This is a genomic window from Mycobacterium spongiae (genome assembly GCF_018278905.1).
GTDB lineage: Bacteria > Actinomycetota > Actinomycetes > Mycobacteriales > Mycobacteriaceae > Mycobacterium > Mycobacterium spongiae.
Map to the genome: position 1 here is coordinate 2,073,560 of NZ_CP046600.1, position 57,671 is coordinate 2,131,230.

At 68.2% G+C, this 57,671-nt stretch carries 41 protein-coding genes and 3 pseudogenes (1 of these 44 cut by a window edge); 19 read left to right on the forward strand and 25 right to left on the reverse strand.

Features of this window, described 5'->3' with window-relative positions; genetic code table 11:
* The 4 genes from pdxS to F6B93_RS08615 all read left to right on the forward strand — a co-directional run.
* Positions 1-78: the end of a pyridoxal 5'-phosphate synthase lyase subunit PdxS gene (pdxS, locus tag F6B93_RS08600; RefSeq protein WP_211698718.1), read on the forward strand. Its footprint begins 822 nt before the window's first position; only the last 78 of its 900 coding nucleotides appear in the window; the start codon falls outside the window, past its left edge; the stop codon is at positions 76-78.
* A 9-nt stretch (positions 79-87) separates the two neighbouring features.
* On the forward strand, positions 88-933 hold the full coding sequence (tesB, locus tag F6B93_RS08605; protein WP_211698719.1) for an acyl-CoA thioesterase II: 846 nt from the start codon (positions 88-90) through the stop codon (positions 931-933).
* A gap of 22 nt (positions 934-955) precedes the next feature.
* Positions 956-1,567 (forward strand): pyridoxal 5'-phosphate synthase glutaminase subunit PdxT, encoded by a 612-nt coding sequence (pdxT, locus tag F6B93_RS08610; protein WP_211698720.1) that lies wholly within the window; start codon positions 956-958, stop codon positions 1,565-1,567.
* A 119-nt stretch (positions 1,568-1,686) separates the two neighbouring features.
* Positions 1,687-2,442 carry a YebC/PmpR family DNA-binding transcriptional regulator gene (locus F6B93_RS08615; protein ID WP_211698721.1) on the forward strand — a complete coding sequence of 252 codons (756 nt, stop codon included), beginning with the start codon at positions 1,687-1,689 and terminating at the stop codon, positions 2,440-2,442.
* Between the two features lie 8 nt (positions 2,443-2,450).
* Here the strand turns inward: F6B93_RS08615 and F6B93_RS08620 are convergent, their stop codons facing one another.
* The 10 genes from F6B93_RS08620 to F6B93_RS08665 all read right to left on the reverse strand — a co-directional run bounded on the left by F6B93_RS08620 (position 2,451) and on the right by F6B93_RS08665 (position 11,781).
* The gene (locus tag F6B93_RS08620) at positions 2,451-3,137 is read right to left on the reverse strand and encodes a GAP family protein (protein WP_211698722.1); all 687 of its coding nucleotides are present in this window, start codon (positions 3,135-3,137) and stop codon (positions 2,451-2,453) included.
* 86 nt (positions 3,138-3,223) lie between these two features.
* Positions 3,224-4,522, reverse strand: coding sequence for an Rv1453 family transcriptional regulator (locus tag F6B93_RS08625; protein ID WP_425518513.1), 1,299 nt, complete (start codon positions 4,520-4,522; stop codon positions 3,224-3,226).
* Between the two features lie 139 nt (positions 4,523-4,661).
* Positions 4,662-5,918, reverse strand: a complete 1,257-nt coding sequence (locus F6B93_RS08630; protein WP_211698723.1) for an Rv1453 family transcriptional regulator — start codon at positions 5,916-5,918, stop codon at positions 4,662-4,664.
* Positions 5,919-6,024: 106 nt separating this feature from the next.
* Positions 6,025-7,305, reverse strand: coding sequence for a PucR family transcriptional regulator (locus tag F6B93_RS08635; RefSeq protein ID WP_211698724.1), 1,281 nt, complete (start codon positions 7,303-7,305; stop codon positions 6,025-6,027).
* Positions 7,306-7,422: 117 nt separating this feature from the next.
* The gene (locus F6B93_RS08640) at positions 7,423-9,036 is read right to left on the reverse strand and encodes a polyamine aminopropyltransferase (protein WP_211698725.1); all 1,614 of its coding nucleotides are present in this window, start codon (positions 9,034-9,036) and stop codon (positions 7,423-7,425) included.
* On the reverse strand, positions 9,033-9,491 hold the full coding sequence (locus F6B93_RS08645; RefSeq protein ID WP_211698726.1) for a DUF350 domain-containing protein: 459 nt from the start codon (positions 9,489-9,491) through the stop codon (positions 9,033-9,035). Before F6B93_RS08645 ends, F6B93_RS08640 begins: the two co-directional genes overlap by 4 nt.
* A gap of 32 nt (positions 9,492-9,523) precedes the next feature.
* Positions 9,524-9,955: a DUF4247 domain-containing protein gene (locus F6B93_RS08650; protein WP_211698727.1), complete on the reverse strand. Its 432-nt coding sequence runs from the start codon at positions 9,953-9,955 to the stop codon at positions 9,524-9,526.
* Positions 9,952-10,446 carry a DUF2617 family protein gene (locus F6B93_RS08655; protein ID WP_211698728.1) on the reverse strand — a complete coding sequence of 165 codons (495 nt, stop codon included), beginning with the start codon at positions 10,444-10,446 and terminating at the stop codon, positions 9,952-9,954. Before F6B93_RS08655 ends, F6B93_RS08650 begins: the two co-directional genes overlap by 4 nt.
* A 10-nt stretch (positions 10,447-10,456) precedes the next feature.
* A complete protein-coding gene (locus tag F6B93_RS08660) occupies positions 10,457-11,074 on the reverse strand; it encodes a DUF4178 domain-containing protein (RefSeq protein ID WP_211698729.1) in 618 nt (205 codons plus the stop codon).
* Positions 11,075-11,172: 98 nt separating this feature from the next.
* Positions 11,173-11,781 (reverse strand): DUF4178 domain-containing protein, encoded by a 609-nt coding sequence (locus tag F6B93_RS08665; protein ID WP_211698730.1) that lies wholly within the window; start codon positions 11,779-11,781, stop codon positions 11,173-11,175.
* 147 nt (positions 11,782-11,928) lie between these two features.
* On the opposite strand from F6B93_RS08665, the gene ruvC reads away from it, so the two are divergent.
* Genes ruvC through ruvB form a run of 3 tightly spaced genes read left to right on the forward strand, consistent with a single transcriptional unit; the run spans position 11,929 to position 14,116 of the window.
* Positions 11,929-12,483 (forward strand): crossover junction endodeoxyribonuclease RuvC, encoded by a 555-nt coding sequence (gene ruvC / locus F6B93_RS08670; protein ID WP_211699361.1) that lies wholly within the window; start codon positions 11,929-11,931, stop codon positions 12,481-12,483.
* On the forward strand, positions 12,480-13,079 hold the full coding sequence (gene ruvA, locus F6B93_RS08675) for a Holliday junction branch migration protein RuvA (RefSeq protein WP_211698731.1): 600 nt from the start codon (positions 12,480-12,482) through the stop codon (positions 13,077-13,079). The genes ruvC and ruvA overlap by 4 nt, the downstream gene beginning before the upstream one ends.
* Entirely contained in the window at positions 13,076-14,116 is a 1,041-nt protein-coding gene (gene ruvB / locus F6B93_RS08680; protein ID WP_211698732.1) for a Holliday junction branch migration DNA helicase RuvB, read from the forward strand. Before ruvA ends, ruvB begins: the two co-directional genes overlap by 4 nt.
* A gap of 21 nt (positions 14,117-14,137) precedes the next feature.
* Here the strand turns inward: ruvB and F6B93_RS08685 are convergent, their stop codons facing one another.
* The 4 genes from F6B93_RS08685 to F6B93_RS08700 form a co-directional block, all read right to left on the reverse strand.
* On the reverse strand, positions 14,138-15,748 hold the full coding sequence (locus tag F6B93_RS08685) for a PE family protein (RefSeq protein ID WP_211698733.1): 1,611 nt from the start codon (positions 15,746-15,748) through the stop codon (positions 14,138-14,140).
* Positions 15,749-16,084: 336 nt separating this feature from the next.
* Positions 16,085-17,704, reverse strand: coding sequence for a PE family protein (locus F6B93_RS08690; RefSeq protein ID WP_211698734.1), 1,620 nt, complete (start codon positions 17,702-17,704; stop codon positions 16,085-16,087).
* A gap of 63 nt (positions 17,705-17,767) precedes the next feature.
* The gene (locus tag F6B93_RS08695; protein WP_211698735.1) at positions 17,768-17,944 is read right to left on the reverse strand and encodes a hypothetical protein; all 177 of its coding nucleotides are present in this window, start codon (positions 17,942-17,944) and stop codon (positions 17,768-17,770) included.
* 61 nt (positions 17,945-18,005) lie between these two features.
* Positions 18,006-23,471 (reverse strand): PE family protein, encoded by a 5,466-nt coding sequence (locus F6B93_RS08700; RefSeq protein ID WP_211698736.1) that lies wholly within the window; start codon positions 23,469-23,471, stop codon positions 18,006-18,008.
* Between the two features lie 180 nt (positions 23,472-23,651).
* Between F6B93_RS08700 and F6B93_RS08705 the strand changes: the two are divergent.
* Positions 23,652-23,852 (forward strand): annotated as a pseudogene (locus tag F6B93_RS08705) (transposase); the annotation flags it as partial.
* A 102-nt stretch (positions 23,853-23,954) separates the two neighbouring features.
* On the opposite strand, the gene F6B93_RS08710 reads toward F6B93_RS08705, so the two are convergent.
* Positions 23,955-25,589 (reverse strand): PE family protein, encoded by a 1,635-nt coding sequence (locus F6B93_RS08710; RefSeq protein ID WP_211698737.1) that lies wholly within the window; start codon positions 25,587-25,589, stop codon positions 23,955-23,957.
* Positions 25,590-25,810: 221 nt separating this feature from the next.
* A complete protein-coding gene (locus F6B93_RS08715) occupies positions 25,811-27,058 on the reverse strand; it encodes an Rv1453 family transcriptional regulator (protein WP_211698738.1) in 1,248 nt (415 codons plus the stop codon).
* Positions 27,059-27,283: 225 nt separating this feature from the next.
* On the opposite strand from F6B93_RS08715, the gene F6B93_RS08720 reads away from it, so the two are divergent.
* Positions 27,284-31,348 carry a PE family protein gene (locus F6B93_RS08720; RefSeq protein ID WP_211698739.1) on the forward strand — a complete coding sequence of 1,355 codons (4,065 nt, stop codon included), beginning with the start codon at positions 27,284-27,286 and terminating at the stop codon, positions 31,346-31,348.
* Positions 31,349-31,395: 47 nt separating this feature from the next.
* On the opposite strand, the pseudogene F6B93_RS08725 reads toward F6B93_RS08720, so the two are convergent.
* Positions 31,396-32,103: pseudogene (locus F6B93_RS08725) on the reverse strand (SDR family oxidoreductase); the annotation flags it as partial.
* Here F6B93_RS08725 and F6B93_RS22770 point away from each other — a divergent pair.
* Positions 32,103-32,207, forward strand: a pseudogene (locus F6B93_RS22770) (phosphotransferase family protein); the annotation flags it as partial. The pseudogenes F6B93_RS08725 and F6B93_RS22770 overlap by 1 nt on opposite strands.
* A gap of 331 nt (positions 32,208-32,538) precedes the next feature.
* On the opposite strand, the gene F6B93_RS08730 reads toward F6B93_RS22770, so the two are convergent.
* From F6B93_RS08730 to gabT, 6 genes are all read right to left on the reverse strand, one after another.
* Positions 32,539-35,133 (reverse strand): PE family protein, encoded by a 2,595-nt coding sequence (locus F6B93_RS08730; RefSeq protein ID WP_211698740.1) that lies wholly within the window; start codon positions 35,131-35,133, stop codon positions 32,539-32,541.
* A gap of 457 nt (positions 35,134-35,590) precedes the next feature.
* Positions 35,591-39,151: a carboxylic acid reductase gene (gene car, locus F6B93_RS08735; RefSeq protein ID WP_211698741.1), complete on the reverse strand. Its 3,561-nt coding sequence runs from the start codon at positions 39,149-39,151 to the stop codon at positions 35,591-35,593.
* A 257-nt stretch (positions 39,152-39,408) separates the two neighbouring features.
* Positions 39,409-40,290, reverse strand: coding sequence for an alpha/beta fold hydrolase (locus F6B93_RS08740; protein ID WP_211698742.1), 882 nt, complete (start codon positions 40,288-40,290; stop codon positions 39,409-39,411).
* A 62-nt stretch (positions 40,291-40,352) separates the two neighbouring features.
* On the reverse strand, positions 40,353-40,787 hold the full coding sequence (locus tag F6B93_RS08745; protein WP_211698743.1) for an SRPBCC family protein: 435 nt from the start codon (positions 40,785-40,787) through the stop codon (positions 40,353-40,355).
* Positions 40,788-40,857: 70 nt separating this feature from the next.
* The gene (locus tag F6B93_RS08750; RefSeq protein ID WP_211698744.1) at positions 40,858-41,697 is read right to left on the reverse strand and encodes a helix-turn-helix domain-containing protein; all 840 of its coding nucleotides are present in this window, start codon (positions 41,695-41,697) and stop codon (positions 40,858-40,860) included.
* A 29-nt stretch (positions 41,698-41,726) separates the two neighbouring features.
* A complete protein-coding gene (gene gabT, locus F6B93_RS08755; RefSeq protein ID WP_211698745.1) occupies positions 41,727-43,067 on the reverse strand; it encodes a 4-aminobutyrate--2-oxoglutarate transaminase in 1,341 nt (446 codons plus the stop codon).
* 218 nt (positions 43,068-43,285) lie between these two features.
* On the opposite strand from gabT, the gene yajC reads away from it, so the two are divergent.
* From yajC to F6B93_RS08785, 6 genes are all read left to right on the forward strand, one after another.
* Positions 43,286-43,657, forward strand: coding sequence for a preprotein translocase subunit YajC (gene yajC, locus F6B93_RS08760; RefSeq protein ID WP_246541041.1), 372 nt, complete (start codon positions 43,286-43,288; stop codon positions 43,655-43,657).
* A 111-nt stretch (positions 43,658-43,768) separates the two neighbouring features.
* Positions 43,769-45,601 carry a protein translocase subunit SecD gene (gene secD, locus F6B93_RS08765; RefSeq protein WP_211698746.1) on the forward strand — a complete coding sequence of 611 codons (1,833 nt, stop codon included), beginning with the start codon at positions 43,769-43,771 and terminating at the stop codon, positions 45,599-45,601.
* Positions 45,602-45,605: 4 nt separating this feature from the next.
* Entirely contained in the window at positions 45,606-47,000 is a 1,395-nt protein-coding gene (gene secF, locus F6B93_RS08770; protein WP_211698747.1) for a protein translocase subunit SecF, read from the forward strand.
* 5 nt (positions 47,001-47,005) lie between these two features.
* A complete protein-coding gene (locus tag F6B93_RS08775) occupies positions 47,006-48,709 on the forward strand; it encodes an ABC transporter substrate-binding protein (RefSeq protein ID WP_211698748.1) in 1,704 nt (567 codons plus the stop codon).
* Positions 48,709-49,251 (forward strand): adenine phosphoribosyltransferase, encoded by a 543-nt coding sequence (locus F6B93_RS08780; RefSeq protein ID WP_211698749.1) that lies wholly within the window; start codon positions 48,709-48,711, stop codon positions 49,249-49,251. The genes F6B93_RS08775 and F6B93_RS08780 overlap by 1 nt, the downstream gene beginning before the upstream one ends.
* A 278-nt stretch (positions 49,252-49,529) precedes the next feature.
* Positions 49,530-51,890, forward strand: a complete 2,361-nt coding sequence (locus F6B93_RS08785; protein WP_211698750.1) for a RelA/SpoT family protein — start codon at positions 49,530-49,532, stop codon at positions 51,888-51,890.
* A 9-nt stretch (positions 51,891-51,899) separates the two neighbouring features.
* Here F6B93_RS08785 and F6B93_RS08790 read toward each other — a convergent pair whose 3' ends face one another.
* Positions 51,900-52,787, reverse strand: coding sequence for a peptidylprolyl isomerase (locus tag F6B93_RS08790; protein WP_211698751.1), 888 nt, complete (start codon positions 52,785-52,787; stop codon positions 51,900-51,902).
* 157 nt (positions 52,788-52,944) lie between these two features.
* Here F6B93_RS08790 and F6B93_RS08795 point away from each other — a divergent pair, with 157 nt between their 5' ends.
* From F6B93_RS08795 to F6B93_RS08805, 3 genes are all read left to right on the forward strand, one after another.
* The gene (locus tag F6B93_RS08795) at positions 52,945-53,619 is read left to right on the forward strand and encodes an MBL fold metallo-hydrolase (RefSeq protein ID WP_211698752.1); all 675 of its coding nucleotides are present in this window, start codon (positions 52,945-52,947) and stop codon (positions 53,617-53,619) included.
* A complete protein-coding gene (gene hisS / locus F6B93_RS08800) occupies positions 53,616-54,887 on the forward strand; it encodes a histidine--tRNA ligase (RefSeq protein WP_211698753.1) in 1,272 nt (423 codons plus the stop codon). Before F6B93_RS08795 ends, hisS begins: the two co-directional genes overlap by 4 nt.
* Positions 54,888-55,013: 126 nt before the next feature.
* Positions 55,014-56,384 (forward strand): HNH endonuclease signature motif containing protein, encoded by a 1,371-nt coding sequence (locus F6B93_RS08805; protein WP_211698754.1) that lies wholly within the window; start codon positions 55,014-55,016, stop codon positions 56,382-56,384.
* 3 nt (positions 56,385-56,387) lie between these two features.
* On the opposite strand, the gene F6B93_RS08810 is transcribed toward F6B93_RS08805, so the two are convergent.
* Positions 56,388-57,278: a haloalkane dehalogenase gene (locus F6B93_RS08810; RefSeq protein ID WP_211698755.1), complete on the reverse strand. Its 891-nt coding sequence runs from the start codon at positions 57,276-57,278 to the stop codon at positions 56,388-56,390.
* Positions 57,279-57,671 lie beyond the last annotated feature (393 nt).

Consider the following 57,671-nt stretch of genomic DNA (forward strand, 5'->3'; position numbering starts at 1 on the left):
GGGCTGGGAGAGGCGATGGTGGGCATCAACGTGGAGGAGATTGCGCAGCCACACCGCCTGGCTCAGCGCGGCTGGTAAAAACGTTCCGTGGCGATCGAGCAGATCCTTGATCTCGAACAACTCGAGGTCGACATCTACCGCGGTAGCGTGTTTAGCCCCGACTCGGGGTTTCTCCAGCGCACCTTCGGCGGTCATGTCGCCGGCCAGTCGCTGGTTTCGGCCGTGCGCACGGTCGAACCGCGCTACCTGGTGCACTCGCTGCATGGCTACTTCATCCGTCCCGGAGACGCCACGGCGCCTACGGTCTTCATCGTGGAGCGGCTGCGCGACGGCGGCTCCTTCTGTACGAGGCGGGTCAACGCGATCCAGCACGGCCAAACGATCTTCAGCATGTCCGCGTCGTTCCAAACCCATCAGGACGGCATCACGCACCAGGACGCCATGCCAGCCGCGCCGCCGCCTGACGACCTGCCCGGTCTGTCGTCGATACGGGTGTTCGATGACGCCGGATTCCGGCAGTTCGAGGAGTGGGATGTCCGCATCGTGCCACGCGATGACCTCCACCGCCTGCCGGGAAAGGCCTCCCAGCAGCAGGTGTGGTTTCGCCACCACGATCGGCTGCCCGATGACCCGGTGCTGCACATTTGCGCGCTGGCCTACATGAGCGACCTGACACTGCTGGGGTCGGCGCAGGTCACCCACCTCGAGGTGCGGAAACATCTGCAAGTGGCCTCCCTGGACCATGCGATGTGGTTCATGCGGTCGTTTCGGGCCGACGAGTGGTTGTTGTATGACCAATCTTCGCCGTCGGCGTGCAGCGGGCGCGCGCTCACCCAGGGCAAGATCTTCAACCAGTCCGGTGCGATGGTCGCCGCGGTGATGCAAGAAGGGCTGACCCGCTTCGTCAGCGGATATCAGGCGACGTGCCCATGAGCGGGCGGGCCGTGAACAGGCGGTGAGTACTCCGAAAATAGGGGTCTTGGCGCTTCAGGGTGACGCCCGCGAGCACCTGGTGGCACTGCGTGAATCTGGGGCCGAGCCGATGACAGTGCGCCGTCGCGACGAGCTTGACGTGGTGGACGCGCTGGTCATTCCCGGTGGGGAATCTACGACCATGAGCCACCTGCTGCTCGACTTCGGCCTCCTGGAACCACTACGGGCACGGCTGGCCGACGGACTGCCGGCCTACGGCGCCTGCGCCGGCATGATTCTGCTGGCCACCGAGATCTTGGACGCCGGTGCCAACGGCCGCCGCGCGTTACCACTGCGTGCCATCGATATCACAGTGCGGCGCAATGCTTTTGGGCGTCAAGTCGACTCTTTCGAAGGCGATATCGCGTTCGTGGGGCTCGATGAGCCGGTGCACGGGGTTTTCATCCGCGCGCCATGGGTGGAGCGGGCCGGTCAAGGCGTGCAGGTGCTGGCCCGGGCCTCGGGTCATATCGTCGCGGTGCGTCAGGCCGGCGTCCTCGCGACGGCGTTTCACCCGGAGGTGACCGGGGACCGTCGCATCCACCGACTGTTCGTCGACATGGTGAGAGCCCGCCGGTTGTCGGGAGGCTCATAGCCGCCCGCAACCGACGTGGCGCTCCGCGATCGCCAGCGCGGTGACATGCCGGTCCAAGCGCATGGCCTCCACGTAGACTCGTCTGGCGAACAAGGAACAGAATGAGGTAAATCACTGCGATGAGCGGCCATTCCAAGTGGGCCACCACCAAGCACAAGAAGGCCGTCATCGACGCCCGCCGCGGCAAGATGTTCGCCCGGCTGATCAAGAACATCGAGGTTGCGGCGCGTGTTGGTGGCGGTGACCCCGGGGGCAACCCGACGCTCTACGACGCTATCCAGAAGGCGAAGAAGAGTTCGGTTCCCAACGAGAACATCGAACGAGCCCGCAAGCGCGGTGCCGGCGAGGAGGCGGGCGGCGCCGACTGGCAGACCATCACGTATGAGGGCTACGCGCCCAACGGTGTGGCGGTGCTGATCGAGTGTCTGACCGACAATCGCAATCGTGCTGCCAGCGAGGTGCGAGTGGCGATGAACCGCAATGGCGGCGCCATGGCGGATCCGGGGTCGGTGTCGTACCTGTTTTCCCGCAAGGGCGTGGTGACCTTGGAAAAGAACGGTCTCACCGAAGACGACGTGCTCACGGCGGTGTTGGAAGCCGGTGCCGAGGACGTCAACGATCTTGGAGACAGTTTCGAGGTCATCTCCGAGCCAAGTGAACTCGTCGCGGTGCGCAGTGCGCTGCAAGATGCCGGCATCGACTACGAATCGGCCGAAGCCGGATTCCAGGCGTCGGTGAGCGTGCCGGTCGACGTGGATGGCGCGCGCAAGGTGTTCAAGCTCGTCGACGCGCTCGAGGAAAGCGACGATGTGCAGAACGTGTGGACCAACGTCGAGGTGTCCGACGAGGTCCTCGGGGTTCTCGACGACGAGTGAGGGGTAACTCACCACCGAAGCGCGCTGTAGTGCATGACGGCGTCGACGATCAGTCCCGCTCCGACAACCAGGAAAATGATCCGCACCGTGATCGGACCGTAGCGGGTCAAAACGCGCACGATCCTGCGCTGGATTCGATTGGCTCGTGCGGTTCGTCGAGTCGCCAATGCAAGCAGGAGCAGCAGCAACCACACTGTGATAGCGCAGTAGGCGATGACGATCAGCGGCCATATCGCCGGTCGTGGATGCAGCGCCGAGAGCATGCCAAGCATGGTGAGGAATGGCACCCCCGTTGTCGCTTGACCGAGACCGACTGCTAGTCCAACGAATCCGAGCAACCACGGGCGTTGCCGCGGCGCCGCCATCGCCCAGCCGGGCGCCGACGATTGGGCGGTCAACGGAAAATAGGCGACACTGATGAGCACGACTCCTACTAGCAGCTCGCCCCAATAGCGAATTGTCGGTGTAATTCTGAAGTCAACGAAATCGGTCAAGAAATGCAGACCCAACACGGTCAGCAAGCCAATAGTGCTCATGACCGTGAACACACCGGCGATGAAGCTCAAGGCGCCAGGAAGCGGTGATCTTCGGTTCAACCGGCTGTCGTAAATGACCGCCGAAACCACGCCTACGTTGAGCAGATTGAGCGAGTCGAGGAACGCCAGCCCAGCAAGCAGCAGCAACAGAGGGCCCATGAGCAGCGGCTACCGGACGCAGCCCGTGTTGCCGACAGGTCCGGGCGGGCAGCCATGCCTCACGCGCTCATGTGCTGGCACCAGCCTCAGCGCGATCCCGTCGGCGCCACGCCAGGTTGCTGCTCGGTGCGTTTTTTCCCGTAGTCCTCGGCGTGATCGCCGCGCCATTGGAGAACTTCGAGCGCTATACCGACATGCAAGGTGGTTTCGTCGAGAGGACGGGGGAGGAGTTTTTGCGCTGCCTCGACCCGGTGCAGCAACGTGTTTCGATGGATGTAGAGGACTTTCGCCGCACGTGAGGCGTTGCACTGCTGGCGGATGAAGGCCAGCAGAGTGGCATGCAGCTCGCGGCTGGCCGACTCGAAGTCGCCAAGAGTGTTCGCGATAAATTTGTCGGTGCTTGCCAGGTCGTGAGTAAGCAACGCGACCATCTCGATAGCGCCGAACAACGCAACTCGTTGGGTTGACCTCATCCGAGCCAACGTTCGTTGCGTGGTGAGCGCATCAAAGTGGCTGGTGCGGAACCCGTCCATTCCCGGTGCGGTAGTTCCGATCGCGGCGCGCGCACCGGGAGCGTTGCTGAGCGCATGGCGGACGTTGGTGATATCGAAGCCGGCTGCGTCCTGAGACCACAGCCAGCGGGTCGCCGCGTCCGGGACCACCGTCAACGCCAGCGGTGACCCTGCTGTACTGACGACCGCTTCTGCGGCGCGGTCCAGTTCGTTGTGGTAGTCGTCGGGCTCGTCGCTCCAGATGATCATGGCGGTATGCGATCCGTCGAGCGGATAGCCCAATTTGGCTTCGGCCTGCTCACTGTTGAACGGAGCGCCATCGAGGATGTTTTCCACGATTCTGTGGCGCTGAGCATGGATATCGCGGGTCAGCTGATCGCGTTCTTGCTGCATCTGTGCCGCCAGGCCGGCAAGTGTGGCGTCCACGAATTCATTGGCCGACCGGACCGGCCCGTCAAGGAGCTCGCGCAGCTCGGCGGGATCGGAGGTAAGTCCGAACACGATTTCGGTCCACCGCCGCAGGGCCACGTTGTGTCCGATCCGGTAGACCTCGAGTGCTACCGAGTCCACACCGCGGCGAACGAGCTCTCGGGCCATGCGTACTTGTTCGGCGCCGAGGTTCGGTGGTACGGACGCCCCGGGTTCGCGCAGATTGGCAGCGGCGAAGTGAATGAGATTGGTGCGGTTGGAACGGCTGATGATCGCCGCCAGTGCGGGGTCTTCTCCGATGGACGGATAGGCGGCCAGCGTGGCCTGGTCGAACGCGTCGAGCCAGTCCTGGCTGGGGTGGAGGGCGATCCAGGCTGCTTCGCGGATGAGCTCGCGTACCCGCGGTGAGGGCTCTAGCCGTACCACAGGCTGATAGTAGGCCATGTGTGCACCTGTGCACCGGGCGATTGCGTCGGCCGCGCGACAACGACAGATGTATCCAGGCCTTAGCGCGCCGTACTCAGCGTGGATGCTCGACAGGGTCGCTGACTCGGTACCCGGTGTGCCGGGTGTCGTGGTGGCCCTAATCAGCGCGCGGTTCGTCCGAATTCCCGGAATGCGAGGTCTCCTGGGCGCGCCAGCGCAGGGCTTCCAGTGCGACGGCGACCCGAATGGTGGTCTCCGCTAGCGGTCGGGGCAGGAGTCGTTGCGCCGTCTCGAGTCGGTTTGTCAGGGTGTTTCGGTGGATGAATAGGCGGTTTGCGGCCTGCGAGGTATTGCACTGTTCATTGATGAAGGTCAGCACCGTGTTGTGGAGTTCTGGGCCGGCATCTTCGAAAGCTCCCAGAGTGCTTTCGATGAAGTTATCCGCACCGTCGGGGTTCTCGGTAAGTAGCGCGATCATCTCGATATCCGAATAGCTCGCCACGCGTTCGGACCGTAGCGACTGGCTGAGTATTCGCTGAGTTGCCAATGCTTCGAGGTGACTGCGCCGAAACCCTTCGAGACCGTCAGCGGTGGACCCGATCGCGACACGCACGTGCGGGGCGTTGGCGAGCGTGCCGTGAATTCGGTCGGTGTCCAACGCGCGGATTCCTTTGACCCACACCCAGCGAGTCGGGGCACTCGCGACCACGATGAGCGGATCGCGCCGTCCAACGGCGTCGCCGAATGCCGATGCTGCTTCATCAAGGCAGCTGGGGTCGTCGTCGGGCCGGTCGCTCCAGATGACCGCAGCGGTATGGGGTCGGTTGAGCCGGTAGCCCAGCCGGGCCTCGGCGCTGTCAAGGCTGACCGGACCGCCGTCCAGCAGATGTTCCACGAGTTTGCGTCGCTCGGCTTGGATGTTTCGGGTCAGCTCGTCGTATTCCGACCGCATCTTCGCGTCGATGCCAGCAAGCGTCGAGTCGATGAAGTCTTTGGCCAAGCGAAATGACACATCAAGAAGCTCGCGTAGTTCCTGGGGGTTGGAGCTGAGCCCGAACGCGATGTCGTTCCAGCGCTGCCAGGCCACATTGTGTCCGGTGCGGTAGATGTCGAGCGTCGACACGTCGTGGCCAAGACGCACGAGATCCCGGGCCATGCGCAGCGTCTCGGGGCTGAGATTCGGCGCCACCGGATCGCCGGGATTGCGCAGGTTGGCGGCGGCAAAGTGGCGCAAGTTGGCGCGATTGGCGCGGCTGACAATCGTTGCCAGAGCCGGGTCATCCGCGATGTCCGGGTTGGCGGCGACGGTCGCGCGGTCCAATTCGTCGAGCCATTCCTCATTGGACTCCAGGGCGGCGCGGGCCGCCGCACGGATCAGCTCCCGCACCCGCTGGGACGGCGCCTTGGGTGCCACAGATCGATGGTAGAGCACCTGTGCACTTTGCACAGCGCTATTGCGGCGGCTGGCGCTAGTGCATTGGGGCGGCCACCACCGGGGCACCCGTCCGGCATGCGAGCTTTCAGGGCTGCGCCGAGGGTGTCACCTCGCGGTCCTGCTGAGCAGACATTTTCACGGAATCACCGTTGCGGTGCTCGCGCCAGTGCAGGGCTTCGAGTGCGGCCGCAACGTGCACCGTGGTGCCCTCGAGGGGGCGGGGGAGAAGCCGCTGGGCCGCCTCGAGTCGGCGCATCAAGGTGTTGCGGTGCATGTACAGCAGGTTCGCGGTGCGAGCGGCGTTGCATTGCTGGTTGATGAAGGTCAACAGCGTGGTGTGCAAACTCGGGGCGGCCGACTCGAAGTCTCCCAGGGTGACTTCGATGAAGCGGTCTCGGGCCTGGGGGTATTCGGCTAGTACCGCGGCCAGCTTGAGGTCGGCGAAGGATGCGACCTGGAGGCAGGACCGCAGTCGGCTCATCGTGTATTGCGTGGTGCGTGCGTCGAGGTAGCTGCGTCGGAATCCGTCAATACCTGGCGCGGTGGTTCCAATGGCAATGCGTGCCGTCGGTGCGTTGTCGAGTGCCCGGCACAGTTTGTCGTTGTCGACCCCGGCCGCGCCACTGACCCAGACCCAGCGCGTCGTCGTGTCGGCGACGACGGTCAGGGACTGTGGGGATCCGACCGCGTGGTCGAACGCTTCGGCGGCTCGGTCGAGGTGGCTGGGGTCGCTGCTGGGCTGGTTGCTGAAGATGATGGCGGCCGTGTGCGGTGGAGCCAGCGGGTAGCCCAATTGCGTTTCGGTGTGCTCTCGCTGGGTGGGAGTACCGCTGAGGATGAGCTCGACGATCTTGCGGCGGTCGGCGTTGGCGCTGTGGGTGAGCTCGTTGCGTTCCAACTGCATTTTCGCGGTCAGGGCGGCAATGCTGGCGTCGACGAAATCGGTGCTGGACCGAAACGCGACGTCGAGTACCTCTCGCAGGTCGTCCGGGTCGGGAACATGCTGTGCAGCAACCTCGGTAAAGCGGTGCCATGACACGGTTTGCACGATGCGGTAGATGTCGCGCACCAAGGTGTCCTTCCCGCGCCGCTGTAGTTCCCTGGCCATCCGCAGCGTCTCTACGCCCTGATAGGGGGGCACCGGGGCGCCAGGGTCGCGCAATTTGCTGACGCCGAAGTGAACCAAGAAAGCACGGATGGCCTGTTTGACAACGTCGGCGAGGGCGAGTTCGTCGGCGAGTGACGGGTCGGCGGCCAATACGGCACGGTCGAGATTGTCGAGCCATTCGTGACCGGGGTTGAGTGCCACCCAGCCGCTCTCGCGAAGCAGCTCACATATTCGCGCAGAGGGCCTTTGCCACATCATCGGGGAGATATTAATACATATTTACAATTCTCATCGGGGCATTATCAGTTTCGCTCACGGTGGAGGCGCCTTGTGTCCGGGGTCCTGCCGTGGCGGGTTCAAGGGCCGATGGTCGCCTCACCGATACCCGGTGCGCATGTCCTCGACGATGCGGGGATGTTCCAGCGTCGAGGGCTCCAGTGCGCGGGGTCCGATGTCACCGGCAAACACGGTCGCGGCTTCTAGCACCTGCGGGTTCAGGAATCGCAGCGGCGGCGCGTCCGCAGGCATGACCGGCATGGGGGCCGCTTTCCCACGGCGCGCCAGCACGAAACCCCAGTCACCGAACGTGGGCACATGGACGTGATACGGCGTCACCGAGAACCCGGCGTCGGCGATGGTCGAGACAGTGCGCCAGAACGCCATCGGTGTGGAAAACGGGCTGCCGGCCTGCACCACCATGAGCCCGTCGGCTGCCAGCGCACGCGCGGCCAGGGCGTAGAACTCAGTGGAATACAGCCGACCAAGCACGAGCGTGTCCGGGTCGGGCAGGTCGACGATGACAGCATCGAAACCACCGGAGGGGATCTGGGCGTGGCGTAGCCAGCCCATTGCGTCGTCGATAACGACGTGCACGCGGGGATTGTCCAGCGAGCCGCTGTTGGCGGTGCGCATGGTCGTGCGCGCCAATTCGATGACGGCGGAGTCGAGCTCGACCTGCACGATCGTGTCGATTCGGGGCGTGCGCAGCAGTTCGCGGGCTGCCAAGCCGTCGCCACCGCCCAAGATCAGCGCCGAGCGGGCGTCGTCGCGCAACGCGGGATAGACCAGGCTTTCGGTGTAGCGGTACTCGTCGCGGGTGGAGAACTGCAAGCCGCCGTCGAGGTAGAGCCGCAGGTCGTCGCCGCGGCGGGTGACAACGATTTCCTGATAGGCAGTGTGGCGGTAGGCGATGATGGGGTCGTCGTAGAGCTGCTGGCGGCTGGTGGTCTCGATATCTCGGGACCGCACCAGCAGCGTGACCAGCAGCCCGAACGCCGCCAGCAGCACGCACAGCGCCGTGAGCAACTGGTGGGGCGAAACCACCGGCCGCAGCAAGAAAATGGCCACGATGGCTGCGGCCACCAGGTTCACCATCCCGGTCGCCGCGGCCCCCCGGATCATTCCCAGATGGGGCAGCAACACGAATGGCCAGGCCAGCCCGCCTACCAATGCGCCCAGATAGTCGGCCGCGTTGAGGTTGGCCAACGTGCGGCCACTATCGGTCGCGCCAGCCACCCGACCGCGCTGCAACAGCGTCATCAGCAGCGGAACCTCGGCACCGACCAGGCCGCCGATCAGGGCCGTGCTCACGGCGAGCACCCAGGCTGAGCCATCCGCGGCATCCAGGAACGCGAACGCCACATAGAGCGCCGCCGCGGACACGCCGCCGATGATGCCCAGCGCCACCTCGACGGCGATGAACGTGATGGCCGCGTGGGCCAGCAGGGGCTTGATCGCCAGGGCGCCGGCCCCCAGTGCGGCAATGTACCCCGCGACGATCAGCGACGTGGCCACGATGCCGCCACCGTTGAGGCTCGTCGACAGCGTCAGCAGCGCTAGTTCGTAGACGATGCCGCACGCCGCACATGCCGCGACGGCGGCCAGCAGCAGCGCCCGCCAGCGCCTCGGAGGCTCCGGGGACCGGCCCCCTCCGGGCGCCGGTGAGGGTGTCGACGCATGGTCGGTCGGCGCATGTTCGGTAGCGGTCATGACAGCGCGGCGGCGATCACACCTCCCACCGACAGCAGCATCACCGCCGTGGCGAACGCGGCGGGATGCAGCTGCCTCGCCTCGATGTGATCACGAAAGCGACCCGGCACCGCGATCTCCAAAATGACCAGCGCCGTCCCTTGCAGGGCGACGCCGACAAACCCGTACACCGCAACCCCGAGCAGCCCTTCGCCCAGCTGGCTGGAGCTGGTGAAGATAGCGCTGATGATGACGATGGCGAGCGCGGCATACATGGCGCAGGCGAGCACGACCGCGTTGGGGCGCCGGTCGACGAACACCAGTTGCCGCAGATTTCCCGGGGTCAGCAGGTTGACCATCACGAAGCCGACCAGCAGGACAGCGAACGCGACCAGGAAGTACAAAACACTCGCGACCGCGCCGCGGATGAGCGGATCAATGGTCAGGGTGCCGAACTCGACTCGGGCCTGGTTCATGACTGTCTCCTTTGCGTGTGCGTCACCTGCGTCTACTTGCTGCCGCCCGGGCCGCCGGAGCTGCCACCGGAACCTCGCGACGGAGCTCCCGGGTAAAACCCAGGACCCAAGAAAATGAATGCGCCGTGGTTGTATCCGCCGCTAAGTTTCTCGACCCGGATGATGCACGGATAACCACCGTTGGGGCCGATGATCACGATCTTGCGTCGGAAGCGCAGGTACTCGCTGGTGCCATAGGACGCCCGCGCTGCGGGCTCCTCCTGCTTGGTGAGCGCGGCGACCACCTCCGCGCGCGATCCGCCGCAGAGGTAGTTCGTTCCGTTCACATCGCGAGATACCTCGCGATAGTTGGCCGCGATGTACGTGCCGATGTCCTTGCTCAGCAGGTTTATTCCAAAAATCAGCGCCACGGTGGCGGCGAGGGCAAGCGCGCCGGCAACAACAAACATGCGGTTGCGACTCACGGGTGCCACCGGCTCGTCGTGTGGACCACGGTCCCGCCACCGCCGGTCGGGTACAGGTGCCATGTGCGCCAGCGCCAGCCGGTCCCGTCGGGTTGGGCGGCAAGCGCGGTCAACGCGGCGTCATCGCCGGGGAACGTGCCGCCGAGCCAGCCGGGTTCGTGGTCGCACCGCTCGCGCAGATGGTGCGCCAGCCGCCGAAACGCCGCTTCGGTGCGTGCCTCGGTGTGAGATTCAAGGTGGTAGCCGGGCGCGTCGGTGCGTTCGGGCAGATCGCCGCCATGACTGCGCGCCGTACAGGAAACCTCCTCGGAGAAGTGGCCGTCGACGGCGACCACGTGCGAGGCGCCGAGGACTCCGAGAAACAGAGCGCTGCCGTTGGGGTGGCGCAGTCGATAACTGGCCAGCGGACGCGGCGTGGGCGCGTTGAGGGCGAGGCCGAGCACCGCTCCCGATATGTCCGCCGGAGCTACGGCGAGCTGATGAAGTGGCACCGACGCGGTCCTATGCCGAGGCCGGGGGTGCGGGGTAGACCGTGAGCTCGCCGGCTAGCACGGACTTGCCGATCGATATCTCCCACGGCATGGTGGGCGCCCAACGTTCGAATCCAAGCAGTGCGGTCTCGTCGGCATTGGCGTAGTCGACGTAGTCCATGTCGCCGCCGGCGGGTAGGCCCGTGGTGCCTTCGGTGGTATATCCGGCGCGACCGCGTTCTGATTCCCGAAAAGTGACGCCGTCGATCACGTGCTCGCCGCCGGGCTGTATCGCAAGATCCGTGCGTTTGGTCCACATCGCGAGTTCAAGGCGCCCCTCGTCCTCTTCGACGCTGAACCAGATCGGCTCGTCCCCGCCTTCCAGCAGATGCTCCCACCACACGAACGGGCCTTCGCGAAAGGTGACCGATCCACGAACGACGTAGTCGATCCCGCCGTAGCTGACAATCGCGCCGGGACCGAGTTGGCGCGGTCCGAACTGCGGCATCGCGTTGAAGGAGAGCGGATCCTGCCGCTGGCTTCGTCTGTCTGGTCTGTCCGAGGTTCTTGGCCGCCGGCTCGCCTTGATGAGAACAACGATGGCGGCGATGAAGAGCGCTATGGCGAGCATCACCAGCAGACTTCCCATGCGTACCTTTCCGTACCGCGCACGGCATAGAGATGGCGCGGTTTAACGTAACAGCTTTCGGGGGACCGCTGTCACGACGGTGGTCGGAGTCTGGGGTCCTACGCGGAGGCTGGGGGCGCGGGGTAGACGGTGACTTCGCCGGGCTGCACCGATCTGCCGGTCGATATCTCCCATGGCATAGTCGGTGCCCAGCGCTCGAACGAGAGCAGCGCGGTCTCGTCGTCGTCGGAGTAGTCGACATAGTCCATCTCGCCGCCCGGCGGCAGGCCCGTCGTACCTTCGGTGCTGTACTCGGCAGTGCCGCGATCGGCTTCCCGGTACACGACGCCGTTGACCCCGTGCATGCCGCCAGGTTCCAGTTCGAGATCCGTGCGCTTGATCCAGATGGCGAGTTCAGGCCCGCCGTCGTCGTCCTCGACGCTGAACCAGATCGGCTGGTCGCCGCCTTCCAAGAGGTGCTCCCACCAGACGAATGAGCCCTCGCGGAAGGTGACCGACCCGCGCACCACGTAGTCCACTCCGCCGTAGCTGACGATCGCACCGGGACCCAGATGGCTTGGCCCGAACTGGGGCATCGAGCTCGGTGACCGCGGGTTCTCGCGCTTGCGTGGCTGGGTGGGTGACTTGGGCTGTCGCAGCCCCTTCCGCAGGACCATGATCGACGCGATGTACAGGGCCACGGCGGCCACGACCAGCAGTGTTCCCACGCAAGCCTTCCGGGCCCGGGCATCAACCAGTATGGGTTTCACGGTAGCAATCCGGCCCGGGCCGGCTAGCGTGTCCTGCGCTCGCATGTCGGTGCGAGCCACTACTGTATCGAACAGTTGTTCGCAACAGAGCGGGGAGAGCAGGCAGTGCGGGTATTGGGTGTTGATCCCGGGTTGACCAGATGCGGGCTGTCGCTGGTGGAGAGCGGGCGAGGTCGGCAGCTCACTGCGCTGGACGTCGATGTGGTGCGTACCCCGTCAGACGCCCCAGTGGCGCAGCGATTGCTGGTCATCAGCGATGCGGTTGAGCACTGGTTGGACACCCATCTCCCGGAGGTGGTGGCCATCGAGCGGGTGTTCTCCCAGTTGAACGTGACGACGGTGATGGGCACCGCCCAGGCGGGCGGAGTCGTTGCCCTCGCGGCGGCTAAGCGCGATATCGACGTGCATTTCCACACCCCCAGCGAGGTCAAGGCGGCCGTTACCGGCAACGGTGCCGCCGACAAGGCGCAGGTCACCGCGATGGTCACCAGAATTCTTGCGCTGCAAGCCAAACCGACGCCGCCTGACGCTGCCGACGCGCTGGCTCTGGCGATCTGCCACTGCTGGCGGGCGCCGATGATCGCCCGGATGGCCAAAGCGGAAGCGCTCGCCGCGCAGCAGCGCCGCAGCTACGTGGCCAAGCTGAAGGCCGCTCGATGATCGCCGCGGTCCGGGGCGAGGTGCTCGAGGTGGCGCTCGATCATGTGGTGATCGAGGCAGCGGGCGTCGGCTACCGGGTCAACGCGACGCCATCGACGCTGGCGACGTTGCAGGTGGGGACCCAGGCCCGGCTTATCACCGCGATGATCGTGCGCGAGGACTCGATGACGTTGTACGGGTTCCCCGATGGCGAGACGCGCGACCTATTTCTGACGCTGCTGTCGGTCTCCGGCGTCGGGCCTCGGCTGGCGATGGCGGCACTGGCCGTGCACGACGCCGCGGCGTTACGGCAGGCGCTGGCGGACGGAAACGTCGCGGCACTGACCCGAGTGCCCGGCATCGGTAAGCGCGGTGCCGACAGAATGGTGCTGGAGCTGCGCGACAAGGTGGTCCCCTCCGGTGTGTCACCCGCCGGGGGCGTAGCGCCCGTCAACGGTCATGCAGTGCGCAGCCCCGTGGTGGAAGCGCTGGTGGGCCTCGGATTTGCGGCCAAACAGGCCGAGGAGGCCACGGACAAGGTGCTGGCCGGAGACCATGACGCGACGAAATCGAGTGCGTTGCGTGCCGCCCTGTCGCTGCTGGGCAAGACCCGATGAGCTCGGAGGAGCCCTCAGACCGGGATGTGTCCCCGGCGCTGACTGTGGGCGAGGGCGACATCGACGTCAGCCTGCGGCCGCGTTCGTTGCGCGAGTTCATCGGCCAGGCGCGGGTGCGCGAACAGCTTCAGCTGGTCATCGAGGGAGCCAAGAACCGCGGCAGCACACCGGATCACATTCTGTTGTCCGGTCCGCCGGGGCTGGGCAAGACGTCGCTGGCGATGATCATCGCCGCCGAGCTCGGGTCCTCGCTGCGTGTGACCTCCGGCCCCGCGCTGGAACGCGCGGGCGACCTGGCCGCGATGTTGTCCAATCTGGTCGAGCACGACGTGCTGTTCATCGATGAAATCCACCGGATCGCCCGGCCCGCCGAGGAGATGCTTTACCTGGCGATGGAGGATTTCCGGGTGGACGTGGTTGTCGGCAAAGGGCCTGGGGCAACATCGATTCCGCTTGATGTCGCGCCCTTTACCCTGGTGGGCGCGACCACCCGCTCGGGCGCGCTGACCGGCCCGTTGCGCGACCGGTTCGGCTTCACCGCGCACATGGATTTCTACGAGCCCGCCGAGCTGGAGCGGGTACTGGCTCGTTCCGCCGGAATTCTGGGCATCGCGTTGGGTGCTGAGGCCGGTGCCGAGATCGCCCGGCGCTCGCGGGGAACGCCCCGCATCGCCAACCGGCTGCTGCGCCGGGTCCGGGATTTCGCCGAGGTGCGCGCCGACGGCATCATTACCTGCGATGTCGCCAAATCCGCGCTAGAGGTCTACGACGTCGACGAGTTCGGCCTGGACCGGCTGGACCGGGCGGTGCTGTCGGCGCTGACCCGCAATTTCGGCGGCGGTCCGGTCGGGGTTTCCACGCTGGCAGTGGCGGTCGGGGAGGAAGCCGCCACCGTCGAAGAGGTGTGCGAGCCGTTCCTGGTCCGCGCGGGCATGGTCGCCCGCACCCCGCGCGGCCGAGTCGCCACCGCGCTGGCGTGGACACACCTGGGCATGACCCCGCCGGCTGGGGTTAGTCAGCCGGGGTTGTTCGAGTAGCCGGCGGGGTAGCGCTGCCAGCTATGACGATCCGTTCGCCCCGCTAGGGCCATAGAGTGTTCCACCGGTGCCTCCGGTGCCGCCGTTGATGCCGTTGCCACCGTTACCGCCGGCACCGAAGAGTGTTGGTTGGAAGGCGCCGTCGGTGGTTATCCCGACGTTTCCGCCGTCGCCGCCGTCGGCAGCAAAGGCACCGGCACCGGCATTGCCGCCGTCTCCGCCGAGTGAGATGCCGAGGCCGGCGCCAGCGTTGCCGCCGGCGCCACCATTGCCGCCCGTGCCGACGATAGACTCGCCCCCGGTGCCGCCGGCGCCCCCGCCAGCTAAACCGGACAAGGCCAAACCTTCGCCGCCATCACCGCCGGCGCCGCCGGTGGTGGTGCCGAAGCCGCCGAGACCGCCGTCGCCTCCAAGGCCCATACCGCTGAGTGCAGCGCCGACGCCGCCCGCGCCGCCGGCGCCGCCGGTGTCCCCGGAGCCACCCGTGCCGCCGACACCGCCACTTGCCAACACGAACGAAGAGCCCACGCCGCCGGTACCGCCGTCACCGCCGATGCCGCCGCCACCGGTCGCTGCGCCGCCGGTACCACCGGCGCCAGCCGCAGCGGCGAGCCAGCCGCCGCCTACTCCGCCGGCACCTCCGGCGCCGCCTTGGGCTCCGCCAGTTCCACCTGTGCCGCCATCACCGCCGACACCCAAGAGCAAACTGCTTGCTTGGCCGCCGGCACCTCCGGCGCCGCCTTCGGTTGTGCCCGTTCCGCCCGTGCCGCCGTCACCGCCGCCGGCCAAGATTGGACTGAATCCGTTGCCGCCGGCGCCGCCAGTGCCGCCGGTCACGCCCGACCCGCCGACCCCGCCGTCGCCGGCGATGCCCCAGGGCAGGCCGTTGGCGTTTCCGCCGGCCCCGCCGGCGCCGCCGGTTGCCAGGGCCGAGCTGCCGCCGGCGCCGCCCTGGCCGCCGAAGCCGAAGAATGGGGATGCGCCACCGGCCCCACCAATACCACCTGTCTCGCCGGCGCCCATCACCGATCCGCCGACGCCGCCACTGCCGCCGTTGCCGAACAGCCATCCGCCGCGGCCGCCGGCCCCGCCAGCCCCGCCGGCAAAGCCGCTCCCGCCGGCCCCGCCGTTGCCGAACAGGCCGGCCTCGCCGCCGGCACCGCCGTTGGCGGTGGCCCCACTCGTGAAGCTAAAGCCGTCACCGCCGCTGCCGAACAAGAACCCACCGGCACCGCCGTTGGGGCTTGCCGCCGTCCCGTTGGCGCCATTGCCGATCAACGGACGGCCGAACAAGGCCAGAGTGGGCGCGTTCACCACACCCAACACACTGCTTTCCACCGCTTGGGCAGCATTGGCCGCCTCGGCGCTCGCGTACGCGCTTCCGGAGCCGGTCAACGTATGTACGAAACCCTGATGTACCGCCGCGAACTGAGCGCTCAGTGACTGGTACTGCTGGGCGTGGTTCGAAAACAGCGCCGCAATTGCCTGTGACACCTCGTCGGCACCGGCGGCCACCACCCCGGTCGTCGACGTTGCTGCTGCCGCGTTTGCCTCATTCAGCGTGGTGCCGATGGCTTCAATACTCTCCGCGGCTGTCGCCAGCATCTCCGGAGCTGCGATCACAAACGACATCAAGACCCCCAATTCGCTATTGCGTCCGTCACGTGCTCTTGCCGGCAGTCTGACAGCGAAAGTCCGCAGGTCAACGGGCTTGTACGAAGTCGATAATCGCCACCCGAGCGCCGGAGCTTCTGCACTTCTCAGCACGGGAGCCTGATCTGCGATTGTTGTGCGGCAGCGTGGTACCGACATCTCACGGATGAGAACGACTGGATTTGCTGCCGGACGCGCGGGTCGGTCTGACAAATCTGGAGAAGTGTTCCGATCGATCGTCGCGGCTGGCCGCCGAACAGGGCCGTACGGCGCCGAAGGGGAAGCCGCGAGTAGCGAGCGGTTCAGGGCTTGCGGCTATGCCGATCCGTTCGTCCCGTCAGCCCCAATAACTGTTCCGCCGGAGCCGCCGGTGCCCCCAGTGCCGCCGTTGATGCCGGTGCCGCCGTTGCCGCCGTTACCGACGAATGTTGGTTGGAAGGTGCCGTCAATCGTTACCCCGACGTTTCCGCCGTCGCCGCCGTCGGCAGCCATGGCGCCGCTACCGGCATTGCCGCCCGTCCCGCCGAATCCGAAGCCGAGGCCCGTACCACCGTCGCCGCCAGCACCACCGTTGCCGCCAGTGCCAGCGATCGCCTCGCCGCCGGTGCCGCCGGCGCCCCCGCCAGCAGTACCGATGAACGCCAGGGCCTGCCCGCCATCACCGCCGGCACCGCCGTTCATGCTGCCGGAGCCGCCGAGACCGCCGTCGCCCCCAATGGTCCAACCAGCGAGTGCAGCGCCCATACCGCCCGCGCCGCCGGCGCCGCCGGTGTCCCCGGAGCCGCCCGTTCCGCCGACACCGCCGCCTCCCAGCACAAACGAAGCGCCCAGGCCGCCGGTACCACCGTCACCGCCGATGCCGCCACCACCGGTCGCTGCACCGCCGGCACCACCGGCGCCAGCGGGAGCGGCGAGCAGGCCGCCGGCTGTTCCGCCGGTACCTCCGGCACCGCCTTGGGTGGTGCCTGTTCCGCCCGCGCCGCCGTTGCCGCCGCCAGCCAGGAGCGCACTGCTTCCTTGGCCGCCGGCACCTCCGGCGCCGCCTTCGGTGGTGCCTGTTCCGCCCGCGCCGCCGTCGCCGCCCCCGGCAAAGAGTAAGCCGCCGCCGTTGCCGCCGGCGCCGCCGTCGCCGCCGGTCACCCCCGACCCGCCGACTCCGCCGTCACCGCCGAAGCCCCAGAGCAGGCCGCTGGTGCTGCCGCCGGCCCCGCCGGTGCCGCCGGTTGCCAGCGCCGAGCCGCCGCCGGCGCCGCCCTGGCCACCTACGCCGAAGAAGGGCGCAGCGCCCCCGGCCCCACCAAGGCCACCTGTCTCGCCAGCACCGGTGACCGAGCCGCCGGCGCCGCCGGTGCCGCCGCTGCCGAACAGCCATCCGCCGCGGCCGCCGGCCCCGCCGGCCCCGCCGTCGAAGCCGCTCCCGCCGGCCCCGCCGTTGCCCATCAGGCCGGCTGCACCGCCGCTACCGCCGTTGGCGGTGCCCCCGCTGGTGAAGCTAAAACCGTTGCCGCCGTTGCCGAACAAGAAGCCACCGGCACCGCCGTTGGGGCTTGCCGCCGTGCCGTTGGCGCCGTTGCCGATCAGCGGGCGTCCGAACAATGCCAGAGTGGGTGCATTCACCACACCCAACACACTGCTTTCCACCGCTTGGGCGGCGTTGGTCGCCTCGGCGCTCGCGTAGGCGCCGCCGGAGGCGGTCAACTTTTGCACAAGACTCTGATGAAGCGCCGCAGCTTGAGCGCTCAGCGACTGGTAGTGCTGCGCGTAGCCCGAAAATATCGACGCAACGGCCTCTGACACCTCGTCGGCGCCGGCGGCCAGCACCCCGGTCGTCGATGCTGCTGCTGCCGCGTTTGCCGCATTCAGCGAAGTGCCGACGGCTTCGATACTGCGCGCCGTCGCCGCCAGCACCTCTGGAGCTGCGATCACAAACGACATCAAGATCCCCCAAATCCGCTAGTGCGACTGATCCACGGAACGAAAATCGCAAAGAGCCACCTATCACCGACAGTAGGTTTGGTTCGGGTGCACTACATCAGCCAATTCGCTGAGATCTGCGCGATACGGGTTGGCTCGACGCGCTCTGCGCGGTGGTGACAGTCGCTGGCGCTGTATTCCGCCGGTGCCGCCGTCGGTGGCCAAGGTGCCGGTACCCGCGTTGCCGCCCGTCCCCGCCACCCAAGCTCGATACCGGCGGCCACGCCGAGGAGTACGGCGGCCAGGGACAGCAGTTCAACGTTTAGGCCGCTGGCCCGCCGTCGCCTCCTGCACCGCCGGGTCCGCCGACGCTGCCAGCAGGTCCTCCGCCTGAAACGCCTGCATCGCCGGATCCGCCGCCACCTGTACCGCCGTCACCGCCGGAACCGCCGGAACCGCCGAGACTCCTGAAACCGGCGCTCCGGCCGTCCCCGCCGTCACCGCCGTCACCGCCTTTCCCGCCTGTCCCGGTGGTGCTGTCACCGCCGTTGCCGCCGGCACCGCCGCGACCGCCGCTACTTTGGAACGCGGCGGTGCCGCCGTTGCCGCCGTGGGTGCCTTCACCGCCCCTGCCGCCAGCGCCGGTGGTGCTGGCGCCGCCGTCCCCGCCGGAACCGCCGGTACCGCCCCTACTGCTGCCAACATTGTTGCGGCCCTCGGCGGCGGTGCCGCCGTTGCCGCCGTGTCCGCCGGCGGTGGCGCCGAATCCGCCGTCACCGCCGCGCCCGCCGTCACCGCCGGTACTGGTGCTGTTGGTGGTGCCAGCGATACCACCATTACCGCCAGTCGCGCCGTTCGCGCCCGCACCGTTGCTGCTGGCGCCGCCTTGACCGCCGACACCGCCGTTACCGCCGGTACTGCGGCCGGCGTTGTCGCCACCGTTGCCGCCGTTGCCGGCGGTTCCCGCGGCCCCAGGTGTCCCGTTGGTGGTGCTGCCGCCGGTACCGCCGGCACCGCCGACACCGCCGAAACTGTCGTCGGCGTTGTTACCGCCGCTGCCGCCAGTGGAGCCGTTGCCGCCGTTGCCGGCTGTCCCGTTGGTGCTGGTCCCGCCGGTACCGCCGGCACCGCCGTTGCCGCCGGTACTGCTGCCGCTGTTGTCGTCGCGGCCATCGGCGGCGACGCCGCCGTCACCGCCGCGTCCGCCGGCGGTGCCCCCGAATCCGCCGTCACCGCCGCGCCCGCCGTCACCGCCGACGCTGTTGGCGGCGGCGACGCCGCCGTTGCCGCCGTTGCCGCCAGTCGCGCCGTTCGCGCCCACTCCGTTGCTGCTGGCGCCGCCGATACCGCCAGCACCGCCGTTACCACCGGTACTGGTGCCGGCGTTGTCGCCGCCGGTGCCACCGTTGCCGGCGGCTCCGGCCGCTCCGGGTGTCCCGTTGGTGGTGCTGCCGCCGGTACCGCCGGCCCCGCCGTCACCGCCGCGACTGTCGCCGGCGTTGTTGCCGCCGGTGCCGCCCGCGGTGCCGTTGCCGCCGTTGCCGGCCGTCCCGTTGGCGCTGGTGCCGCCGATACCGCCGGCCCCACCGTCACCGCCGCTACTGATGCCGCTGACGTCGTTGCGCCCATCAGCGGCGAGGCCGCCGTTGCCGCCGTGTCCGCCGGCGCTGCCGCCGAATCCGCCGTCGCCGCCGCGCCCGCCGAAGCCGCCGCGACTGTTGGCGGCGTTGCCGCCGCTGCCGCCGCTACCGCCAGTTGCCCCGTTCCCGCCGGCTCCGTTGGTGCTGGCGCCGCCGTCACCGCCGCGCCCGCCGCCACCGCCGAAACTGCTGTTGCTGGCATTGTCGCCGCCGTCGCCGCCGTTGCCGGCGTTGCCGCCGACTCCGCCTGTCCCGTTGGTGCTGGTGCCGCCGCTACCGCCAGCACCGCCGACACCGCCGAAACTGCGGGTGCCGGCATCGTTGCCGCCGTTGCCGCCGTTGCCGCCGTTGCCGCCGACTCCGCCGTCGCCGGTGATGTCCCCGCCGTTGCCGCCGTTGCCACCGTTACCGCCGAAACCACCGAAACTGTTGACGCTGGCGTTGTTGGGGCCCGTGGCGCCGACACCGCCGTTGCCGCCGGCCCCGCCGTCCCCGAATAGCCCGCCGTTGCCGCCGTTGCCGCCGTTGGCGCCGTTGGTGCCGGTGACGACGGCATCAGCACCGTTGCCTCCGTTGCCGCCGTCCCCGCCGGTAGTGGGCGTCTGCCCGGCTAGGCCGTCGGCGCCGGGGTTAGTGCCGCTGCCGCCTTCCCCAGGTGCGCCACCAGCCCCGGGGTCGCCGCCGTTTCCGCCGTCCCCGCCGCGACCAGAGTTGATGGCAAAGGTGGGGTCGCCGTGGGCGCCTTGGCCGCCCTTGCCGCCTTCACCGCCGTTGCCACCGTTGCCGCCTTGGCCGCCGTCACCTTGGATGCCCGCGTTTCCCAGGGCGCCGGTGTTAGTACCCAGCCCACCAGCACCGGGCGCTCCGCCGGCCCCGCCGGTGCCGCCTTGGCCGCCGGCGCCGCCGGCGAGCCCGGTCCCGCCGATGCCACCGGCTTCACCCGCGGACATGCCGTTGTCGCCGATCGCACCCGTGGCGCCTTGGGCGCCATTGCCCCCGACACCGCCGGTGCCGCCCTGACCACCGTTTCCGCCCTGGCCGCCGTCACCCTGAAGTCCCGTGTTGCCCACGGCGCCGGTGTTGGTACCCAGCCCACCAGCACCGGGCGCTCCACCGGTCCCGCCGGTGCCGCCTTGGCCGCCGGCGCCGCCGGTGAGCCCGGTGCCGCCGATGCCGCCGTCGTCACCGGCCTGCATACCTTTGCTGCCGGTGGCACCCGTGGCGCCTTGGGCGCCGTTGCCCCCGACACCGCCGGTGCCGCCCTGACCGCCGTTTCCGCCCTGGCCGCCGTCACCCTGAAGTCCCGTGTTGCCCAGGGCGCCGGTGTTAGTACCCAGCCCGCCGGCACCGGGCGCTCCACCGGCCCCGCCGGTGCCGCCTTGGCCGCCGGCGCCGCCGGTGAGCCCGGTGCCGCCGATGCCGCCGTCGTCACCGGCCTGCATACCTTTGCTGCCGGTGGCACCCGTGGCGCCTTGGGCGCCGTTGCCCCCGACACCGCCGGTGCCGCCCTGACCGCCGTTTCCGCCTTGACCGCCGTCACCCTGAAGTCCCGTGTTGCCCAGGGCGCCGGTGTTAGTACCCAGCCCGCCGGCACCGGGCGCTCCACCGGCCCCGCCGGTGCCGCCTTGGCCGCCGGCGCCGCCGGTGAGCCCGGTGCCGCCGATGCCGCCGTCGTCACCGGCCTGCATACCTTTGCTGCCGGTGGCACCCGTGGCGCCTTGGGCGCCGTTGCCGCCGACACCGCCGGTGCCGCCCTGACCGCCGTTTCCGCCTTGACCGCCGTCACCCTGAAGTCCCGTGTTGCCCAGGGCGCCGGTGTTAGTACCCAGCCCGCCGGCACCGGGCGCTCCGCCGGCCCCGCCGGTGCCGCCTTGGCCGCCGGCGCCGCCGGTGAGCCCGGTCCCGCCGATGCCACCGGCTTCACCCGCGGACATGCCGTTGTCGCCGACCGCACCCGTGGCGCCTTGGGCGCCGTTGCCGCCGACACCGCCGGTGCCGCCCTGACCACCGTTTCCGCCTTGACCGCCGTCACCTTGGATGCCCGCGTTGCCCAGGGCGCCGGTGTTAGTACCCAGCCCGCCGGCCCCGGCTGCTCCGCCGGCCCCGCCGGTGCCGCCTTGGCCGCCGGTGCCGCCGGCGAGCCCGGTGCCGCCGATGCCGCCGTCGTCACCGGCCTGCATACCTTTGCTGCCGGTGGCACCCGTGGCGCCTTGGGCGCCGTTGCCCCCGACGCCGCCGGTGCCGCCCTGACCGCCGTTTCCGCCTTGGCCGCCGTCACCTTGGATGCCCGTGTTGCCCAGGGTGCCGGTGGTGGTGCCGACCCCGCCGGCTCCGGCTGCTCCGCCGGTCCCGCCGGTGCCGCCTTGGCCGCCGGCGCCGCCGGTGAGCCCGGTGCCGCCGATGCCGCCGTCGTCACCGGCCTGCATACCTTTGCTGCCGGTAGCGCCGGTGGCGCCTTGGGCGCCGTTGCCGCCGACACCGCCGGTGCCGCCCTGACCACCGTTTCCGCCCTGACCGCCGTCGCCCTGGAGTCCCGTGTTGCCCAGGGTGCCGGTGGTGGTGCCGACCCCGCCGGCTCCGGCTGCCCCGCCGGTCCCGCCGGTGCCGCCTTGGCCGCCGGCGCCGCCGGTGAGCCCGGTGCCGCCGATGCCACCGGCTTCACCCGCGGACATGCCGTTGTCGCCGATCGCACCCGTGGCGCCTTGGGCGCCGTTGCCCCCGACGCCGCCGGTGCCGCCCTGACCGCCGTTTCCGCCCTGGCCGCCGTCACCTTGGATGCCCGTGTTGCCCAGGGCGCCGGTGTTAGTACCCAGCCCGCCGGCCCCGGGCGCTCCGCCGGTCCCGCCGGTGCCGCCTTGGCCACCGGCGCCGCCGGTCAGCCCGGTACCACCGATGCCACCGGCTTCACCCGCGGACATGCCGTTGTCGCCGATCGCACCCGTGGCGCCTTGGGCGCCGTTGCCCCCGACGCCGCCGGTGCCGCCCTGACCGCCGTTTCCGCCCTGGCCTCCGTCACCTTGGATGCCCGCGTTGCCCAGGGCGCCGGTGTTAGTACCCAGCCCGCCGGCCCCGGGCGCTCCGCCGGTCCCGCCGGTGCCGCCTTGGCCACCGGCGCCGCCGGTCAGCCCGGTCCCGCCGATGCCGCCGTCCTCACCGGCCTGCATACCTTCGCTGCCGGTGGCACCCGTGGCGCCTTGGGCGCCATTGCCCCCGACACCGCCGGTGCCGCCCCGCCCACCGTCACCACCTTGACCGCCATCACCTTGGATCCCGGCCGGTCCGGCCCCTCCGCCGAACAGGCCCCCGGCCCCACCGGCGCCGGCGGCCCCGCCATCGCCGCCGACCCCGCCCTCACCGCCCGTGCCACCAACACCACCGTCGGTGCCGTTCGCACCCGCGCCGACCCCCACCATCCCGCTGACACCCGTCGCGCCGGTTGCGCCGATACCACCCACACCACCGACGCCACCCACACCGCCGGCCCCACCAGCACCAAACAACAAACCACCTCGCCCACCAGCCCCACCGGCCCCGCCCACACCCCCACTGCCCCCGTTGGCGCCAGTCCCCGCAAGCCCGGCAGAACCCGCCGTGCCCATCCCCCCGGCACCGCCGGCCCCACCATTGCCAAACAGACCCGCATCACCACCGCGCCCACCAGCTTGCCCCAACCCCCCAGACCCGCCGTTGCCGCCGTTGCCCCACAACAGCCCGCCAGGCCCACCGTTGGCACCGGTGCCCGGCGCCCCATGAGCACCGTCACCGATCAACGGGCGGCCCAACAACACCTGTGTAGGCGCGTTGATCACCCCCAGCACCTGCTGCTCGAGGACCTGCAGCGGAGAAACGGCCTGCAACGGGGAAACGCTGCCCACCTCAACGCCCACATATGCGCCCCCCGCACTGCTCAGAGCCCGCACGAACTGGGCATGAAACGCCGCCGCCTGCGCACTCACTGTCTGATAGGCCTGACCATGGGCGCCGAACAACGCCGCGATCCCCACCGACACCTCATCAGCAGCCGCAGCCAAGACCTCAGTCGTCGACCCCGCCACCGCCGCATTGGCCGCACTGATCATGGACTCGACACCGGCCAAATCACCCGCGGCTGCCGCCACCAACTCCGGCGCTACGACCAGAAACGACATAACCCACCTCCGGTAAACGGCCAAACACTCGGCGGTAGTTATGATATGGCTAATCGCTTAGCAATACCACACCCAAAATTGACGCAGGGCCGGAGTTCGCGCACCTACTCGCGCAACCGCGTGTGCGGCGATTTCGGGGTCCACAACGAGCGGGGAGAGCCGGCCTACGTGCGCTTCGACAAAGTGGAAACGATGGTGCGCGAGGCCGGCCCAGACAGCACCGACTTCGCCGATGTCCCTGTGCCGCACTGGGAAAGAGATCTGCTCCACCAATTCGGTGGAGCGACTCAATTAAGAGATCAGGCGCCGCACCGAGTCGTGCGTGTCTTCCCCAACCCAGCCGCATTACTGCGACTGGCCGGCTACGTGATGGTCGAAGCCGCCGAATGATAGGTCGCCGACCAGCGCTTCCTGTCCGAAACCCACCGACCCGGGGTCAGCCAGCCGGGATTGTGCGAGGAGCGAACGGGGTGGGGCTGGCAGCTATGACGATCCATTGGCCCCGTCATTGCCAATAAGTATTCCGCCGGTGCCGCCGGTGCCGCCGGTGCCGCCGTTGATGCCGTTGCCGCCGTTACCGCCGTTGCCGAACAATGCTGGTGTAAAGGTGCCGTCGGAAATTACCCCGACGTTTCCGCCGTTACCGCCGTTGGCGAGGACGCCACCCGCGCCGGCGTTGCCGCCGTCCCCGGCGACTGCGAAGCTGAGCAGGCCGCCAGCGTCGCCGCCGTCACCGCCATTGCCGCCAGTGCCAGCGAGACTGTCGCCACCAAAACCGCCAGCGCCACCGAAGGCTGGGCCCACAAGCGCCGCACCTTGGCCGCCACTGCCGCCGGCGCCGCCGGCGGTGCTGCCGAAGCCGCCAATTCCGCCGAGACCGCCGACGCCCATGCCCACCAGCGCGGCACCCGTACCGCCGGCACCGCCGGTGCCGGCGAATTCGGCGACGCCACCCAAGCCGCCGTCACCGGCGACGGCCACGCCGAGGAGCACGCCGGTCGTGCCGCCCAGGCCACCCGAACCGCCGGTGCCGCCTGACCCGCTGACGGTGCCGCCGACTCCACCAACACCGCCGGCGCCGGCCTGGCTATAGCCGGACACGCCGCCGGCGTTACCGCCGCCGCCGCCGTCACCGCCGGCTCCGCTGAGGCCGGTCGCGGCACCACCGGCGCCACCGTCACCACCGAGACTGAACAGGGATCCGGTCCCGTCGCCGCCGGCACCGCCGGCACCGCCGGTGGCATCGCCCGCTCCGCCCGCGCCCCCGGCGCCGCCCACGCCAAACAACGGACCGTTTCCGGCGCCACCGGCTCCGCCGTCGCCACCGGTTGCGCCTGATCCACCGGCACCGCCGGCCCCCCCGATTCCCACGCCGCTGCTGGCGCCGCCGGCACCGCCGGTGCCCCCGGTTCCAGCGGGAGCGAAACCGCCAGCACCGCCATTGCCGCCCCAGCCGAACAAGGGGGCGGCGCCGCCGGCCCCACCAGCACCAGCTATGCCGGCAGCGGCCAGCGAACCTCCGGCGCCGCCATTGCCGCCGTTGCCGAGCAGCCATCCGCCGCGGCCGCCGGCCCCGCCGGCCCCGCCGTCGAAGCCATTTCCGCCGGCCCCGCCGCTGCCGATCAGGCCGGCTTCGCCGCCATTACCGCCGTTGGCGGTGGCCCCGCTGGTGAAGCTAAAGCCGTTGCCGCCGTTGCCGAACAAGAAGCCACCCGCGCCGCCGTTGGGGCTTGCGGCCGTCCCGTTGGCTCCGTTGCCGATCAGCGGGCGTCCGAACAGCGCCTGTGTGGGCGCATTGATCACACCCAACACGCTGTTTTCCACCGCTTGGGCGGCGTTGGCCGCCTCGGCGCTCGCGTATGCGCCGCCGGAGGCGGTCAATGTTTGGACAAAGCTTTGATGAAGCGCCGCAGCTTGAGCGCTCAGCGACTGGTACTGCTGCGCGTAGCCCGAAAATATCGACGCAACTGCCGCTGACACCTCGTCGGCACCGGCGGCCAGCACCCCGGTCGTCGATGCTGCTGCCGCCGCGTTTGCCGCATTGAGCGTGGTACCGACGGCTTCAATACTCTGCGCCGCCGTCGCCAGTACCTCCGGAGCTGCGATCACAAACGACATCAAAACCCTCCGCTCATCGGGCCGTAACGTTCGGTCGTAGGAAGTCTGACAGCGAAAGTCCGCCTGTTATCGCGTTTGCGAGAAATTCATAGACGCCACCTAAGTGCCAGGGCGCGTCCACGTCGCAACACTCACGCCTGATCCGGGATTGCTGTGCGGCAATCTGGATACCCAGCATCTCAGCGTGGGAACGCCTGAAACCCGGGCCGCTGGTGGTGGCGCTATTCGGCGAATGGTGGCGGGGGATCGTTGTTGCTGGCGCCGCGCCACTGTAGGGCATTCAACGCTACGGCAACTTCGAGGGCGTTGTCATCGAGGGATCGGGGCAGGAGTCGCTGGGCGGTCTCGAGTCGGTGCACCAGGGAGTTGCGGTGCATATGAAGCTGGTGGGCGGCGCGTGAGACGTTGCAATTTCGTTTGATGAAGGTTCGCATCGCGAGGTGCAGCTCTGGGCTGGCCGCCTCAAAGTCCCCGAGGGTGTTCTTGATGAAGTCGTTTGCACCGTCGAAGTTTTCAGTAAGCAGCGCAACCATTTCGACGTCGGGGAAAGAGGCCACTCGATGGGGTGATCGGAGTCGGATCAGCATCTGTCGGGTGGCGTGAGCATCGAGGTGGCTGCGACGGAACCCCTCGATTCCCGGCGCGGGCGCTCCGATGGCGACACGTACGTGTGGTGTGTCGGCGAGTGCTTCGTGGATCTGGTCGCTGTCCAACGCTGCGGCGTCGTTGACCCACACCCAGCGGGTGTCAACCCCGGCTATCACCGTGAGCGGGCGCGGGCAGCCGAGGGCATGGCCGAATGCCGCAGCGGCATCGTCGAGGTAGCGGTGGTCGGCATCGTGCTGGTCGCTCCAGAGAATCGCGGCAACATGTGATCGGTCGAGTGGGTAGTCCAAGCGGGCTTGGGCATGCTCGCGGTCCAGGGGCGCACGGTCGAGGATGAGATCGGCAATTTGACGGCGCTCGGCGGCGATGTTGCGGGTCAGCTCGTCGTGCTCTAACTCCATTTGCGCGGTAATGCCCGCAAGGGTGGCGTCGATGAATGTACTGACTGACCTAAACGGCACGTCGAGCAATCCGTGCAGCTCGTCAGGATCTGTGGTGAGGCTGAACGCGATCTCCGTCCAGCGCTGCCAGGCCACGTTTTGTCCGATCCGATAGATGTCAATAGTCAGCCGTTCCAGGCCGAGGCGCATCAGCTCTCGGGCCATTCGCAACGGCTGGATGCCCAGATTTGGGGCCACCGGTTCACCGGGGTTTCGTAAGTGGGAGAGCGCGAAGTGGTGCAAGTTGGCACGGTTGGCGCGGCTGATGACTTTCGCCAGTTCAGCGCGCTCGGGAATGGGTGGGGTGGCGGCCAGCGTGGCTTGGTCGTATTCCTCGAGCCATTCGTGGCTGGGCTCGAGGGCAATGCGCGCTGCTTCGCGGATCAGCTCCCTCACCCGCGGCGAAGGCTCCCGCGATACCACACGCCGAGCCTAGGGCACATCAAGTCCCGCGCACATGTCAATTTCGCTATGAATTGTTCCCGATTCGCGCAATCTTGCCCTCGATTCGACGCCATTCAAAACGGGACTATTCACGCAACGGTGCGGCGCTGGACATGAATCAGGCGTAGGCACCCGCCGGCTCGGATTCGGCATGTTTTTCTGCTTCGCCCCGGGCTGGATTTCTTGATTCGCTGGAGGTGCGGAATGTCGTTGGTGATTGTGGCGCCGGAGCTGGTGGTGGCAGCGGCGGCGGACTTGGCGGGTATTGGGTCGACGATCAGCGCGGCCAATGCGGCTGCAGCGGGTTCGACCACGACGGTGTTGGCGGCGGGGGCCGATGAGGTGTCGGCGGCGATTGCGGCATTGTTCAGCGCGCATGCTGCGGACTATCAGACGATCGGTGCGCAGGTGGCGGCGTTTCATGAGCACTTTGTACAGAATCTCCACGCCGGTGTGGGCGCTTACGGGGTCGCCGAGGCCGCCAACGTGGAGCAGGCCTTGTTGAACGCGGTCAACGGGCCCACCCAAGCGTTGTTGGGGCGCCCGTTGATCGGCAATGGCGCCGACGGCACGGCTGGTACCGGACAGGTTGGTGGGCCCGGCGGGCTGTTGTGGGGCAATGGCGGCAATGGCGGGTCTGGTGCGCTGGGCCAGGCCGGCGGAGCCGGCGGGTCGGCCGGGTTGTTTGGCAATGGCGGTGCGGGTGGTGCCGCCGGATCGAGCGGTCCTTCAGGAAACGGCGCAATTGGCGGGGCTGGCGGACGCGGCGGGTCCCTGTTCGGCAACGGTGGTACCGGTGGTGTCGGAGGCCAGGGCACGGTGAGTGGGGGCGCCGGTGGGGCCGGCGGGTTCGCGGGGCTGATCGGTGCCGGCGGCTCCGGCGGCGCCGGGGGGGCTGCGATCGGCATCGGCGGCGTTGGTGGGGCCGGCGGGAACGCCGGGATCTTGTACGGCCCTGGTGGCATCGGCGGGGCCGGCGGAGTGTCGGTCTTGAGTCACGGGGGCGCCGGCGGTGCCGGCGGTGCTGCCGGGTTGATCGGCAACGGCGCCGTCGGTGGCGTCGGCGGCGCCGGCGCCACCGACGGTGGTGCCGGTGGTGCCGGCGGCAACGCCCGGCTATTCGGTGACGGCGGTGTCGGGGGTCTCGGCGGTACCAGCGAGGTTGCCGGCAACGGTGGCGCCGGCGGTGATGGCGGCCTGGGCGGACGCGTGTACGGCAACGGTGGGGCCGGCGGTGGTGGCGGTACGGGTCCGGCCGCTGGTAGCGGGGGTAGTGGTGGTCATGGTGGCGCGGGCGGCGACGCCGGACTCTGGGGCGCTGGCGGGCGTGGCGGCACCGGCGGGCACGGTGGTGACGGCGCTCCCGGTGGGGTTGGTGTCGACGGCGGTGTCGGTGGTGATGCCGGTGATGGTGGTGTTGGTGGGGCCGGTGGGTTCTTGATTGGTGCCGGTGGTGCCGGTGGTGCCGGCGGCATCGGTGGCACCGGGGGTAGCGGCGTTGATGGTCCCGACGCGACGGCTCCGGGCAGTAATGGCGGCTCCGGCGGCACCGGTGGCACTGGCGGGGCCGGCGGAGCTGGTGGCGCTGGCGGTAAGGGGGGCTTGCTCAGTTTCCTTGGCGGTGACGGTGCCGGCGGGGCCGGCGGTGATGGCGGTGCTGGCGGGGCCGGAGGTAACGGTGGTAATGGCGCCGCGGGCACGTTTATGAGTGGCGGTACCGGCCAGGGCGGTGATGGCGGTAACGGCGGTGAGGCCGGTCTCGGTGGGTCCGGCGGCAAGGGTGGCGCCGGCTCGACTACCGGTGTTGACGGGCAGACCGGGGCTACGAGCACCAGCACCGGCAAGGGCGGCGACGGTGGTCGAGGTGCTGACGCCACCGAGTTCGGTGTTAGCGGTGGCGATGGCGGAGACGGTGGTAACGGTGGTCTCTACGGCAACGGCGGCAAGGGCGGCGACGGCGGTAAGGGCGCGACCGGGCTCGTTGGTCCCGACGCGATCTCGGCTGGGCAGTCGGGGACTGGTGGTCAAGCCGGCGGGGCTGGCGGGGCCGGCGGGGCCGGCGGCAACGGTGGGGCCATGGCCGGCGACGGTGGTGCCGGTGGTTCTGGTGGTGCTGGTGGGGAAGGAGGTGCCGGTGGTGCGGGAAAGAGCGGTACCGATGCCACGATGGCCGGCGCCGACGGCACTGACGGTGGCCACGGTGGTGAGGGCGGTTCCGGTGGCAACGGCGGCGACGGCGGGATGGGCGGTCAGGCCCAAGCCGCGGGACACTCCGGCGGCCTCCAAGGCAGTGGCGGTGCCGGCGGCAAGGGTGGGGCCGGTGGGATTGCCGGTGATGGCGGCAACGGCGCAGACGGTGACATGGCTATCAACAGTGGCGCCGGCGGCGACGGCGGCAACGGCGGTAACCGAGGCGACGGTGGTGCCGGCGGGAAAGGCGGCACCGGCTCAACCACCGGTGCCGACGGCATGACCGGCAGCACGCCGACCAGTAGCGGCAACGGTGGCAACGGCGGCACCGGCGCGGCTGCGATCGCCACGCAAGCCACTGGCGGCACCGGCGGCAACGGTGGGCATGGCGGGCTGGTCGGCAACGGCGGAGACGGCGGCCAAGGTGGTACGGGCGGGCCGGGCAGCCCGGGTCTCTCGATCATCTTCCCGGGCGGCCAGGACGGCTTCGAGGGCGGTGATGGTGGCACCGGCGGCGCTGGCGGGGCCGGTGGTCGAGGCGGAGCCGAAGCCGGCAACGGTGGGGCCGGCGGCGCTGGCGGCATCGGCGGCATCGGCGGAGACGGCGGTGCTGGCGGGGCCGGCGACCCCGGGATGTTGGGTGTCAACGATGGCCGGGGTCAAGACGGCGGTAGCGGTGCGAACGGTGGGAAAGGCGGGACCGGCGGCAACGGCGGGGCCGCCGGTCTGGTGCAGGCCGCCGGGTTCAGCGACGGCGTCGAAGGTGCTGGCGGTGACGGCGGAACCGGCGGGGCCGGTGGAGCCGCTGGGAACGGCGGCAACGGTGCCGACGGTGACATCGCTGTCAACGCTGGCGCTGGCGGTAGCGGCGGCAACGGGGGTGACCCCGGCGTCGGCGGTGCCGGTGGGGCCGGCGGTACCGGCTCCACCCCAGGTGCAACGGGCACCGAGGGCTTCTCCCCGAACAGTGGCGGTGACGGTGGTATGGGCGGCCGCGGCGCCGACGCCACCGCCACCGGCGATAAGGGCGGCGTCGGCGGCGATGGCGGTGACGGCGGTTCGTGGGGTGACGGCGGCACCGGCGGCGCCGGCGGCAACGGTCAAACCGGCGCGGCCAACACGTCGCCAAGTGGTGTCGGCGGCACTGGCGGGCCTGGTGGTGTCGGCGGTGCCGGCGGTGCCGGTGGATCGCTGGGTGGCAACGGTGGTACGGGCGGTGCCGGCGGCGACGGCGCCGCGGGCGGCAAAGGCGGCCCCGGCAACGTCGGCACTCCCGGAATTGGTCCCAGCTCCACCGGCGGCACCGGCGACGTCGGTGGCACCGGTGGGTCCGGTGGTAAGGGTGGCAACGGCGGCGCCGGCGGTCTCGCGCAGGCGGCCGGGTTCAGCGACGGCAGCCACGGTGCAGGCGGAGCTGGCGGTGACGGCGGGATGGGTGGTACCGGCGGCGCCGGCGGCACCGGCGGCAGCAGCCCCATAGCCACTCTCACCGGCGGCACCGGCGGCGACGGCGGGGCCGGTGGTCCGGGTGGCGCGGGTGGTCTCGGCGGCACCGGCTCCAGCACCGGCGCTACCGGAGCGACCGGCACGGACGGCATCGGCGGCCCCGGCGGAAAGGGCGGCTTTGGGGGCCCGGCCGTCGCAGCCACAGGCGGCAATCCAGTCGGCGGTACCGGCGGCACCGGCGGAACCGGCGGCACCGGCAGCACCGGCGGCATGGGCGGTCCCGGGGGCACCGGCGGCAACGGCGCCAACGCCACCATCACCACCGGCGCCGGCGACGGCGGCGCTGGCGGTACCGGCGGCTTTGGTGGCACCGGCACAGACGGACCCGGGGGCAAAGGCGGTACCGGCGGGACGGGCGGCACCGGCGGCGACGGCCTGGGCCCACCCTTGGGCCTTGGCGGTGGCACCGGCGGTCAGGGCGGTACCGGCGGCTTCGGCGGCCCTGGGAGCGGGAGTCCTATCGTCAACGCACCCGAAGACGGCACCCCAGGGAACAACCCCACCGGCCCCAACGGCACCATTGGCGGCACCGGCGGCCCCGGCGGCTCCGGCAGCGCCGGCGGTAGTGGCTGAATCCGCTGGTCCAGTTAGCGCGGCGCCGTCGTGGCGGCCCTAACCCCTCACAACAGTCCGAGCAGGCGCAGATCGCTGACGTACTTGGCGATGATCGGCGGCGAGAGGTGCGGAATGTCCTTGTCCGGACCGATCTTCGCGTCCTGCACGGCCCTGCGGAACCGCGCTGTGGGAGCCACCGACCCGCGCACCGGCTTCTCCGGCGTGCGGTAGTTGTGCAATAGCGGCAACAACGACGCATGGCGCTGCCGTTCCGGCAGGGCGCGCAGGGTGGTCTCGAAGCGCGTCAGCCAGTCACCGTCGTCGGCGATCCGCTGGATTGCGCGTTGCCGGTTGCCCGCCGCGTCCAGCTCGTGGAACGAGCCCGGTACGATGCCCGTGGCCACCAGGCTCAGCATCATCCGGGTGAACATGTCCGGCACGTTGAGCTGACCCGCATAGGTGGTATCGGCCAGGATCATGTCGCAACGGAACACCGTAACCGGCAGGCCGCAGAGGTCGTGGGCCTCGCGCAGCAGCACCTCGCCGGCCCACTTGCTGTTGCCGTAGCCGTTGGCGTAGCTGTCGTCGATCCTGCGGGTTGCGCTGATGGCCCTGATGTCGGCGTCCTCGGTGAACGCTGACGGGGGGATCTGGTCGGCGACGCCGATCGTCGAGGTGTAGGTGTAGGGCTTGACCTTCGTGGTGAGCGCCAGTCGCAGCAACTCGGCGGTGCCCAGCACGTTCGGGCCGAACAGCTGGCTGTACGGCAGGACGCAGACGTATGGCCGAACAGGCCGAAGGCAGCGGCGACCCGGAGGAGGTTTCGCCCGACGTTGTGGCTCCGCTGATCGCCCGCGGCCTTGCCGAGATCGCCAAGCCGGCTTCGGAGGCGCGCGGTCACGGCGGTCCGTCGATTCCGCTGATCCCGTTGCTATCCAGCAGTGAGCCGCCGGCCACAGCGCCGCGAGGTTACCGCTGGCCCCGCCGTTGCCGCCGTTGCCGATCAGCACGGCGCTGCCGCCGAGCCACCGGATCCACCCGCCCCACTCAAGTCCCGCGCCAAGTCCGCCGGAGCTGCTCCCGAACCCGCCGCTCCCGGCGACGGAGAACGACAACCTGGCGTCGCGCCCCGGCCTCCGGCGCAGTAGTCACCCGGCACGCAGTCGCAGCACTGCACAGATGGCGGGCGTGATCCCAGCCTCGCGGCCCTACCCCAGGCCGTTGAGCCCGTCTTCGCCCACCAGCAGCCCGCTGGTGCCGCCAGCGCCGGCGCTGCCCGAGGTCGGCCCGGTTCCCCCGTTCCCGCCGTTCCCGCCGTTGCCAATCAGCATGGCGCCGCCGCCGATCCCGCCACCCCCGCCGGTAGCGTTGGCAGATTCTCCGCCGGCGCCGCCGGAACCGCCGGAACCGAACAGCTGGCCACCGGTTCCTCCGGTCCCGCCGTCACCGCCGGGGTCAGTACGAGCGATGCCGCCGGCCCCGCCGGCCCCGCCAGCACCCAACAAGCCGGCGTTGCCGCCGGCCCCGCCGGCCCCGCCAGCCCCGACAATGACTGCACGGGCGAGGCCGCCGGCGCCACCGGCGCCGCCATCGCCCAGCAAGCCGGCGTTGCCGCCGGCCCCGCCGGCACCCCCGGCGCCACCGACGCTGTATCCGCCGGCGCCCCCGGTGCCCCCGGTGCCGAACAACAGCCCGGCATCGCCGCCGTCGCCGCCCGCAGCTCCGCCGCCAGTTTGGCCGACTCCGCCCGTGCCGCCGGCCCCGCCGGGGCCGCCCAGCAGCCCGGCATCGCCGCCAAGGCCACCCGCGCCGCCGCCGGCGAAACCGAACCCGCCGGTGCCGCCGTCGCCGCCGCCGGCACCGACCAGACCGGCCAATACTCCGCCGGTACCGCCGGCGCCACCGGCTCCGCCGACCCCGCCGACGCCGGGAGCGCCCGCGCCGCCGTCTCCGCCGGCACCGCCGCCGCCCAGCAGCCCACCGGCCCCACCGGCCCCGCCGACACCGCCGATCCCGTTGGCGCCCGAGGTGAACCCGCCGGCTCCACCTATTCCGCCGCTGCCCGACAGCCACCCCCCAGCTCCGCCGGCCCCGCCGGCTCCGCCGTCACCCGCCGATGCGCTGCCCCCAGTGCCGCCGGTGCCACCAGCACCCCAGAGCCCAGCGGTCCCGCCGGCACCGCCGGGCGAACCCGAGTCGAGGGCAGCGGACCCGCCGGCTCCGCCGTCGCCGAGCAGCCAGCCACCGGGTGTGCCAGCGGCGCCGCTGCCGGCTGCGCCTGGGGTGCCGTTGGCGATCAGTGGGCGTCCGGTCAGCGCCTGGGTCGGTTCGTTGATCGCGGCCAGTGCCTGTTGTTGCAGGGTGTGCAGCGGTGAGGTGCTTACCGGGGCGTTGAATCCGTCGGCACCGATCAGCAGCCCGCTGATGCCGCCGACTCCGGTAGCGCCATCGGTCGTGCCGGTTCCGCCGATGCCGGCGTTGCCGCCGTTACCGGTGAGTACGGCGTTGCCGCCGTTCCCGCCGTTGCCGGCGGTCCCGCCGGCCGCGCCACCGGCACCTCCGGCGCCGCCGTTACCGAACAGCAGACCGCCCTGGCCGCCGGTCCCGCCGGTACCTCCGTCGCCATTCACACTGGATCCGCCGGTTCCGCCGACGCCGCCGTCACCCAGCCAGCCCGCCGTGCCGCCACCCCCGCCAGCCCCGCCGAGACCAACAGTGCTGTCTCCGCCGGCGCCACCGCTACCGCCGCTGGAGAACAACAGTCCGGCATTGCCGCCATTGCCGCCGGCCCCAGCCGCGGTCGCCCCGCCATTTCCGCCATTCCCGCCGGCGCCGCCGGCACCCAACAGCAGGCCGCCGTCCCCACCGCCCCCGCCATTCCCGGCCGTTCCGCCGCCTCCGCTGAAACCGCCGTCCCCGCCGGCCCCGCCAGCGCCCAGGAGGCCCCCGTTGCCGCCGGCCCCGCCGACCCCAGCGGTGGCGCCGCCGACCCCGCCGTCACCGCCGTCGCCTCCGCCATTGCCGATCAGCCCTGCCAGCAGCCCACCGGTTCCGCCGGCCCCGCCGTGTCCGCCGATCGCGCCGCCACCGCCGCCACGTCCGCCTACTCCGCCCGTCCCGCCAGATCCCAGCAACCCGCCCGCGCCGCCGGCCCCGCCCGCTCCGCCGACCCCGCCGCCAGACACCACGTCCCCGCCGGCCCCGCCGGCCCCGCCGGTACCCCACAGCCAGCCGCCCACCCCACCGGCCCCGCCGGAACCGCTATCTGCTCCCGATGAGCTGCCACCGGCGCCGCCTGCCCCGCCGGAACCGAACAACCCCGCCGCGCCGCCGGCACCACCGTTTTGGCCGGCTGCACCGGACCCGCCGGCTCCACCATTGCCCAGAAGCCACCCGCCTGGAGCGCCAGCGGCTCCGGTCCCGGGGGCTCCGTTGGCGCCGTTGCCGATCAGTGGCCGCCCGGTCAACGCCAGAACCGGCGCATTGATAGCGGCCAGCAGCGGCTCGGCGACCGAGGCCGCGTTGGCGGCCTCGGCGGCCCCATAGGCTCCGGCGCCGGCGGTCAAGGTTTGTACGAACTGGGCATGAAACGCCGCTGCCTGCGTGCTGATCGCCTGATAGGTCTGGGCGTGGCGGGAAAACAGCGCGGCAATCGCCGCTGAGACTTCGTCTTCGGCGGCGGTCAGGATGTTCGTCGTCGGGGTGGCTGCGGCCGAGGTGGCCGTACTCAGGGTCGAGGCGATGGCGGCCAAATCCGTTGCGGCGGCGCCCAGCATCTCCGGCGCCGCGACCACATACCCCATGTGGCACCTCCTGGTTGGTGGGAGCGCACCCGAGTGGCGTCCGCGGGAACGCGCGCCGAGGGGCCAATTCGAACACATCACCGGGCGAACATTCCGGGTTTTCGGCGAACTACTGCGCGGCTGCTTCTCAACGCGCGCGCTTGGACCGCGATTGTTGTGCGGCAGTCTGGATACCCAACATCTCAGCGTGGGAACGCCTGAAATCCTGCGAGACGTGCAGCGGTCGGTCCGGGAGACCTAGAGAAGTGCTCGGATCGATCATCGCAGCTAGCCGCCGAACACGACCGTACGGCGCGCCGAGAGTGCGGCGGGGCGGTCCCGGGAGGGGGAGTCCTATCGTTGGCCCCGGCGAAACCGGGAGCCCCGGGGACGGCCCCACCGGCCCCGACGGCACCAGCGGTAGTGGCTGAATCCGCTGGTCCAGTTAGCGCGGCGCCGTCCTGGCGGCCCTAACCCCTCACAACAGTCCGAGCAGGCGCAGATCGCTGACGTACTTGGCGATGATCGGCGGCGAGAGGTGCGGAATGTCCTTGTCCGGACCGATCTTCGCGTCCTGCACGGCCCTGCGGAACCGCGCTGTGGGAGCCACCGACCCGCGCACCGGCTTCTCCGGCGTGCGGTAGTTGTGTAACAGCGGCAACAACGACGCATGGCGCTGCCGTTCCGGCAGGGCGCGCAGGGTGGTCTCGAAGCGCGTCAGCCAGTCACCGTAGTCGGCGATCCGCTGGATCGAGCACCCGGCGACGGCGGGGTCGATCAACCAGTCGACGAATTCGTCGAGTCCGATGCCGTCGTCATAGGGGTTCATCACGTGGTAGGTGGCGAACCCGTCCCCGATCTGGGCGCCGAGTGTCGAGATTGCCTCGGCGATGAACTCGACGGGAAGGCCGTCGTAGTGCGCGCGTTGCCGGTTGCCCGCCGCGTCCAGCTCGTAGAACGAGCCCGGTGCGATGCCCGTGGCCACCAGGCTCAGCATCATCCGGGTGAACATGTCCGGCACGTTGAGCTGACCCGCATAGGTGGTATCGGCTAGGATCATGTCGCAGCGAAACACCGTAACCGGCAGGCCGCAGAGGTCGTGGGCCTCGCGCAGCAGCACCTCGCCGGCCCACTTGCTGTTGCCGTAGCCGTTGGCGTAGTTGTCGTCGATCCTGCGGGTTGCGCTGATGGCCCTGATGTCGGCGTCCTCGGTGAACGCTGACGGGGGGATCTGGTCGGCGACGCCGATCGTCGAGGTGTAGGTGTAGGGCTTGACCTTCGTGGTGAGCGCCAGTCGCAGCAACTCGGCGGTGCCCAGCACGTTCGGGCCGAACAGCTGCCTGTACGGCAGGACGTGGTTGACCAGGGCGGCCGGGTCGACGATCAGGTCAACCGTGTCGGCCAGCCGTTGCCAGGTCGCGCGGTCCAAGCCGAGGTCAGCTTCGCCCTTGTCGCCGGCCAGCACCTCGAGGTGGTCGGCGGCCAGGTTGTCGTAGTGCTGCAGCAGCTCGGGGTCACCGCTGTCGAACGTCTGGTCCAGACGGGCTCGCGCTTGCTCGTCGGAGCTGGCCCGCACTAGGCAGATCAGTTTGCCGTCGACGAGGTCCATGTGCTGCAACCACTCCAGCGCCAGGTAGCGACCTAGGAAGCCGGTGGCGCCGGTCAGCAACACCGTTCGCACGTGGGAGCTGGCAGCGGGCAGGTTCGGCGCGGCCGCCAGCGTGGCCGCGTCGATGAACTTGTCCAAGGTGAGATCGCTGGCGTGCACCTCGGTGGCGTGCCCGCCTGCGGCCTGGTGGACAGATGCGAACGTGGGCCGCGCGCTACCCGGCTCGCGGGCCGCTTCGATGTAGGCGGCCAGTGCCCGCAGGTCGGTCGCGGGGCTGACGATGACACCCACTGGCACGTCGATATCGAATATCTCGTGCAGCAAGGTGGCGAAGGACAGCGCCGACAGCGAGTCGCCGCCCAGGTCGGTGAAGTGCGCCTCGGGGCGCAGATCCGAGCTGGCGCTGCCTAGCAGCGCAGCCGCCGCGCGGCCCAACGTTTCCAGCACTGGAGCATCGGCGCCGCTGTGACGCAGGTTGCGCAGCTCGTTGGCCTGGCTGTCCGCCAAGTCGGTGTAGAGCTGCTCCAGCCGCTCGCCGAAGAACTTCTTCAACTGTGGCCGCGCCAGCTTGCGGATTCCGGTGAGCAGTCCGTTCTCCATCGTCCAGCATGTCGTTTCGATGATGAAGTCGCGCGGGATCTCATAGGACTGCAGCCCGGCCGCCTTGGCGACCTCCTGCAGGGAGTCTGCGAGTAGCGGTTTGAGCTCCTCGGCGCTGGATCGGGCCAAGGCTTCCGCGGTGGGGACAATCACCGCTAGCAGGTATGCGCGAGCGCTGTTGCCGTAGACGAAGATCTGCTCGACCAACGGGCTGTCGCCGAACACCGCCTCGAGTTTGGAGACGGTGACGAACTCGCCTTGGGACAGCTTCAGCACATTGTTGCGGCGGTCGAGGTAGACGAACTGTTCGGGGCCGACCTCGGCCATGACGTCGCCAGTGCGGTAGAAGCCGTCGGCGTCGAAGACGTCGGCGGTGATTTCGGGGCGCTTGTAATAGCCCGGGAACATGCTTTGCGTCTTGACCAGCAGCTCACCCCGCGGGAAGGGCTGGTCAGTGCGAAAGTAGCCCAGGTCCGGCACGTCGACCAGCTTGTAGTCGATCACCGCTGGCTGGCGCACCTCGTCGTCGATCAGGATCATCCCGGCTTCGGTGGAGCCATAGCCCTCCACCAGATGCACGTCGTCCAGCAGTGACTCGACCCACGCCTTCATGTCCTGTGAGATCGGCGCGGAACCGGTCAGCGCGGTAACGAATCGTCCGCCCAGCAGGCCGTTTCGCAGGTGTTCTTTCACCTGTTCTTCCAGCATCGAGCGATCGTCGCCATCGGATAGCCGCCGATCGAATTCGTTCTGGAACTCGGCGAACACCATGTCCCAGATGCGGGGCACGAAGCACAATTCGGTGGGCCGCACCAAAGCGAGGTCCTCAAACAGCGTCGACAGGTCGCTCTTAGCCACGAAGTACGCGGTGCCGCCGTGGGAGAGTGTCGCGTAGAGCATTTGGCGGCCCATGACGTGACTCATCGGCATGAAGTTGAGGCCGATCGACGGGCACGCCGTTGGGTCGAACCAGGAGGTCGAGTTGCGCCAGAAGGTCGTCACCCGGCTTTGGGGGTAGATCGCTCCTTTAGGAGCACCGGTACTTCCGGAGGTGTAGATCAGCAGGGCCAGCGGGTCCTCGGAGCCGTCCTCGGCAACGGCGGTCGCACCGACGTCGGTTCGGGGCGTCGCCGCACTAGGGGCAAGAGACTGCCCGCGCTCGACCAGGTCGTCAAGGGTCTCGATGAGAACCGCGCTGGCGTCGAGACGAGATCGGGCGGCGGCCAGAGCTTCGCGCTGCGTGTCGACCTCCGGGTGGTAGTCGAAAACGACCAGCCGTCGCGGCGCATGGCCGGTCAGTATCAGTTCGACGCCGTCGGCAAGATTGTCGATGCTCGCCGCGATCACGCTCGGCTCGGTCTCGGCGACGATGGGCCGCAGCCCGGCCGCGGGTGCGCTGGTCTGCAGGGGAACTGACACGGCGCCGAGCTGGATCAGCGCGATGTCGATGGTCGTGTAGTCGACGCTGTTGAAACCCAGCACACAAACCCGGTCGCCGGGACGTACCGAATGATCGGCGCTCAGCGCCGTGGCGAATCCGCCCGCACGGTCCCAAAGTTCGGCGTAGGTGAGCGTCTCGAATTCGGGCAGCAGCTCACGTGTCGTGCGACCGGTGTCGGGGTCGGTGATCAGGTGGGTCACGCGCTGGCCGAGCGCCGGGCGATCGGCGTATCCCTCCATGACCGTGCGGATGATCTGCGATAGCGAGACGTCGGGTCGGTCGATCGCTTCGGAGATGGCGTCGCTGGGCTTGGCGGCGGCGAACTGTGGGTCGTTGAGGTAGAGGTCCTCGATGCGGCGGGCAAGCCGCTCCTCGGGGCTGATTTCCATAACAGATCCCCTTCCAATAACCGGAGAGTGAAGAGGTAGCAGCGCCACGTTGCGCCGCTAGAAAGAACGTTAGCAAAAGTAACAATTTGCTTCAATAGTTTCCCATGGGTGGCCTCTGCGGTTCGGTGTGAGATGCACCACCGGGATCCCAGTCTCAGCCGCGAAATCCCAGTCCTGACTGTCAGTGTCCTGACAACCTGCTGCACGTTGTCGCCAGAGCTGCTCGGTCATCGCGCCGATCGAGACGAGGCGTGCCCTCACAGCTCCGATCTGGCGGTGGCGAAGATCAAGTCCTGATGGGTGACCGGGAACAGGTGACCCTCGCCCGCAAGCTCGTGCAGCACGACGTTGGGCAGGTTGGCGGCAAGATGACGCCCGTAAGCGATGGGTACCTGCGTGTCGTCGGTGCCATGGAATACATGAACCCTGTTTCGGGTCTCTGCCAGGCGATAACCCCAGTCGCGGTAGTGGACAAGGGCGTCGGTCGTCGGACCGCGACTGCCCTGCCGAAAAGCCTCACGCTGGTCGCGGATCAATACGTCGACAAACTCCGGATCGGCGAGGATGGCGCGGTCGGCCGGGCACGCTGTCGAACGTAGCGATCGGATCAGGGCGTTAGGCATCCGCCGAGCGCTGTGCTTCATCATCCAGAAGAACGTCCGCACCAGGGGCGGCCACCATCCGGCAAGAGTCACCGCCATCCGATCAGCGGCAAAGCGCAGCATGCGGGCTGCGTCCGGCAGCTCGGCCCAGTTGGTGTAGCCGGCCAGACTCAGACAGCAGGTCAGGCGTTCGGAGAGAGCGTAGGCGCATACGGTGGCATGGGCACCGCCGCCAGACCAGCCGATCACCCCGAAACGCCGCAGTCCGAGGGCGTCGGCAAGATCCGACAGGTCTCGCGGGCAATCGAGCAACGTTCGGTCGCCAAGATATGTCGACTGCCCCATGCCGGGGCGGTCGATCGCGATGAGTCGCAATCCGTGCCGTGAGGCGGCGTCGTGGAACAGCGCCGCCTCCAGCCGCGATCCGGGCCCACCGTGCAGGTAGAAGACCGGGTCGCCGGCGGGATCACCCACCTCGGTGTAGGCGATCGTCCGCCCATCGGGCAAGCGCTCGTTCGAGGTGGAGAGGGCTGTCACGCCTGGACCCAACGCACCCGGTGATGGTAGCGCCGGGGGCGCGCCAACGCTTCAGGCGCGGGTCACCGTGCGCCGGCCTCGGCCACGAGCTTGAGCCGTGCGAGCTGACAGCGGTCAGCGCGGCGCATCGCGAGCCGCAGCACCGGCGACAACGCTGCCCACACCGGCCCCTGGGTTCGGCACGTTGCCCGCAGACCCACTCTGGTGGTGTGGTCATCGATGTGGCGCAGCTCGTAGTGGTAGTCGGCGGTGACACCACCCTGCGTGGAGCGTAGGACAAGCGAACGGCCCGGGTGGAGGCTGGCGATGACCGCCTCTCGGTCTCGGCCACGGGCGCGGAAGCCAATCACGGTGCCGGCCGCGGTGTCACCGTGGGCTCGCATCCACTCGATGCCGGGCATCCACAGATGGGCGTTGTCCCAGTCGGTCAGCGCGGCCCAGACTTCGTCGGGCGCGGCCGCGATGGTCTCGTGGATAGATAGCGCGGGTCGGCTCAATGGCGGCTCCTTTGGTCTCGCCGAGTATGAGTGCCCGCAGACCCTGCACGATTGGACGAATTTGACGTGCCTAGCGTTCTGGGACAAAACCAGCGGTGTCGGCATCGTCGGGCGGTAAGTGATTCCGCTGGGCGGCAAGGTATGCCGACGGCGTCACGCCGGTGTGCCGCTTGAAGTCGCGGATGAGATGCGACTGGTCGAACCATCCCAATTCGGCGGCGAGGTCGGTCCAGGGAACTCGCCGGTGGCTGTTGATGCCGTCCAAGAGCCGACGCATCCGCAACAGCCGAGCCAGCGATCGCGGACTCAGCCCTACGACCCGCGTGAATCCGCGGTCGAGATGCCCATGCGACAAGCCCACTGCCTCGGCAACCTGCGCGATTGGCCGACTCGGGTCGGCGGAGATGAGTGCGACCGCGGACTCCCACCGCTCGAGCTCGCTGTCCTGGCTATCAAGGCCAACGGCGTCAGCGAGATGCCGTTCAACGACGTCGAGTTTGCCCTCCGGTTCGGTTCGGGCGGCGATCGCTGTCCGCAGCGATCGCGCCGGTGGCCACGTGCCTTCCAGGTCGACGACGCGGCCGCGAATTTCCGCGGGACGAATCCCGAACACGGCTTCGCAGCCAATGGGTGTCGTGACGATGCCAACCGCGTGCGTTTCGCCAGTCGGCTCATTGACCACCGGTCGGTCATGCGGCCCAACCAACAACCCCCGCTCGGCCACCAGCGCCTCGCCAGCGCCGTTGTCCGGCACCTGGATGATCGGATCGCCCAACACCATGACCGCCACGGTCGACCCGGTGGGCGCGATCTTTTCGCGCGTGTAGGGCACCGTCCCCCGCGCGCACCACAGTGACGCAACCACACGGCTCAGCGGTGGATCCGGCGTCCTCTTCCGGAACTCGAACACCGGCCGATCCGGCTCTTGCTACACGTCTGCTACACGTCGCCGAAGGACTCGCACACGATGTCGAGCCCTTCGATCAGCAGTTCGTCGCTGATGGTCAGGGGCGGCAGTAGTCGGATGATGTTGCCGAACATGCCGCACGCCAAGACGATGACGCCGGCGGCGTGGGCCGCTTTGGAAAGTTTCCCCGCCAATTGTGCGTCAGGCTCGGTGGTTCCGGACTTCACTAGTTCCACGGCGATCATGGCGCCCCGGCCACGCACGTCGCCGATCCGATCGTCGCTGGCCTGCAGGCGCAGCAGTCGGTCCATAATCAGACGTTCCATCTGCTGGGCTCGCTCGATAAGGCCATCGGCCTCAATCGTCTCGATAGTGGCCAGGGCTGCCGCGCAGGCGATCGGGTTGCCGCCGTACGTCCCGCCTAGGCCGCTGACGTGAGGGGCGTCCATGACCTCGGCGCGGCCGGTCACTGCTGACAGCGGTAATCCGTCAGCGATGCCCTTCGCAGTGCAGATCAGGTCGGGCTCGATGCCGTCGTGCTCGCAGGCGAACATCGCTCCGGTGCGTGCAAACCCCGTTTGCACTTCGTCGGCGACGAACACCACGTCGTTCTTGCGGCACCAATCCAGAAGCGTGGCCAGGAACCCGTCGGCCGGCACAATGAAACCGCCTTCACCCTGGATGGGCTCGATGATGACGGCCGCCAGGTTTTTTGCGCCGACTTGCTGATCGATGACGCGCAGCGCTCGAGCGCCGGCCAATTCACCGTCAGTGGCCATCTCCTTGTCCAGCAGCCCGTCTCGGTAGGGATACGACAGCGGTGCCCGGTAGATCTCCGGAGCGAACGGGCCGAAGCCGCTCTTGTACGGCATCGACTTGGCCGTGAGCGCCATCGTCATGTTGGTCCGGCCATGGTAGGCATGGTCGAACGCGACCACGGCGGGCTTGCCGGTGTAGGAGCGGGCTATTTTGACCGCATTCTCGACTGCCTCGGCCCCGGAGTTGAACAGCACCGAGCGCTTCTCGCCCGACCCTGGGGTGATCCGATTGAGCTCTTCGGCAACGGCGACGTATCCCTCGTACGGCGTCACCATGAAGCAGGTGTGAGTGAGTTCGGCTACCTGCGCACGCACCGCGTCGACGACGCGGGGAGCCGCATTGCCGATCGTTGTGACGGCGATGCCCGAACCCAGGTCTATCAGCCGGTTGCCGTCGACGTCCTCGACGATGCCGCCGCCGGCGCGGGCCGCGAACACCGGCATCGTGACCCCGACCCCGTGCGACACTGCCGCGACGCGGCGTTGAGTCAATGCCAGCGACGCCGGACCAGGAATGTCTGTGACCAGGTGGCGACTCTGCTCGAGGCTGGCCACGGAACCTCCTGAATAACTCGTGCCGGTCGCGTCGCTGATAAAGCCTATCCGCTAGCCGCGCTCGGGCGGTGCGCGGAGGGCGACCCATTGAGGGCGACCTACGGCCTGCCAGACTGGATGGGCACACTGGACTGTTAGTTGAGGTGCACGACCACGGGTCGGCTTGGCACCGGCCGGCGACTGCTCCGGCAATACCGATAGGAAAGACAGGCGCGCTGATGGAGAGTTTGGTTTTGTTTCTGCCGTTCCTGCTCATCATGGGTGGGTTCATGTACTTCGCGTCGCGCCGCCAGCGGCGCGCCATGCAAGCCACAATTGACCTGCACGAATCCTTGCAGCCTGGTGAGCGCGTGCACACCACTTCCGGTCTGCAAGCCACCATCGTCGCCATCGCCGACGACACTGTCGACCTCGAGATCGCGCCCGGCGTCGTGACCACGTGGATGAAGCTGGCGGTACGCGACCGGATCGTGCCGGACTTCGATGAAGACGACACCGATACACACGAAGTCGACGGCTCCGACGGCTCCGACGGCTTTGTCTTTCTGGACGGCACCGACGACGAGAGCCGGGTGGCCAAGGATTCCTGACCAGGCATGGGCACACCCGGGGGCTACGAGCGGCTAGCCAGGGTCGTGTCCGACTGCGGCACGTAGGCTCTGTCGGGGTACAGAAGCGATTCTCAAGGAGATACAAGCAACGTGGCATCGTCTTCGGCGCCGGTGCGTCCTGCCCGCTACCTGTCGGTGTTCCTGGTCATGCTCATCGGCGCCTACTTGCTGGTCTTTCTCACCGGGGACAAGCGAGCCGCTCCCAAGCTGGGCATCGATCTGCAGGGCGGCACCCGGGTCACCTTGACCGCACGTACTCCGGACGGTTCGGCCCCGAGCCGGGAGGCGCTCTCCCAGGCGCAACAGATCATTAGCGCGCGGGTCAACGGGCTTGGAGTCTCGGGCTCCGAGGTCGTCGTCGACGGCGACAACCTGGTCATCACGGTGCCCGGAAACGATGGCAATGAGGCACGCAACCTGGGGCAGACGGCACGACTGTATATCCGGCCGGTGCTCAACTCGATGCCTGCGCAGGCTGCTCCGCCCGAGCAACCACAGCCCGCGCCCCAGCCGCCGGCCGGTGCGCCCCCGGGTGCACCTGGGGGCGCTCCCGCGGGGGCGCCCAGCGCCGAATCGCCGCCGCCCGGCCCACCCCCGATGCCGACGCAACCACGAATCCAACCCGGCGCGCAGCCCCGGCCCTACCCGCAGGATCCCGCCCCGAGTCCCACAACGCAGCCAAGCCCTCCTCCTAGCTCACCGTCAGCCGGCCCGGCGGCTCCGGCGCCCGCCACTGGGGCGCCGCAACCAGCCGAAGCGCCGCCGGCTGAACAACCCTCCGCCCCGGATCCACGCAAGGCGCTGGCCGAGCGTATTGCGCAGGAGAAGAAGTGGCGGCAGAGCACCAACCAATACATTCAGATGGTTGGTCTGCAATTCGAGGCCACCCGCTGCGACGAAGACGACATTCTGGCCGGCAACGATGACCCCACGCTGCCGCTGGTGACCTGCTCGACCGACCACAAGACGGCCTACGTGCTAGCACCGTCGATCATCAGCGGAGACCAGATCCAAAACGCCACGTCGGGCATGGACCAGCGCGGTATCGGATACGTGGTCGATCTGCAGTTCAAGGGCCCGGCGGCGGACATCTGGGCGGATTACACCGCCGCCCACATCGGCACCCAAACCGCCTTCACGCTGGACTCGCAGGTCGTCAGCGCACCGCAAATCCAGGAAGCCATCCCGGGCGGCCGGACTCAGATCAGCGGCGGAGATCCGCCATTCACCGCCTCGACCGCGCGCCAGCTGGCCAACGTGCTGAAGTACGGTTCGTTGCCGTTGTCCTTTGAATCGTCGGAAGCCCAAACAGTTTCGGCGACTTTGGGGCTGGCGTCGTTGCGGGCGGGTTTGATCGCGGGTGCCATCGGCCTGGTGCTGGTGCTGGTGTATTCGCTGTTGTATTACCGGGTACTCGGGTTGCTCACCGCGCTGTCGCTGATCGCCTCTGGCTCAATGGTTTTCGCGATCCTGGTGCTGCTCGGTCGATATATCAACTACACCCTGGATCTGGCGGGTATCGCCGGTCTGATCATCGGCATCGGGACTACCGCCGATTCATTCGTGGTGTTCTTCGAACGCATCAAAGATGAGATTCGCGAAGGCCGTTCATTCCGGTCGGCGGTGCCGCGCGGCTGGTCGCGGGCACGCAAGACGATCGTGTCGGGCAATGCCGTGACCTTTCTGGCCGCTGCCGTGCTGTACTTCCTGGCCATCGGTCAGGTGAAGGGATTCGCCTTCACCCTGGGTCTTACCACCATCCTGGATGTTGTGGTGGTCTTCCTGGTGACCTGGCCGCTCGTTTATGTGGCGTCCAAGTCCTCGAGGCTGGCGAAGCCGGCCTACAACGGCTTGGGAGCTGTCCAGCAGGTCGCGCGAGAACGCCGGGCACAAGCGAGCGGCGCCAAGACGGGACGGGGATAACACGATGGCGTCCAAAGCCTCCAAAGCCAAGGCCGGTGTCGGGTCCGACAAGACGGGCAAATCCGACAAGAAATACCCGAAGTCACAAGCGGTCGAGCTCACCAGGAGCGACGCGGAGCGAACCGATAGGACCAGCGAGGTGCCGCGCCACAGCTTCTTGTCCCGGCTCTATACGGGCACGGGCGCGTTCGAAGTAGTGGGGCGCCGCAAGATGTGGTTTTCGATCAGCGGTGCGATCGTTGCCATTGCCATCGTCAGCATCGTTTTTCGCGGATTCACTTTCGGGATCGACTTCAAAGGCGGCACCACGGTGTCTTTTCCACGCGGCAACACTGAGGTCGCGCAGGTGGAAGACGTTTTCGCGAGAACCCTCGGCGACGATCCGCAATCGGTCGTGATCGTCGGCAGCGGCGCCTCGGCGACTGTGCAGATTCGATCGGAAACGCTGACCAATGACCAGACGGCGAAGCTGCGCGACGCATTGTTCAATGCTTTCCAGCCCAAGGGAACCGATGGAAAGCCCGCCAAGGCGGCCATCAGCGACTCGGCCGTATCGGAAACCTGGGGCGGTCAGATCACCAAGAAGGCAGTGATCGCACTTGTGGTGTTTCTGGTCCTGGTCGCCCTGTACATCACCGTGCGCTACGAGCGCTACATGACCATGTCGGCGATCGCGGCCATGTTCTTCGACCTGACCGTGACCGCCGGGGTGTACTCGCTGGTCGGCTTCGAGGTCACCCCCGCCACCGTTATCGGCCTGCTGACCATCCTCGGTTTCTCGCTCTACGACACCGTCATCGTGTTCGACAAGGTCGAGGAGAATACCCACGGCTTTCAGCACACCACTAGGCGCACCTTCGCCGAGCAAGCCAACTTGGCCATCAACCAGACGTTCATGCGATCGATCAACACCAGCCTGATCGGGGTGTTGCCGGTGCTGGCGCTGATGGTCGTGGCGGTGTGGCTGCTCGGCGTGGGCACGCTGAAGGACCTCGCGTTGGTGCTGCTGATCGGGATCATCGTGGGTACCTACTCGTCGATCTTCTTCGCCACGCCCCTGCTGGTTACCCTGCGGGAACGTACGGAGCTCGTGCGCAACCACACGCGCAAGGTCCTGAAACGGCGCAGTCCGGTCTCCTCGGCCCGGGCAGAGGACGCCAATAAGGACGCCTCCGTGCCCCGTGAAGCGATGGAAACGCCAGAAGCGACGGAAGCGACGGAAACGACGCAAACCAGCGGGGACAAGCCATCGGACGAGAGTGCATCGGCCAGCACCGGACGAAAGGCCAAGGCCCCTGGCACAACGGCGGCATCGAACAAGCCGGCGCCGGGAGCGCGGCCCGTGCGTCCCTCAGGGACTCGGCGTCCGACGGGCAAGCGAAACGCGGGTCGGCGGTAGTCACTATGGCCACCTGGCGCCGACGCACTGGGGCCAACGTCAGCTTGCGGACAGCGTTGTGGTGCAACGTTATCGGTATGGCAGCGGCGGCAACGATGACCGCATGCTCGGGTACCGCCGCCGCATCGATCGACTACGTCGTCGACGGCGCGTTGGTGACCTACAACACCAACACCGTCATTGGTGCCGCATCGGCCGGAGCGCAGGCGTTCGCCCGGACTCTCACCGGATTCGGGTATCACGGACCCGACGGGCAGGTGGTCGCCGACCGCGATTTCGGAAGCATCTCGGTGGTGGGCGGTTCCCCCTTAGTGCTCGACTATGAGATCGAGGACAAGGCCGTCTACTCCGACGGTGCGCCGGTGACGTGCGACGACTTGGTGCTGGCCTGGGCGGCTCAGTCCGGACGCTTTCCGGGCTTCGACGCCGCCACCCAGGCCGGCTATGTCGACATCGCCAATATCGATTGCAAGTCGGGCCAGAAGAAGGCCCGGGTGTCTTTTAAACGCGACCGCGGCGTCGTCGACTTCATGCAGTTGTTCGCCGCGACCTCGATGATGCCCTCGCATGTCATAGCCGAGCAGCTGAACGTCGATGTCACCGCCGCGCTTCTGAACGACAAGCGCCCGACCAGGGATCCGAATAACGATGTGGTGGAACAGATTGCGCGACTGTGGAATACCACCTGGGATCTCAAGCCCGGCCTCAAACGGGACGAGGTCGCGAAACGTTTCCCGTCGTCGGGGCCATACAAGATCGAGTCCGTTCTCGACGGTGGTGCGGTGGTGCTTGTCGCGAATGACCGGTGGTGGGGCACCAAGGCGATCACCAAACGGGTCACGGTGTGGCAGCAGGGGCCCGAGATCCAGGACCGGCTCAACGACCGCAACGTCGATGTGATCGACGTTGCCACCGGATCGTCTGGGTCGCTGGTTACTCCTGACAACTATCAGCGCAGCGATTCACCCTCGGCCGGGATCGAGCAACTGATCTTCGCGCCGGCGGGTCCGCTCGCGGACGTACGTGCCCGGCGCGCGCTCGCATTGTGTACGCCGCGGGACACCATCGCCCGCGACGCCGGAGTGGCTATCGCCAACTCGCGGCTCAGCCCCGCGACCGAGGATGCTGTCGCCGAGGCGGAGAGCGCTGCCGAGGCGCGCCGGTTTGATCGGTCGGATCCGGCGGCGGCTGGCGATGAGTTGGGGGGCTCGCCGCTGACGGTGCGAATGGGCTACCGGGCGCCCAATGCGCGGTTGGCGGCGACGGTCGGGGCGATTGCGGCGGCGTGCGCGCCGGCCCGCATTACGGTTTCGGGTGTGACTCTGGATACCTCGGGGCCGCAGGCGCTCCGGGACGGACGGATCGATGTCTTGGTGGCCAGTACCGGCGGCGCCACCGGCAGCGGATCGACCGGATCGTCCGCGATGGACGCTTATGACTTGCACAGCGGCAATGGAAACAATCTCTCGGGCTACTCGAACCCTCAGGTCGACGGCCTCATCAGCGCGCTGGCAGTCAATGCCGACCCCGCCGAGCGCGTCAGATTGCTTGCGGAGGGTGCGCCGGTGCTGTGGGGCGAGATGCCGACCTTGCCGCTATACCGGCAGCAGCGGACGTTGTTGATGTCGAAGAAAATGTATGCCGTCAGTAGGAACCCAACGCGCTGGGGCGCGGGCTGGAATATGGACCGATGGGCGTTAATACAGTGATGACTGTCGGAGGAGGCGGTACTCCCGTCGGTGACGTTGTCGCTTCGCTGACCCGCAACGTCGCCGATTTCCCCAAACCGGGTGTGGGGTTCAAGGATCTCACCCCGCTGTTCGCTGACGGCGAAGCGATGACCGCGGTGGTCGACGCGCTTGCTGACGTGGTGTCCGGCGCTGACTTGGTTGCTGGGGTGGAATCCAGGGGGTCGCTGGTAGGGGCGGCCATCGCGGCGCGGCTCGGTACCGGCCTACTGTTTATCCGTAAGTCGGGCAAGCTCCCGCCACCGGTGCTGAGCGAGGACTATCGCACGGAGTACGGCGCCGCCACCATGGAGATTCCCGCCGAGGGCATCGAGCTGCGGGGTCGCAACGTGGTGATCATCGACGATGTGTTGGCGACCGGCGGCACGCTGCGAGCGGCGAACCTGTTGCTTCAACGCGCCGGCGCCAACGTCACCGGTGCTGCGGTGGTCGTGGAGCTGTCGGGCCTGGGTGGCCGGGATGCGATCGCGCCGTTGCCGGTCCACAGTCTCAGCCGAACCTAGCCTAGCCCGCGAGCCCGATCGTTCGCGCGGGCCGGAATGGCCCCAAAAAGTGCGTGGTGGGGGCGGGGCAACTGGACTTCCCCGCGCGACGATGCGGGCCGGAATGGCCCGAGGAGGAGCGGGGCAACTGGACTTCCCCGCGCGACGATGCGGGCCGGAATGGCCCGAGGAGGAGCGGGGCAAATGGACTTCCCCGCGCGACGATGCGGGCCGGAATGGCCCGAGGAGGAGCGGGGCAAATGGACTACGGATTATCCTCTAGGTCGGAGGTGACTACCGTGGCGGAAGATCAGGGCGCAACACAGACCACTCCGCCGCCCACGGAGCCGCTACCAGCCGCCGAGACACCCGAGCAGCCGGTAGAGACCCTGAAGACGACGAGCAGTGCGTCGCGCCGGGTGCGTGCGCGTTTGGCCCGCCGGATGACAGCGCAGCGCAGTGCTATCAATCCGGTGCTCGAGCCGTTGGTAGCGGTGCACCGTGAGATCTATCCCAAGGCAAACCTCTCGATGCTGCAGCGAGCGTACGAGGTCGCCGACCAACGCCATGCCGACCAGTTGCGGTATTCCGGTGATCCCTACATCACCCACCCGCTGGCGGTTGCCAACATCCTCGCCGAGCTGGGCATGGACACCACGACCTTGGTGGCCGCGTTGCTGCATGACACAGTCGAGGACACCGGCTACACGCTGGAGGCGTTGTCCGAGGAATTCGGCGAGGAAGTCGGCCATCTCGTCGACGGGGTGACCAAGCTGGATCGGGTGGTGCTCGGCAGCGCCGCCGAGGGCGAGACGATCCGCAAGATGATTACCGCAATGGCCCGTGACCCGCGGGTGTTGGTGATCAAAGTGGCTGATCGGCTGCACAACATGCGCACGATGCGCTTCCTGCCACCGGAGAAACAAGCCCGCAAGGCCCGCGAGACGTTGGAAGTTATTGCACCCTTGGCGCATCGGCTGGGCATGGCGAGCGTCAAATGGGAGCTGGAGGACTTGTCCTTCGCGATCTTGCACCCCAAGAAGTACGAGGAGATTGTCCGACTGGTCGCCGGCCGCGCGCCGTCTCGGGATACCTACCTGGCGAAGGTGCGTACGGAGATCGTCAACACGCTTGGTGCGTCGAAGATCAAAGCAACGGTGGAGGGCCGCCCCAAGCATTACTGGTCGATCTACCAGAAGATGATCGCCAAAGGCCGCGACTTCGACGACATCCACGACCTGGTCGGCATTCGCATCCTGTGTGACGAGATCCGTGACTGCTATGCGGCCGTCGGCGTGGTGCATTCGCTGTGGCAGCCGATGGCGGGACGGTTCAAGGACTACATCGCCCAGCCGAGATACGGTGTCTACCAGTCGCTGCACACCACCGTAGTCGGCCCAGAGGGCAATCCGCTGGAAGTGCAGATCCGTACTCGCGATATGCATCGCACCGCCGAGTACGGTATCGCGGCGCACTGGCGTTACAAAGAGGCCAAGGGTCGCAACGGCGTTCCCCATCCGCACTCGGCTGCCGAGATCGACGACATGGCCTGGATGCGCCAGCTGCTTGACTGGCAGCGAGAGGCCGCCGACCCGGGAGAATTCCTCGAGTCGCTGCGCTACGACCTTGCGGTGAAAGAGATTTTCGTGTTCACGCCGAAGGGCGATGTGATCACGTTGCCGACCGGATCGACGCCGGTGGACTTCGCCTACGCGGTGCACACCGAGGTTGGGCATCGGTGCATCGGTGCCCGGGTCAATGGGCGGTTGGTAGCGCTGGAGCGCAAACTGGAAAACGGGGAAGTCGTAGAGGTTTTCACGTCCAAGGCATCCAATGCTGGGCCGTCTCGGGACTGGCAGCAGTTTGTGGTGTCGCCCCGCGCCAAGACCAAGATCCGACAGTGGTTCGCCAAAGAGCGGCGCGAGGAGGCCTTGGAGGCCGGTAAGGACGCGATGGCCCGCGAGGTCCGTCGTGGTGGACTTCCGTTGCAGCGCTTGGTGAATGGCGAATCGATGGCGGCGGTGGCCCGTGAGCTGCACTACGTCGATGTCTCGGCGCTCTACACCGCGATCGGTGAGGGACACGTATCGGCCCGACACGTCATGCAGCGGTTGCTTGCCGAGCTCGGCGGGATCGACCAGGCCGAGGAGGAACTCGCTGAGCGTTCCACACCAGCGACCATGCCGAGGCGCCCGCGCAGCACCGACGATGTCGGTGTCTCGGTTCCCGGGGCGCCGGGTGTGCTCACCAAGCTCGCCAAGTGCTGCACCCCGGTGCCCGGGGACCAAATCATGGGCTTTGTCACTCGCGGCGGCGGGGTGAGCGTGCACCGCACAGATTGCACCAACGCAACATCGCTGCGGCAGCAGCCGGAGCGCATCATCGAAGTGCTGTGGGCGCCGTCGCCGTCGTCGCTGTTTCTGGTGGCGATCCAGGTCGAGGCCCTCGACCGGCATCGGCTGTTGTCGGATATCACGCGCGCGCTAGCCGACGAGAAGGTGAACATTTTGTCCGCGTCGGTCACCACGTCGGGTGACCGGGTCGCGGTCAGCCGGTTCACCTTCGAGATGGGTGATCCCAAGCACCTGGGCCATCTGCTCAATGTCGTGCGGAACGTCGAAGGCGTCTACGACGTCTATCGGGTGACGTCGGCTGCTTAGGGCCGTCGCCTAGTCCAGCAGCACGGACTGAATGGTCACCCCGAGGGCGGGCTTGCCGTCTTCACCGCCGCCGGCAACCCCGGCCTCGGCGATCTTGTCCAGTGTGGCCAGCCCGTCGTCCTGGATCGTGCCGAACACCGTGTATTCAGGCGGCAGCTGCGAATCGCGGTAAACCAGGAAGAACTGGCTGCTATTGGTGTCAGGCCCGGCGTTGGCCATAGCCAAAGTCCCGCGCGGATAGACAACGGGCTGGCGCAAACCGGGGTCGCCCGGGGGATATTGGTCGGTGGGGTACTCGTTGGCGAACTGGTAGCCCGGCCCACCCGTGCCGTCGCCTTTCGGGTCGCCGCACTGCAGCACCGACAGCGTCGGGGAGGTGGTCAACCGGTGGCACGTGGTGTCCTTGAAGAAGCCCTGCTGGGCGAGGCTGACGAAGCTGTTGACGGTGCACGGCGACTCGCTGTTGGCCAGCATGAGGCCGATGGGTCCCTGGTTAGTCATCATGCTGACGCTCACCTGCGCCGGGTCGGTAGGGACCTTGCCCGTCCGGGGCGGCTTGACCGGCTTGACGGCCTTGTCTGGCGAGGCCGGATATTGACAGTTGGCGCCCAAGTTGGCCGACGGCGTGAACGGTGGCAGCGGTGCGACCGTCGCGTCCTGCGGCGGTGGTGTGGTCGCCTCGGCTGCGCTGCTGGTGGTCGCCGCCGCGGTGCTGCTCTCGTCGCCGCCCGTGTTCTTGATCACCGCGATCGTCACAGCCGCGATCACCGCCACTGCCGCGACGGCGCCGCCGCCGATGAGCAGGATCCGGCGCCGCCGGGCGTGCTTGGCGCGGCGCTCCAGTTGCCGCTCGAGTTTGCGCTTGGCTGATGCGCGTCGCTGTTGGTTGGTCGGCACGGCCGATATCCCTCCCTGTTGTCCGCTGCGTCGGACCGAGATGCCAGCCCAGGCTAATGTGGGCGCCGCGCATGGTGTCAAGTGCCCCATGTCCGGCGGCGGGCTGAGATTCGGCCCGTATCGTCGCCGGGGCGCAGCAGATGGGAAACTGGGAGTCGTGTTGATCACCGGATTTCCCGCCGGGTGGCTGGCGTGTAACTGCTATGTGCTCGCCGAGCGGCCTGGGGCTGACGCTGTCATCGTGGACCCGGGCCAGCGTGCGATGGGCCCCGTGCGACGCATCCTCGACAAGAACCGGTTGACCCCGGCGGCGGTGCTGCTCACCCACGGGCACGTCGACCACATATGGTCTGCGCAGAAGGTGTCCGACGCGTTCGGTTGCCCCACGTACATCCATCCGGAGGATCGGTTCATGCTGACCGACCCGATTAACGGGTTCGGGCCCCGGGTGGCACAGCTGATGGCCGGAGCATTCTTTCGGGAGCCGAAACAGGTCGTCGAGCTGGACCGCGATGGCGACAAGATCGACCTGGGCCCTATTTCGGTCATCGTCGATCACACACCCGGGCACACCCGCGGATCGGTGGTGTTCCGGGTCCTTCAGGCAACGAAGAACGGCCACGACGTCGTATTCAGTGGCGACACGCTGTTCGAGCGTGCGATCGGCCGCAGTGACCTTGTTGGTGGCAGCGGACGTGACCTGCTGCGTTCGATCGTCGATAAGTTGTTGGTGCTCGACGACAAGACGGTCGTGCTTCCGGGACACGGCAATTCCACCACCATCGGCGCCGAACGGCGTTGCAATCCGTTCATCGAAGGCCTGAGCCCGTGACCGAATTCTCGGCTTTCTCGGCACCCAAAGGGGTACCGGACTACATCCCGCCCGACTCGGCGCAGTTCGTCGCCGTCCGCGCTGGTCTGCTCACAGCCGCCCGGCGTGCCGGATACGGTGACATCGAGCTGCCGATCTTCGAGGACACGGCGCTGTTCGCCCGCGGCGTGGGTGAGTCCACCGACGTGGTCTCCAAGGAAATGTATACGTTCGCCGATCGTGGTGATCGATCCGTGACGCTGCGGCCCGAGGGCACCGCCGGGGTGGTGCGCGCGGTGATCGAGCACGGTCTCGACCGGGGCGCCCTGCCGGTGAAGCTGTGTTATGCAGGTCCGTTTTTTCGCTATGAGCGTCCGCAGGCCGGTCGCTATCGTCAACTGCAGCAGGTCGGGGTGGAGGCTATCGGCGTCGACGACCCAGCGCTCGACGCCGAGGTCATCGCCATCGCCGATGCCGGCTTCCGCTCGCTCGGACTCGACGGCTTCCGGCTGGAGATCACGTCCCTCGGCGATGAAAGCTGCCGCCCGCAATACCGAGAACTTCTGCAGGATTTCCTGTTTGGGTTAGATCTCGATGAGGAGACCCGCAGACGCGCCGAGCTCAACCCGCTGCGGGTGCTCGACGACAAGCGCCCCCATATGCGCGCCATGATGGCCGAGGCGCCGGTGCTCCTCGATCATCTGTCCGATGGCGCCAAGCAGCACTTCGACACCGTGCTGGCACATCTGGATGCGCTTGCGGTGCCCTATGTCATCAATGCGCGCATGGTGCGCGGCTTGGACTACTACACCAAGACCACCTTCGAGTTCGTCCACGACGGGCTGGGCGCACAGTCCGGAATCGGTGGCGGCGGCCGGTACGACGGGCTGATGCAGCGGTTGGGCGGACGCGACCTCTCTGGCATCGGGTTTGGGCTCGGGGTGGACCGAACCCTGCTGGCGCTGCGCGCCGAGGCCAAGAGCGTGGGGGAGACCACCCGCTGCGACGTATTCGGAGTGCCCGGCAGCGATGCGGCCAAGCTTCGGCTGGCGGTGCTGGCCAACGAGCTCCGAGCGAGTGGTGTGCGGGTTGACATGGCGTATGGGGGCCGCGGACTCAAGGGCGCGATGCGTGCGGCTGACCGTTCGGGTGCCCGGCTGGCGCTGGTCGCGGGTGATCGCGACATCGAAGCCGGCACGATCGGCGTCAAGGACTTGGCGACGGGCACGCAGGTCTCGGTCTCGGTGGATTCGGTTGTGATCGAAGTGCTTTCGCGGTTGGGCGGGTAATCCGAGCCAACTGGTGCGCCTGGGCAGTACCCATGCCCAAGGACAAGCGAAACCACTTGTGTCACTGCGGTTTCAGGGGCTGCGACACACGGATTCTTGTCGGTGCCCCGCTGTAGAGTTTCGAACATGTTGGCGAGTAGTCGTGAAGAGATCGCCGAGGTCCTCGACGCGCTCGACGCTGACCTGGATCGCCTCTGCGAGTTGTCGTTTGCTGCGCTGACCACCCCGGAAAGGTTGCGCATCATGGAGCGCCTAGAACGGGTGGCGCGCCGGCTACCGGTTACTGGGCACACGTTGATCAACCAGATCGCCGAGCAGGCCAGCCCGGCCGAGCTGGGAGACACGCTGCCCCGGGCGTTGGCCGACCGGCTCCACATCACCCGCAGCCAAGCCAGCCGCCGGGTGGCCGAGGCCGCCGATCTGGGACAGCGCCGCGCCCTGACTGGCCAACCGCTGCCGCCGCTCTTGACTGCCACGGCCCAAGCCCAGCGCCGCGGTCTCATCGACGCCGGCCACGTGGCGGTCATCCGCGGATTTCTGGGTCGGCTCCCCAACGCGGTGGACGGCGGCACCCGCGAGCATGCCGAGGCGCACCTCGCCGAGCTGGCCACCGGGTTTCGTCCCGATGAGCTCGCCAAGCTGGCCCAGCGGCTCATGGACTACCTCCACCCGGACGGCGACTACACCGACGAGGACCGAGCCCGCCGGCGCGGGCTCACGTTGGGCAGCCAAGACATCGACGGCATGTCGAAGCTGGCCGGCTGGCTGACACCCCAAGCCCGGGCCACCCTCGAGGCGGTGCTAGCCAAACTGGCCGCTCCCGGGATGTGCAATCCCGACGACAACGCGCCGTTGGTCGACGAAACGGCCGGCAGCGACGCGATCAGGCGCGATACCCGCAGCGCCGCTCAACGCAACCATGACGGGCTCAACGCCGCCCTGCGCGGGCTGTTGGCCTCCGGTGATCTGGGCAAGCACAATGGGCTACCCGCGAGCATCATCGTGTCCACGACGCTGCGAGAACTAGAATCCGGAACCGGTAAGGCACTCACCGGTGGGGGCAGCCTGCTACCCATGACAGACGTCATCCGCCTGGCCCGTCAGGCGCATCATTACCTGGCGATTTTCGACAAAGGCCAAGCCGTCGGGCTGTACCACACGAAACGCCTTGCCTCGCCCGGGCAGCGGATCGTGCTCTACGCCAAGGATCGTGGTTGCTCGTCACCGGGATGCGACGTGCCCGGCTACCTCTGCGAAGTGCACCATGTCGATGAGTACTCCAGCTGTGGACAAAGCCACATCGGCAACCTGGCGTTCGCCTGCGGCCCGCATCACCGGCTTATCAAACCCGGCGGCTGGACCACCAGAAAACGCGCCAACGGCGACACCGAGTGGATCCCGCCGCCCCACGTGGATCGCGGCCAACCACGAGTCAACAGGTTCCACCACCCCGAAAAGCTGTTGCGCGCGGGCCACGGTGATGACGCTGGTCCGTGACGATCAGGAGCGTAGCCGTCGGACGAATTCGGCTACGGCTGCGCCGATTTCGTGCGGGCTGTCCTCCTGAATGAAATGCGAACCGGAAACCGTGACTTCGGTCAAATTCGGCCAAGTTCGGGCATAGTCTCGGGCGCGGCCGGTAAGGATCGCGCCCGGCTCGGCATTCACGAACAACTTCGGCACATCGCTTTCTTCGAGCCAGCTGCGGTACTCGTTGACTACTGCGACCACGTCAGCCGGCTCCCCGTCGATGGGGATATTCCGTGGCCACGACAAGGTCGGCCGTCGGTCTTCGCCGGCGTTGACGTACGGCTTGCGGTAGTGGTTCATCTCTTCGTCCGACAGCTTGCGGCGGATCGCTCCGGGCAAGACGCCTTCGACAAAGATGTTCTGGTCCAACACCATCTGCTCGCCCTCAGGGGACCGGAACCCCTGGAACACGGGCCGCACGGGAGGAGGCCAATCGTCCCACGTCACCGGCATGACGATGCTTTCCATGAATGCGATTCCCTGGACCCGATCGCGATGCTGATTGGCCCAATCGAAGCCCAACCCTGATCCCCAGTCGTGTAAGACCAACACCACGCGGTCGCCAAGCTCGAGCGCATCCCACAGGGCGAAGAGGTAATCGCGGTGTTCGGCGTAGTGATAGCGGTCCGGGCCGGAGCCGCTGAGTTTGTCCGAGGCACCCATCCCGATCAGATCGCACGCGACCAGGCGCCCCAGTCCTTCCAGGTGCGGCATGACGTTGCGCCACAGATACGACGATGTCGGATTGCCATGCTGGAAGACGATGGCGTCGCCGTCGCCTTCGTCGATGTAGGCCATTCGCGCGCCGGCGATCTCGTGGTACTTCAGTTGCCCGTAAGGCTCGATAGCGATTGTTGTCATTCCGCGGCCTCTCCTTGGTGTTGGTATTCGAGTGCGGACCCAGGCCTGACCCTAGGCTGACCCTATGCGTTGCCTCACGTCAAGATGCGCGCGAAGGCGGTTTCGTTGCCTCATGTGATTGTGCGCGCCTGGGGATTCGGGCCCGGGTGGCGGGCTGGGACTTGCTGGTGGTCGTGTTGTGAAGCTGTGCGGTCGGGGCTTGGATCTGGCGCTGGCTGGCTGCGGAGTTGATCAGAGCGTGGGTTCGGGCGAGAGTGGCTATGCGGTCGACGGGAGCGTCGGGGTGATCGATGGCGCGGCGGAATGGGGTGGCCGTGGTGTCGTATTTCTTGGTCACCTTGGTGCCGTCACGGACCTTGGATATCAGCTTCTGCTGGGGTCTTCGATCCCTCG

Coding starts and splice junctions, on each gene's coding strand:
- F6B93_RS08615 (WP_211698721.1), top strand. CDS start 1,687: ATGAGCGGCCATTCCAAGTGGGCCACCACCAAGCACAAGAAGGCCGTC.
- F6B93_RS08620 (WP_211698722.1), bottom strand. CDS start 3,137: ATGGGCCCTCTGTTGCTGCTGCTTGCTGGGCTGGCGTTCCTCGACTCG.
- F6B93_RS08625 (WP_425518513.1), bottom strand. CDS start 4,522: ATGGCCTACTATCAGCCTGTGGTACGGCTAGAGCCCTCACCGCGGGTA.
- F6B93_RS08635 (WP_211698724.1), bottom strand. CDS start 7,305: ATGATGTGGCAAAGGCCCTCTGCGCGAATATGTGAGCTGCTTCGCGAG.
- F6B93_RS08640 (WP_211698725.1), bottom strand. CDS start 9,036: ATGACCGCTACCGAACATGCGCCGACCGACCATGCGTCGACACCCTCA.
- F6B93_RS08645 (WP_211698726.1), bottom strand. CDS start 9,491: ATGAACCAGGCCCGAGTCGAGTTCGGCACCCTGACCATTGATCCGCTC.
- F6B93_RS08660 (WP_211698729.1), bottom strand. CDS start 11,074: ATGGGAAGTCTGCTGGTGATGCTCGCCATAGCGCTCTTCATCGCCGCC.
- ruvA (WP_211698731.1), top strand. CDS start 12,480: ATGATCGCCGCGGTCCGGGGCGAGGTGCTCGAGGTGGCGCTCGATCAT.
- ruvB (WP_211698732.1), top strand. CDS start 13,076: ATGAGCTCGGAGGAGCCCTCAGACCGGGATGTGTCCCCGGCGCTGACT.
- F6B93_RS08685 (WP_211698733.1), bottom strand. CDS start 15,748: ATGTCGTTTGTGATCGCAGCTCCGGAGATGCTGGCGACAGCCGCGGAG.
- F6B93_RS08690 (WP_211698734.1), bottom strand. CDS start 17,704: ATGTCGTTTGTGATCGCAGCTCCAGAGGTGCTGGCGGCGACGGCGCGC.
- F6B93_RS08700 (WP_211698736.1), bottom strand. CDS start 23,471: ATGTCGTTTCTGGTCGTAGCGCCGGAGTTGGTGGCGGCAGCCGCGGGT.
- F6B93_RS08710 (WP_211698737.1), bottom strand. CDS start 25,589: ATGTCGTTTGTGATCGCAGCTCCGGAGGTACTGGCGACGGCGGCGCAG.
- F6B93_RS08720 (WP_211698739.1), top strand. CDS start 27,284: ATGTCGTTGGTGATTGTGGCGCCGGAGCTGGTGGTGGCAGCGGCGGCG.
- F6B93_RS08730 (WP_211698740.1), bottom strand. CDS start 35,133: ATGGGGTATGTGGTCGCGGCGCCGGAGATGCTGGGCGCCGCCGCAACG.
- car (WP_211698741.1), bottom strand. CDS start 39,151: ATGGAAATCAGCCCCGAGGAGCGGCTTGCCCGCCGCATCGAGGACCTC.
- yajC (WP_246541041.1), top strand. CDS start 43,286: ATGGAGAGTTTGGTTTTGTTTCTGCCGTTCCTGCTCATCATGGGTGGG.
- secF (WP_211698747.1), top strand. CDS start 45,606: ATGGCGTCCAAAGCCTCCAAAGCCAAGGCCGGTGTCGGGTCCGACAAG.
- F6B93_RS08775 (WP_211698748.1), top strand. CDS start 47,006: ATGGCCACCTGGCGCCGACGCACTGGGGCCAACGTCAGCTTGCGGACA.
- F6B93_RS08780 (WP_211698749.1), top strand. CDS start 48,709: ATGACTGTCGGAGGAGGCGGTACTCCCGTCGGTGACGTTGTCGCTTCG.
- F6B93_RS08805 (WP_211698754.1), top strand. CDS start 55,014: ATGTTGGCGAGTAGTCGTGAAGAGATCGCCGAGGTCCTCGACGCGCTC.
- F6B93_RS08810 (WP_211698755.1), bottom strand. CDS start 57,278: ATGACAACAATCGCTATCGAGCCTTACGGGCAACTGAAGTACCACGAG.